Origin of the sequence: Pseudomonas imrae (assembly GCF_046352735.2) — a bacterium.
Taxonomy (GTDB): domain Bacteria; phylum Pseudomonadota; class Gammaproteobacteria; order Pseudomonadales; family Pseudomonadaceae; genus Aquipseudomonas; species Aquipseudomonas imrae.
Genome location: NZ_CP110853.2, coordinates 3,671,447 through 3,727,848, shown reverse-complemented (window position 1 = coordinate 3,727,848; position 56,402 = coordinate 3,671,447). Strand labels below are relative to the sequence as shown.

54 protein-coding genes (2 of these 54 running past the window's edge) are annotated in these 56,402 nt (G+C 57.8%); 33 read left to right on the top strand and 21 right to left on the bottom strand.

The window, feature by feature from the left end:
- On the bottom strand, positions 1 to 1,748 hold the 5' portion of the coding sequence (gene gcl / locus OQ460_RS16805) for a glyoxylate carboligase (RefSeq protein WP_410018528.1). It extends 28 nt beyond the left edge of the window; 1,748 of the gene's 1,776 nt are visible here — the first part of the coding sequence; its start codon is at positions 1,746 to 1,748; its stop codon lies beyond the left edge, outside the window.
- Positions 1,749 to 2,016: 268 nt separating this feature from the next.
- Between gcl and OQ460_RS16800 the strand changes: the two genes are divergently transcribed.
- Positions 2,017 to 2,457 carry a GlcG/HbpS family heme-binding protein gene (locus OQ460_RS16800; protein ID WP_410018527.1) on the top strand — a complete coding sequence of 147 codons (441 nt, stop codon included), beginning with the start codon at positions 2,017 to 2,019 and terminating at the stop codon, positions 2,455 to 2,457.
- Positions 2,458 to 2,522: 65 nt separating this feature from the next.
- Here the strand turns inward: OQ460_RS16800 and OQ460_RS16795 are convergent, their stop codons facing one another.
- Complete coding sequence (locus OQ460_RS16795; protein WP_410018526.1) at positions 2,523 to 3,128, bottom strand: TetR/AcrR family transcriptional regulator; 606 nt, start codon at positions 3,126 to 3,128, stop codon at positions 2,523 to 2,525.
- A gap of 134 nt (positions 3,129 to 3,262) precedes the next feature.
- Between OQ460_RS16795 and OQ460_RS16790 the strand changes: the two genes are divergently transcribed.
- Positions 3,263 to 4,177, top strand: a complete 915-nt coding sequence (locus OQ460_RS16790; RefSeq protein WP_410018525.1) for a DUF808 domain-containing protein — start codon at positions 3,263 to 3,265, stop codon at positions 4,175 to 4,177.
- A 58-nt stretch (positions 4,178 to 4,235) separates the two neighbouring features.
- Here the strand turns inward: OQ460_RS16790 and OQ460_RS16785 are convergent, their stop codons facing one another.
- Together OQ460_RS16785 and OQ460_RS16780 are read right to left on the bottom strand one after the other, a co-directional pair.
- Entirely contained in the window at positions 4,236 to 5,024 is a 789-nt protein-coding gene (locus tag OQ460_RS16785; RefSeq protein ID WP_410018524.1) for an MlaA family lipoprotein, read from the bottom strand.
- Positions 5,017 to 6,315, bottom strand: a complete 1,299-nt coding sequence (locus OQ460_RS16780; RefSeq protein ID WP_410018523.1) for a serine/threonine protein kinase — start codon at positions 6,313 to 6,315, stop codon at positions 5,017 to 5,019. The genes OQ460_RS16785 and OQ460_RS16780 overlap by 8 nt, the downstream gene beginning before the upstream one ends.
- 236 nt (positions 6,316 to 6,551) lie before the next feature.
- Between OQ460_RS16780 and OQ460_RS16775 the strand changes: the two genes are divergently transcribed.
- A complete protein-coding gene (locus tag OQ460_RS16775) occupies positions 6,552 to 6,920 on the top strand; it encodes a hypothetical protein (protein ID WP_410018522.1) in 369 nt (122 codons plus the stop codon).
- A gap of 38 nt (positions 6,921 to 6,958) precedes the next feature.
- On the opposite strand, the gene OQ460_RS16770 is transcribed toward OQ460_RS16775, so the two are convergent.
- A complete protein-coding gene (locus OQ460_RS16770; RefSeq protein ID WP_410022033.1) occupies positions 6,959 to 8,512 on the bottom strand; it encodes a beta (1-6) glucans synthase in 1,554 nt (517 codons plus the stop codon).
- Positions 8,513 to 8,784: 272 nt separating this feature from the next.
- Here OQ460_RS16770 and OQ460_RS16765 point away from each other — a divergent pair, with 272 nt between their 5' ends.
- The 3 genes from OQ460_RS16765 (at position 8,785) to OQ460_RS16755 (ending at position 11,868) form a co-directional block, all read left to right on the top strand.
- Positions 8,785 to 9,636: a glycine betaine ABC transporter substrate-binding protein gene (locus OQ460_RS16765; RefSeq protein ID WP_410018521.1), complete on the top strand. Its 852-nt coding sequence runs from the start codon at positions 8,785 to 8,787 to the stop codon at positions 9,634 to 9,636.
- Between the two features lie 265 nt (positions 9,637 to 9,901).
- Positions 9,902 to 10,213 carry a DUF485 domain-containing protein gene (locus OQ460_RS16760; RefSeq protein ID WP_410018520.1) on the top strand — a complete coding sequence of 104 codons (312 nt, stop codon included), beginning with the start codon at positions 9,902 to 9,904 and terminating at the stop codon, positions 10,211 to 10,213.
- On the top strand, positions 10,210 to 11,868 hold the full coding sequence (locus tag OQ460_RS16755) for a cation acetate symporter (protein ID WP_410018519.1): 1,659 nt from the start codon (positions 10,210 to 10,212) through the stop codon (positions 11,866 to 11,868). Before OQ460_RS16760 ends, OQ460_RS16755 begins: the two co-directional genes overlap by 4 nt.
- A gap of 181 nt (positions 11,869 to 12,049) precedes the next feature.
- Here the strand turns inward: OQ460_RS16755 and gltA are convergent, their stop codons facing one another.
- The gene (gltA, locus tag OQ460_RS16750) at positions 12,050 to 13,339 is read right to left on the bottom strand and encodes a citrate synthase (RefSeq protein WP_410018518.1); all 1,290 of its coding nucleotides are present in this window, start codon (positions 13,337 to 13,339) and stop codon (positions 12,050 to 12,052) included.
- A 365-nt stretch (positions 13,340 to 13,704) separates the two neighbouring features.
- Between gltA and sdhC the strand changes: the two genes are divergently transcribed.
- From sdhC to OQ460_RS16695, 11 genes are all read left to right on the top strand, one after another.
- Positions 13,705 to 14,079 carry a succinate dehydrogenase, cytochrome b556 subunit gene (gene sdhC, locus OQ460_RS16745; protein ID WP_003172804.1) on the top strand — a complete coding sequence of 125 codons (375 nt, stop codon included), beginning with the start codon at positions 13,705 to 13,707 and terminating at the stop codon, positions 14,077 to 14,079.
- Positions 14,073 to 14,441 (top strand): succinate dehydrogenase, hydrophobic membrane anchor protein, encoded by a 369-nt coding sequence (gene sdhD, locus OQ460_RS16740; RefSeq protein ID WP_084381144.1) that lies wholly within the window; start codon positions 14,073 to 14,075, stop codon positions 14,439 to 14,441. The genes sdhC and sdhD overlap by 7 nt, the downstream gene beginning before the upstream one ends.
- Positions 14,442 to 14,444: 3 nt before the next feature.
- A complete protein-coding gene (gene sdhA, locus OQ460_RS16735; protein ID WP_076963916.1) occupies positions 14,445 to 16,217 on the top strand; it encodes a succinate dehydrogenase flavoprotein subunit in 1,773 nt (590 codons plus the stop codon).
- A gap of 11 nt (positions 16,218 to 16,228) precedes the next feature.
- Positions 16,229 to 16,933, top strand: coding sequence for a succinate dehydrogenase iron-sulfur subunit (locus tag OQ460_RS16730; protein WP_410018517.1), 705 nt, complete (start codon positions 16,229 to 16,231; stop codon positions 16,931 to 16,933).
- Positions 16,934 to 17,193: 260 nt separating this feature from the next.
- Entirely contained in the window at positions 17,194 to 20,025 is a 2,832-nt protein-coding gene (locus tag OQ460_RS16725; RefSeq protein WP_410018516.1) for a 2-oxoglutarate dehydrogenase E1 component, read from the top strand.
- Positions 20,026 to 20,068: 43 nt separating this feature from the next.
- Positions 20,069 to 21,292, top strand: a complete 1,224-nt coding sequence (gene odhB / locus OQ460_RS16720; protein ID WP_057438862.1) for a 2-oxoglutarate dehydrogenase complex dihydrolipoyllysine-residue succinyltransferase — start codon at positions 20,069 to 20,071, stop codon at positions 21,290 to 21,292.
- 100 nt (positions 21,293 to 21,392) lie between these two features.
- Positions 21,393 to 22,829 carry a dihydrolipoyl dehydrogenase gene (lpdA, locus tag OQ460_RS16715; protein WP_410018515.1) on the top strand — a complete coding sequence of 479 codons (1,437 nt, stop codon included), beginning with the start codon at positions 21,393 to 21,395 and terminating at the stop codon, positions 22,827 to 22,829.
- 202 nt (positions 22,830 to 23,031) lie between these two features.
- A complete protein-coding gene (gene sucC, locus OQ460_RS16710; protein WP_003233235.1) occupies positions 23,032 to 24,198 on the top strand; it encodes an ADP-forming succinate--CoA ligase subunit beta in 1,167 nt (388 codons plus the stop codon).
- The gene (gene sucD, locus OQ460_RS16705; protein WP_101208037.1) at positions 24,198 to 25,079 is read left to right on the top strand and encodes a succinate--CoA ligase subunit alpha; all 882 of its coding nucleotides are present in this window, start codon (positions 24,198 to 24,200) and stop codon (positions 25,077 to 25,079) included. Before sucC ends, sucD begins: the two co-directional genes overlap by 1 nt.
- A gap of 417 nt (positions 25,080 to 25,496) precedes the next feature.
- Positions 25,497 to 26,810, top strand: coding sequence for a branched-chain amino acid transport system II carrier protein (brnQ, locus tag OQ460_RS16700; RefSeq protein ID WP_410018514.1), 1,314 nt, complete (start codon positions 25,497 to 25,499; stop codon positions 26,808 to 26,810).
- 203 nt (positions 26,811 to 27,013) lie between these two features.
- On the top strand, positions 27,014 to 27,754 hold the full coding sequence (locus OQ460_RS16695) for a DUF599 domain-containing protein (RefSeq protein WP_410018513.1): 741 nt from the start codon (positions 27,014 to 27,016) through the stop codon (positions 27,752 to 27,754).
- Between the two features lie 128 nt (positions 27,755 to 27,882).
- Here the strand turns inward: OQ460_RS16695 and OQ460_RS16690 are convergent, their stop codons facing one another.
- Positions 27,883 to 28,146 (bottom strand): hypothetical protein, encoded by a 264-nt coding sequence (locus OQ460_RS16690; RefSeq protein ID WP_410018512.1) that lies wholly within the window; start codon positions 28,144 to 28,146, stop codon positions 27,883 to 27,885.
- A gap of 157 nt (positions 28,147 to 28,303) precedes the next feature.
- Here OQ460_RS16690 and OQ460_RS16685 point away from each other — a divergent pair, with 157 nt between their 5' ends.
- From OQ460_RS16685 to OQ460_RS16670, 4 genes are all read left to right on the top strand, one after another.
- Complete coding sequence (locus OQ460_RS16685) at positions 28,304 to 28,780, top strand: PaaI family thioesterase (RefSeq protein ID WP_410018511.1); 477 nt, start codon at positions 28,304 to 28,306, stop codon at positions 28,778 to 28,780.
- A complete protein-coding gene (locus OQ460_RS16680) occupies positions 28,777 to 29,241 on the top strand; it encodes a PaaI family thioesterase (protein ID WP_410018510.1) in 465 nt (154 codons plus the stop codon). The genes OQ460_RS16685 and OQ460_RS16680 overlap by 4 nt, the downstream gene beginning before the upstream one ends.
- A gap of 90 nt (positions 29,242 to 29,331) precedes the next feature.
- A complete protein-coding gene (gene htpG, locus OQ460_RS16675) occupies positions 29,332 to 31,236 on the top strand; it encodes a molecular chaperone HtpG (protein ID WP_410018509.1) in 1,905 nt (634 codons plus the stop codon).
- Positions 31,237 to 31,301: 65 nt separating this feature from the next.
- Positions 31,302 to 32,030 carry a dienelactone hydrolase family protein gene (locus OQ460_RS16670; protein ID WP_410018508.1) on the top strand — a complete coding sequence of 243 codons (729 nt, stop codon included), beginning with the start codon at positions 31,302 to 31,304 and terminating at the stop codon, positions 32,028 to 32,030.
- A gap of 89 nt (positions 32,031 to 32,119) precedes the next feature.
- Here the strand turns inward: OQ460_RS16670 and OQ460_RS16665 are convergent, their stop codons facing one another.
- Both OQ460_RS16665 and OQ460_RS16660 read right to left on the bottom strand, forming a co-directional pair.
- Positions 32,120 to 32,986, bottom strand: a complete 867-nt coding sequence (locus OQ460_RS16665; protein ID WP_410018507.1) for a pirin family protein — start codon at positions 32,984 to 32,986, stop codon at positions 32,120 to 32,122.
- A 63-nt stretch (positions 32,987 to 33,049) separates the two neighbouring features.
- A complete protein-coding gene (locus tag OQ460_RS16660) occupies positions 33,050 to 33,466 on the bottom strand; it encodes an OsmC family protein (RefSeq protein ID WP_410018506.1) in 417 nt (138 codons plus the stop codon).
- A 122-nt stretch (positions 33,467 to 33,588) separates the two neighbouring features.
- Between OQ460_RS16660 and OQ460_RS16655 the strand changes: the two genes are divergently transcribed.
- On the top strand, positions 33,589 to 34,611 hold the full coding sequence (locus tag OQ460_RS16655; RefSeq protein WP_410022032.1) for an amidohydrolase family protein: 1,023 nt from the start codon (positions 33,589 to 33,591) through the stop codon (positions 34,609 to 34,611).
- 84 nt (positions 34,612 to 34,695) lie between these two features.
- Complete coding sequence (locus OQ460_RS16650) at positions 34,696 to 35,160, top strand: DUF3859 domain-containing protein (protein ID WP_410018505.1); 465 nt, start codon at positions 34,696 to 34,698, stop codon at positions 35,158 to 35,160.
- Between the two features lie 81 nt (positions 35,161 to 35,241).
- Here the strand turns inward: OQ460_RS16650 and fabB are convergent, their stop codons facing one another.
- The 5 genes from fabB to OQ460_RS16625 all read right to left on the bottom strand — a co-directional run bounded on the left by fabB (position 35,242) and on the right by OQ460_RS16625 (position 42,190).
- Positions 35,242 to 36,462: a beta-ketoacyl-ACP synthase I gene (gene fabB, locus OQ460_RS16645; RefSeq protein WP_410018504.1), complete on the bottom strand. Its 1,221-nt coding sequence runs from the start codon at positions 36,460 to 36,462 to the stop codon at positions 35,242 to 35,244.
- An 11-nt stretch (positions 36,463 to 36,473) separates the two neighbouring features.
- Positions 36,474 to 36,989, bottom strand: a complete 516-nt coding sequence (gene fabA, locus OQ460_RS16640) for a 3-hydroxyacyl-[acyl-carrier-protein] dehydratase FabA (RefSeq protein WP_410018503.1) — start codon at positions 36,987 to 36,989, stop codon at positions 36,474 to 36,476.
- Positions 36,990 to 37,237: 248 nt separating this feature from the next.
- On the bottom strand, positions 37,238 to 39,139 hold the full coding sequence (locus OQ460_RS16635) for an ATP-binding protein (RefSeq protein WP_410018502.1): 1,902 nt from the start codon (positions 39,137 to 39,139) through the stop codon (positions 37,238 to 37,240).
- Complete coding sequence (locus tag OQ460_RS16630) at positions 39,136 to 40,068, bottom strand: ABC transporter substrate binding protein (protein WP_410018501.1); 933 nt, start codon at positions 40,066 to 40,068, stop codon at positions 39,136 to 39,138. Before OQ460_RS16630 ends, OQ460_RS16635 begins: the two co-directional genes overlap by 4 nt.
- 1 nt (position 40,069) lies before the next feature.
- Complete coding sequence (locus OQ460_RS16625) at positions 40,070 to 42,190, bottom strand: TonB-dependent receptor plug domain-containing protein (protein ID WP_410018500.1); 2,121 nt, start codon at positions 42,188 to 42,190, stop codon at positions 40,070 to 40,072.
- Positions 42,191 to 42,386: 196 nt separating this feature from the next.
- On the opposite strand from OQ460_RS16625, the gene OQ460_RS16620 reads away from it, so the two are divergent.
- The 3 genes from OQ460_RS16620 to sixA are packed head-to-tail and all read left to right on the top strand — an operon-like array spanning position 42,387 to position 44,216.
- The gene (locus OQ460_RS16620) at positions 42,387 to 43,412 is read left to right on the top strand and encodes an NAD(P)H-dependent glycerol-3-phosphate dehydrogenase (RefSeq protein WP_410018499.1); all 1,026 of its coding nucleotides are present in this window, start codon (positions 42,387 to 42,389) and stop codon (positions 43,410 to 43,412) included.
- A 10-nt stretch (positions 43,413 to 43,422) separates the two neighbouring features.
- Positions 43,423 to 43,770 (top strand): DUF4389 domain-containing protein, encoded by a 348-nt coding sequence (locus tag OQ460_RS16615; RefSeq protein WP_410018498.1) that lies wholly within the window; start codon positions 43,423 to 43,425, stop codon positions 43,768 to 43,770.
- On the top strand, positions 43,767 to 44,216 hold the full coding sequence (sixA, locus tag OQ460_RS16610) for a phosphohistidine phosphatase SixA (protein WP_410018497.1): 450 nt from the start codon (positions 43,767 to 43,769) through the stop codon (positions 44,214 to 44,216). Before OQ460_RS16615 ends, sixA begins: the two co-directional genes overlap by 4 nt.
- A gap of 155 nt (positions 44,217 to 44,371) precedes the next feature.
- Here the strand turns inward: sixA and OQ460_RS16605 are convergent, their stop codons facing one another.
- Both OQ460_RS16605 and OQ460_RS16600 read right to left on the bottom strand, forming a co-directional pair.
- Positions 44,372 to 45,730: a heavy metal sensor histidine kinase gene (locus tag OQ460_RS16605; protein WP_410018496.1), complete on the bottom strand. Its 1,359-nt coding sequence runs from the start codon at positions 45,728 to 45,730 to the stop codon at positions 44,372 to 44,374.
- Positions 45,727 to 46,407, bottom strand: a complete 681-nt coding sequence (locus OQ460_RS16600; protein ID WP_410018495.1) for a heavy metal response regulator transcription factor — start codon at positions 46,405 to 46,407, stop codon at positions 45,727 to 45,729. Before OQ460_RS16600 ends, OQ460_RS16605 begins: the two co-directional genes overlap by 4 nt.
- Before the next feature lie 156 nt (positions 46,408 to 46,563).
- Here OQ460_RS16600 and OQ460_RS16595 point away from each other — a divergent pair, with 156 nt between their 5' ends.
- Positions 46,564 to 47,088, top strand: a complete 525-nt coding sequence (locus OQ460_RS16595) for a cupredoxin domain-containing protein (protein WP_410018494.1) — start codon at positions 46,564 to 46,566, stop codon at positions 47,086 to 47,088.
- 69 nt (positions 47,089 to 47,157) lie between these two features.
- The gene (gene queF, locus OQ460_RS16590; RefSeq protein ID WP_410018493.1) at positions 47,158 to 47,988 is read left to right on the top strand and encodes an NADPH-dependent 7-cyano-7-deazaguanine reductase QueF; all 831 of its coding nucleotides are present in this window, start codon (positions 47,158 to 47,160) and stop codon (positions 47,986 to 47,988) included.
- A gap of 78 nt (positions 47,989 to 48,066) precedes the next feature.
- Here queF and OQ460_RS16585 read toward each other — a convergent pair whose 3' ends face one another.
- From OQ460_RS16585 to OQ460_RS16575, 3 genes are all read right to left on the bottom strand, one after another.
- Positions 48,067 to 48,333, bottom strand: a complete 267-nt coding sequence (locus OQ460_RS16585) for a DUF4404 family protein (RefSeq protein WP_410018492.1) — start codon at positions 48,331 to 48,333, stop codon at positions 48,067 to 48,069.
- Positions 48,334 to 48,443: 110 nt separating this feature from the next.
- A complete protein-coding gene (locus OQ460_RS16580; protein ID WP_410018491.1) occupies positions 48,444 to 49,055 on the bottom strand; it encodes an HAD family phosphatase in 612 nt (203 codons plus the stop codon).
- Positions 49,056 to 49,153: 98 nt separating this feature from the next.
- A complete protein-coding gene (locus OQ460_RS16575) occupies positions 49,154 to 50,329 on the bottom strand; it encodes an integrase core domain-containing protein (RefSeq protein WP_410017906.1) in 1,176 nt (391 codons plus the stop codon).
- 229 nt (positions 50,330 to 50,558) lie between these two features.
- Here OQ460_RS16575 and OQ460_RS16570 point away from each other — a divergent pair, with 229 nt between their 5' ends.
- The 3 genes from OQ460_RS16570 (at position 50,559) to rssC (ending at position 53,367) form a co-directional block, all read left to right on the top strand.
- A complete protein-coding gene (locus tag OQ460_RS16570) occupies positions 50,559 to 51,245 on the top strand; it encodes an MlaA family lipoprotein (protein ID WP_410018490.1) in 687 nt (228 codons plus the stop codon).
- A gap of 458 nt (positions 51,246 to 51,703) precedes the next feature.
- Entirely contained in the window at positions 51,704 to 52,885 is a 1,182-nt protein-coding gene (gene rssB, locus OQ460_RS16565; RefSeq protein ID WP_410018489.1) for a two-component system response regulator RssB, read from the top strand.
- On the top strand, positions 52,885 to 53,367 hold the full coding sequence (gene rssC, locus OQ460_RS16560; RefSeq protein ID WP_010566476.1) for an anti-sigma factor antagonist RssC: 483 nt from the start codon (positions 52,885 to 52,887) through the stop codon (positions 53,365 to 53,367). The genes rssB and rssC overlap by 1 nt, the downstream gene beginning before the upstream one ends.
- A 109-nt stretch (positions 53,368 to 53,476) precedes the next feature.
- Here the strand turns inward: rssC and tal are convergent, their stop codons facing one another.
- On the bottom strand, positions 53,477 to 54,403 hold the full coding sequence (gene tal, locus OQ460_RS16555) for a transaldolase (protein WP_410018488.1): 927 nt from the start codon (positions 54,401 to 54,403) through the stop codon (positions 53,477 to 53,479).
- Positions 54,404 to 54,619: 216 nt separating this feature from the next.
- A complete protein-coding gene (locus OQ460_RS16550; RefSeq protein WP_410018487.1) occupies positions 54,620 to 55,582 on the bottom strand; it encodes a glycosyl hydrolase family 5 in 963 nt (320 codons plus the stop codon).
- A gap of 301 nt (positions 55,583 to 55,883) precedes the next feature.
- Between OQ460_RS16550 and OQ460_RS16545 the strand changes: the two genes are divergently transcribed.
- Complete coding sequence (locus OQ460_RS16545; protein ID WP_410018486.1) at positions 55,884 to 56,324, top strand: low molecular weight protein-tyrosine-phosphatase; 441 nt, start codon at positions 55,884 to 55,886, stop codon at positions 56,322 to 56,324.
- 39 nt (positions 56,325 to 56,363) lie between these two features.
- On the top strand, positions 56,364 to 56,402 hold the beginning of the coding sequence (locus tag OQ460_RS16540) for a polysaccharide biosynthesis tyrosine autokinase (RefSeq protein ID WP_410018485.1). It continues 2,172 nt past the right edge of the window; the window shows 39 of its 2,211 coding nt (coding positions 1–39); its start codon is at positions 56,364 to 56,366; its stop codon lies beyond the right edge, outside the window.

Below are 56,402 nucleotides of genomic sequence, written 5' to 3'. Positions count from 1 at the left end.
GCATCGTTGCCAACCAATGCCAGATCTTCGAATTCGTTGACGGCGTTGATCTCTGTGCCCATGGAAATATTGGTCACGCGCTCCAGAATAATCTCAACGATCACCGGAACCTTGAACTCTTCGATCATTTCCTGGGCTTTGCGCAATGCCGGCTGGATCTGACTTGGCTCGAACACACGCAACGCCTTGCAACCCAGACCTTCGGCGACGGCTACGTGGTCGACACCATAACCGTTGAGCTCCGGCGCATTGAGGTTGTCGAAAGACAGCTGCACGCAGTAGTCCATTTCAAACCCGCGCTGAGCCTGACGGATCAACCCCAGGTACGAGTTGTTCACCACGACATGGATGTACGGCAGCTTGAACTGCGCACCCACGGCCAATTCTTCGATCATGAACTGGAAGTCGTAGTCACCGGACAATGCCACCACTTTGCGAGTCGGGTCAGCCTTGACCACGCCCAGCGCTGCCGGGATGGTCCAGCCCAACGGACCGGCCTGGCCGCAGTTGATCCAATGCCGTGGCTTGTAGACATGCAGGAACTGCGCGCCGGCAATCTGCGACAAGCCGATGGTGCTGACGTAGCAGGTATCTTTGCCGAACACCTGGTTCATCTCTTCGTACACCCGCTGCGGCTTGACCGGCACGTTGTCGAAGTGGGTCTTGCGATGCAGGGTGGCTTTGCGCTGCTGGCAATCATGGAGCCAGGCGCTGCGGTCCTTGAGCTTGCCGGCGGCTTTCCATTCACGGGCCACTTCAATGAACATGGTCAGTGCTGCGCCGGCATCGGACACGATGCCCAGGTCCGGGGTAAACACACGGCCGATCTGCGTGGGCTCGATATCTACGTGAATAAACTTGCGCCCTTCGGTGTAGACCTCCACCGAACCGGTGTGACGGTTGGCCCAGCGGTTGCCGATGCCCAGCACCACGTCCGACTTGAGCATCGTCGCGTTGCCGTAGCGGTGGGAGGTTTGCAGGCCGACCATACCGACCATCTGTGGATGGTCGTCGGCAATAGTGCCCCAGCCCATCAGGGTCGGGATCACCGGGATGCCAGTCAGTTCGGCGAACTCCACCAACAGTTCGCTGGCGTCGGCATTGATCACGCCGCCACCGGCGACCAGCAGCGGGCGCTCAGCTTGATCCAGCAGGGCGAGGGCCTTTTCGACCTGGACGCGAGTTGCCAGGGGCTTGGCCAATGGCAGTGGCTGGTAGGCATCGATATCGAACTCGATCTCGGCCATTTGTACGTCGAATGGCAAGTCGATCAGTACCGGGCCTGGACGCCCGGAGCGCATTTCGTAGAACGCCTTCTGGAACGCATATGGTACCTGGCCAGGCTCCAGCACGGTGGTTGCCCACTTGGTGACGGGCTTGACGATGCTGGTGATGTCTACTGCCTGGAAATCTTCCTTGTGCATCCGGGCGCGGGGCGCCTGGCCTGTGATGCACAAAATCGGGATCGAGTCCGCCGAGGCGCTGTACAGGCCGGTGACCATGTCGGTGCCCGCCGGGCCAGAAGTGCCGATGCACACGCCAATATTGCCGGCCTTGGTGCGGGTGTAACCCTCGGCCATGTGCGAAGCGCCTTCCACGTGGCGAGCGAGGACGTGATCGATGCCGCCGACCTTCTGCAAGGCCGAATACAACGGATTGATCGCAGCGCCCGGGATGCCAAAGGCGGTATCGACCCCTTCACGACGCATCACCAGGACGGCGGCTTCGATTGCTCTCATTTTGCTCATGGTTTTGGTGCCTCTTGCGTTTTGTAATTGTATACAAGTGGTGTTGCGTCAAAGTGTATTCACGGCGAGAGGCGCAGGTCAATCCCTTTCGCTCTAGGGTTGCGGCGTTCGTCGGAAGCCTTTTCGGCAGGTTTTTTTCGACATGTGGTGCAAGTGTTAGAAAATATTGTATACAAAATATAAATCTATTGTGTTCTATTTGTCGTATCCAGCTTCTGAACATGCAGAAGCCCACGGCTTTCCCAATAACAAGATAAGGACGGCACCCATGAGCGCTTTAACCTTGAAAGTCGCAGTCAACCTGGCTAACCAGGCCATCAGCGCAGGTCGAGCTATTTCGGCCGCGCCCCTGACCATTGCGGTACTCGACGGTGGCGGGCACCTGATAACGCTGCAGCGCGAAGACGGCGCGAGTCTGCTGCGTCCGCAAATCGCCATTGGCAAGGCCTGGGGTGCAATTGCCTTAGGCAAGGGCTCTCGTTTACTGGCGTTGGACGCGCAGCAGCGGCCAGCATTTATCGCGGCACTCAATAGCTTGGGGCAGGGCAGCGTAGTACCCGCGCCGGGGGGGGTGTTGATTCGCGATCAGGGCGGGCGAGTCGTGGGGGCAATCGGGATCAGTGGGGATACATCGGATATTGACGAGCAGTGTGCGATTGCTGCAATCGAGGGGATGGGGTTGATGGCGGATGCAGGGGTGTCGGCCTGATTTTTCAGTGACTGGTCGGGCCCTATCGCGGGCTTGCTCGCGATTGGCCCAGGCACCACAGTCTCTCAGTCGGGCTCACAGCCTTTTAGTACCAACCGAATAATCGTCTGCGCCGCCGCCTCATAATCCGCTTCATCCAGCTTGGCCTTGCCGGTCACTGCCGAGATCTGCCAGTCAAAATCGGCATAGGTCTGGGTTGCGGCCCAGATGCTGAACATCAGGTGGTTGGGATCAATCGCGGTAATCAGCCCACGATCTACCCACTGCTGGATGCAATCGATGTTGTGCTTGGCCTGGGCATTGAGCTGTTCGACCTGCTCGGTGCTCAGGTGCGGCGCGCCGTGCATGATTTCGCTGGCGAAGACTTTCGAGGCAAAGGGCAAATCTCGGGAAATACAGATTTTCGAGCGAATGTACCCGCTCAGCACTTCCTTGGGATCACCGTCCGGATTGAAGGGGGTGGAGGCGGCCAGGATCGGCTCGATAATGCTTTCGAGCACCTCGCGGTAGAGGTTGTCCTTGGACTTGAAGTAGTAGTAGACGTTGGGCTTGGGCAGCCCGGCCTTGGCGGCGATATCGCTGGTTTTGGTCGCGGCGAAGCCCTTGTCGGCAAACTCCTCGCTTGCAGCCCGCAGGATCAGTTCTTTGTTGCGCTCGCGAATGGTGCTCATGGACCAGAGGATTCCTTGCCGAGACAGGCGGTTGCGCATGGTAGCACCGGCTATCTGCGGGCCTCAAGAATGTGCCCGCGACACGTTGCGTCGCGCTAAGCTCACCCATATCCCCTCTCAAGGAAACCTGATTCATGGCAGGAAGCAGCTTGTTGCTATTGATCGATGACATCGCCGCCGTGCTCGACGACGTTGCATTGATGACCAAAATGGCCGCCAAGAAAACCGCAGGTGTGCTGGGGGACGATTTGGCGCTCAATGCCCAGCAAGTCTCGGGCGTTCGTGCCGAACGGGAAATCCCAGTGGTATGGGCGGTGGCCAAGGGTTCGTTCGTCAATAAACTGATCCTGGTGCCGGCCGCCCTGCTGATCAGCGCCTTTGCTCCGTGGGCGGTGACGCCACTGCTGATGCTCGGTGGCGCTTACCTGTGTTTTGAGGGGTTTGAAAAGCTTGCCCATAAATTCCTTCACAGCAAGGCGCAGGATCAGGCAGAACATGCGCAGTTGGTCAAGGCGGTGGCCGACCCTGCAACTGACTTGGTGGCGTTCGAGAAAGACAAGATCAAGGGCGCCATCCGCACGGACTTTATTCTGTCGGCTGAAATCATCGCCATCACCCTGGGCACGGTGGCAGATGCACCTCTGATGCAACAGGTGATCGTGCTCTCGGGCATCGCCATCGTCATGACGGTTGGCGTGTATGGCTTGGTAGCGGGCATCGTCAAGCTTGACGACCTGGGCCTGTGGCTCACCCAGAAACCGGGCCAGATGGCGCGCAGTATTGGTAGCGGGATTCTGCGGGCGGCGCCTTATATGATGAAAAGCCTGTCGATCATCGGTACCGCAGCGATGTTCATGGTTGGCGGCGGGATACTTACCCATGGTGTGCCAGCGGTGCATCACTGGATCGAGACGGTCAGCCAAAGCATCGGTGGTATCAGTTGGTTGATGCCGACGTTGCTCAACGCGGTGGCGGGGATCATTGCCGGGGCGCTGGTGTTGGCGCTGGTCAGTTTGGTCGGTAAAGCCTGGGTAGCCCTCAAGGCTTGAAGCTTCGCCGCAATGAAAAAAGGCCATTCAATCGAATGGCCTTTTTTGTGCGCCGGGGTTACTCGGCTATCTGCAGCTTGCGCGATTCGGTGTACACGTAGCGCACTTTTTCATACTCGAACGGTGAGTTCAGCTGGCCGTAGCGGAAGCTTGTCTGGTAGCGCTTGTCCACTGCGCGCAGGGCCCATATTTCCGGATGGTTGGAGCTGACCTCGGACACATTGAGGAAATTGATCTGCGATTCGGCACTGTAGTCCACGAGCAGGCCGCCCGTATCCCGCAGGTTCGACGGACCGAGGATCGGCAGTATCAGATAGGCACCACCGGGTACGCCGTAGAAACCCAGGGTCTGACCGAAGTCCTCGCTCTGGCGTGGTAGGCCCATCGCGGTTGCCGGGTCCCACAAGCCTGCGACGCCAAGGGTGGTATTGAGCAGCAGGCGGCCGGTAGTTTCGAGAGAACGATGGCCCTTGAGTTGCAGCAGGCTGTTCAACAGGTTGGGCACATCCCCCAGGTTGTTGAAGAAATTGCTGACGCCGGTGCGCAGGAAGCTGGGAGTGACGTAGCGATAACCGTCGACCACCGGCAGGAACACCCACTGGTCGAAACGATAGTTGAAGTGGTACACCCGACGGTTCCACGACTCCAGCGGGTCGTAGACGTTGAGGGCGTTAAGGGTCGAACGCTCGAATTCGCGCTGGTCCAAGCCAGGGTTGAACTTGAGCTTTGTCAGGGGTTCCTTGAAGCCATCTTCGTCGACCACAGTAGGCGTATGGGCTTTGCTGTTGTCGGCATTGGCCACGCCTGCGCACATCAAGGCAGCGAGAAGCAGCAGATATTTAGCCACGGAAGAACTCCAGCATGGCGTCGGCGTTGACGCGGTAATTGAGGTTGCCGCAGTGGCCGCCCAGAGGGTAGACGGTCAAGCGATCGCCGAAGGTTTTACGCAGGAAACCCAGGTCGCCCGGGCCGAGGATCACGTCGTCGGCGTTATGCATGACGGCAATTTTCGGACTGTCGCGCAGATAATCCTCAAGGGCGTACAGGCTGACCTGGTCGATCAGTTGCAACAGGCTGCCGCCATCGGTGCGGGCACGCCACATCGGGATCACTTGTTCGGTCAGGTAGCAGTCGAAATCGCATTGCAGCGCGCGTTTGAGAAATGGCGTGAGGCTGGTGCCTTCGGTGATCGGGTATTTGGGCGGGATGATCAGGCCGCGCCGGTTGATCAGGTCCGAGGTGAAGGCGATGTCTGCCGCTGAAAAACGGAACGAGGTGCCGATCAACATCGCCATCTGTTCATTGCTCAGGTGTTGCTTGGAGTTCTGGAAGTCGTAGAGCAGGGCGTCGTTGATATCGATGTAGCCCTTTTGCTGGAAGTAGCGAGTCAGCTTGTTCAGCACCAATTCATAAAAGGTGGTGCTGTTGTTGATGCCCTTGACCTCGGTTTGCACCAGCTTGTCGAGGTTGGTAATCGAGGTGTAGAGATTGACCGGCGGGTTGAGCAGCAACACCTTTTTGAAGTTGAAGCTGCGTCGGGTTTCGTCCAGCTTGCTGACGAAGGCCGCATCCAGCGCGCCCAGGCTATAACCCGTGAGGTAGAACTCGGTCACCGGCAGCGAGGCGTTTTGCGCGCGCACAGCCTGCATTACGCGGTACATGTCCTCGGCGTCTTCCTGCGTGATACCTGGCGTGGCAAATCGCGACGCCGCGCTGATGAAGTCAAAACTGGTAGGAGAGGACAACTGCACGACGTGGTAGCCGGCCTTGTAATACAGTTTTTTCAGGTATTCGTTAATGGTGCTGTCAAATCGCGCGCCAGTGCCGGCGATCAGGAAGATCAGCGGCGCTGCGCGGTCCTGCTTGGCGATGCGGTAGGTGAGCTTCTTCACTGACCAGAAGTTGTCGGGCAGGCTGAACTCGCGCTCGGGGCGCATGGTCAGGCTGTAGTCGGATTGGTTGATGTCGTCGATGGACGGCAAATCCGGGCGCAGGTCCGGTGGCGTGGTGGCGATAGTCGCCTCGAACGGGTTGGTCAAAGGGTAGCCATAGCTGGCCGGATCGACGTCGACCGCCAGTGCTGACGCACTCAGAAAAAGGCCGCCCAACAAGGCGGCACAGCGTAAGGAACGGAGCATGACTAAATCCCTAAGAGGAAACGTGCTTAATGAAGTTCGCAGGCTATGACCACCGCGCGGTCGCCGAAGTGCCAGCCCTCGGCACTAAAATTCGGAAAAAACACACAGGAATCGGGGTAATAGTAGCTAGACGATACACTTTGGCACGCTTCGCTGAACAGATATCTGCGTACAAACCTTGCCAACGGCAGCCGCGAGATTAAGCTGGGCGCCGTTTTTGCCTATCGGAGCACCCCATGTCTCGCCATTTACCATTGATTTTGCTGCTTATTGCCTTGCCGTTATGGCTGGCTGCCAGTTACGGCGCCCGATATGGGTTTATGGAAGCAGGGCAGTGGGTCGGCATCTGCGTGGATCAAGCCAGCCGCTGGGAGTGTCAGGTGCGGGCGAACCTGGGGCTGATGATTCATTTCAAGGTGATGGGCTGGGCGGCGCTGACCACCTCGGTGCTGGCGTTTGTCGTACCGGGCCGTGCAGGATGGGGCTTGGCGGTGTTGGCGCTGTTGTTTGGCTTTCCAGCACTTGCGTTGTACAACGCCAGCTTTGCGGTATTTGCGCTGGTGATCGCCGGGTTGCGGCTGGTCAGGGCATCTCGGGCTGTCTGATAGGGACAGCCGCAGGATATGTGAGAGCGGGCTTGCCCTCAGGGCTTGCGTATCCGAAGGCACCGCCACAAGGCAGCCACCATCAGCAAACTCACCAATGCCCAGCCCAGTGCTTGTTGGTTCATTAGCCCTTCTTGGTACAGCTGTGGTGCAATCCCGGCTCCGATAATGAAGGTCAGCAGGGCAATCTCCCGTCGTGGGCCGTTGGCCGGGCGCAGCAGATACACCAGCGCCGGCAGTAGCAGGGCGGCGCTGGGGAAGCTGCGGTAGCGCGGGTCGAATACCAGTGCCAGCATCATGACCGCAGCGGCGAACCCGGCAAATGCCACTAGCCAGCCTGCGTGCTGCTCCAGCCAGGCGAAGGCCCGTTCGCGCCATCCCTGCCGAGCGCTCAAGGCCAGGGCAGCATGTGTCAGCACCAGCAGGTTCAGGGCCAGCAGCAGTCCGGCCCAGATCCATTCATCGGTGAAGCGTGCGGTCACTCGGGTCAATTCGGCCCAACTGCCAATCGAGCCGCCCGCTACTGCACCCAGCAATGGCAGCAACAAGGCGGCGCGGGTGCTGCGAACGCGCCCGCCGAGCAACAGGGTACCCAGCAGGATCACTGCGCCGACTCCCAGCCAGGTCGGCCAGTACGGCACATTGGTCACCGGCCCGGCGAGGATGCCCTTGTCCTGGCGATCGGCATCAAACAGCCCCCAGTAGCCGCCGACCGCTCCTTCGCTGGCGCGCTTCCATGGCTGGTCAAACGCTTCGATCAGGTTGTAATGCCAGCCATTGGCTTCGGCCATGGCGACGAAACCACGAATGAATCGGGCTTCGTTGACCCGGCTTGGTACTGCGGTCTCGCGCTGGCGGCCTTCGCTGGGCCAGCCGGTTTCGCCGATCATCACGTCCTTGGGGGCAAAACGATTGCCGAAGGTCTGGCGAATATCGCCGACGTGTCGCAGGGCCTGGTCGATGCCCGCCGGGTCGTCTTCCCAGTACGGCAGCAGATGGATGGTCAGGAAGTCTACCGCCGGCGCGATTTGCGGATGTTGCAGCCAGAACTCCCATACATCGGCATAGGTGACGGGCTGCTTGACCTGGCTTTTGACCTTCTCGATCAACTTCACCAGGTGTGTCTCGGTGATTTCCTTGCGCAGCAGGGCTTCGTTACCGACGATCACTGAGGTGACCACATCGGCGTTGGCGTTGGCCGAGGCAATCAGCAAGTCGACTTCCTTGGCAGTGTCCACCGGGTTGCGGCTGACCCAGGCGCCAATCATCAGCTTCAGGCCGTATTTGCGCGCCAGGTCCGGCAATGCTTCAAGGCCGGTCATGGAGTAGGTGCGGATGCACTCAAAGCGAGTGGCCAGCAGCGCCAGATCGGCGTCCATGCGTTCGGGGCGCAGTTTGAACGGCTGGTCAAAGGGGGATTGATCTTTGTCGAAGGGCGTGTAGGACGCGCATTGCAACTTGTGACTGGCGCTGGCGACATCCGGCAGCATGACCGACTGGCCACGGCCATACCAATAACCACTGAGCGCGAGCAGGCCCAGGAGCAGGGCGAAAATATAAGGCAGGGCAGGGAGGCGAGCATTCGCTGGCATGGTCAGGCCGTCTGGGAGCAAAGCCACGCATCTTACTGTATTTGCGCGTTACCAGTGGGGGCGCATGATTTTGACATGCAAAGTTCGGGCGGAATTTTGACGTTTTTTTGCCGCAGTGGCGTTGCTGGCTATCTAGTGTCGTTTCTTGCTTACCTGAGGTCGTAGTCAGAGCAGGTTCCCGGGAGCCGCAGGTTGATCATCGAAGCGCACCACATAACAACAGGTTGACGTCGCTCGGCATTCGTCGGGCGCAGCACTTTCGGGGACGTATTATGAAGATGCGACGACTCTTGGGCGCAACTGCCACTTTGGTAGTTGCGATGAGCTCCACACTGGCCAGCGCCGACAGCAAGACCCTGAGCATCGGCTATGTGGACGGCTGGTCAGACAGCGTTGCCACTACCCACGTGGCGGCGGAGGTGATCAAGGTCAAGCTCGGTTATGACGTGAAACTGCAGGCACTCGCCACCGGGATCATGTGGCAGGGCGTGGCTACCGGCAAGCTCGATGCAATGCTTTCGGCGTGGCTGCCGGTGACCCATGGTGATTACTGGACCAAGAACAAGGACAAGGTGGTCGACTACGGCCCCAACTTCAAGGACGCCAGGATCGGCCTGATCGTGCCGGAGTACGTCAAGGCCAAGTCTATAGCGGACTTGAAGACTGACACGACCTTCAAAAACAAAATCGTCGGTATCGATGCCGGCTCTGGCGTGATGCTCAAGACTGACGAAGCCATCAAGCAATATGACCTGGACTACAAGCTGCAAGCCAGTTCCGGGGCGGCAATGATTGCCGAGTTGACGCGTGCCGAAGACAAACAGGATTCCATTGCGGTCACCGGCTGGGTACCACACTGGATGTTCGCCAAGTGGAAACTGCGTTTCCTTGACGATCCAAAAGGAATTTATGGGGCTGCCGAGACCGTCAACAGCATCGGCAGCAAAGGCCTGGAAAAGAAAGCACCGGAAGTTGCCGCCTTCCTGAAGAAGTTCCAGTGGGCCTCGAAAGATGAAATCGGTGAAGTAATGTTGGCTATCCAGGAGGGCGCCAAGCCTGACGCGGCCGCCAAGGATTGGGTTGCCAAGCACCCTGAGCGGGTCGCCGAGTGGACCGCCCAGTAACCCGAGAAGATGGCAGGAGCGAGCTTGTGTAGGAGCGGGCTTGCTCGCGATGGCGGTGTAGCAGTCAGCATTAATAGTGACTGACCCACCGCTATCGCGAGCAAGCCTGCTCCTACATAAAACTCGCATCCGTTAATTGTTTGTATTGTCTCTCGAACCCTCGCTACACGCCCTCTAATACTAAGGTCGTCTGGAACCTGTCCCGCAGCCGCATACAGTGGCTACTGTACCAATAATAAAAAGCTGTGCTGCGAGGATAAAAACAATGAACGACAGCATTTACCTCTCGATTCAAAACAGCCCGCGCTTCAAGGAGCTGGTCAGAAAAAGGGAAAAGTTCGCCTGGATTCTCTCGGCGATCATGCTTGGGCTGTACTCCGGATTCATCCTGTTGATTGCCTACGGGCCACATTTGCTGGGGGCCAAGATCAGTCCCGAGTCCTCCATCACCTGGGGAATTCCAATCGGGGTTGGGCTGATTGTCTCGGCCTTTATCCTGACAGGCATTTATGTGCGACGCGCCAATGGCGAATTCGACGACCTGAACAATGCGATTCTCAAGGAGGCTGCGCAATGATCCGGCGTCTATTGGCTGTATTCGGCGCTTCGCTCTTTGCTCCTGCCGTTTGGGCGGCGGATGCATTGACCGGTGCAGTGCAAAAACAACCGCTTAATATCTCGGCCATTGTGATGTTTGTCGCCTTTGTCGGCGCCACACTGTGCATCACCTACTGGGCGTCCAAGCGCAACAACTCAGCGGCCGACTACTATGCGGCCGGTGGCAAGATCACCGGCTTCCAGAACGGCCTGGCGATTGCTGGCGACTACATGTCGGCAGCATCTTTCCTTGGCATTTCCGCGCTGGTGTTCACTTCTGGCTACGACGGCCTGATCTACTCGATCGGCTTCCTGGTGGGCTGGCCGATCATTCTGTTCCTGATCGCCGAGCGCCTGCGTAACCTGGGCAAGTACACCTTTGCCGACGTGGCGTCTTATCGCTTGGGGCAAACCCAGATTCGCAGCCTGTCGGCCTGTGGCTCGCTGGTGGTGGTGGCGTTCTACCTGATCGCGCAGATGGTGGGTGCGGGCAAGTTGATCCAACTGCTGTTCGGCCTCGATTACCATGTAGCGGTGATCCTGGTGGGGATCCTGATGTGCCTCTACGTGCTGTTTGGCGGCATGCTGGCGACCACTTGGGTGCAAATCATCAAGGCAGTGCTGCTGCTGTCCGGTGCTTCGTTCATGGCATTGATGGTGATGAAACACGTCAACTTCGACTTCAACACGCTGTTCTCCGAGGCGATCAAGGTTCACGCTAAAGGTGAAGCGATCATGAGCCCGGGCGGTCTGGTGAAAGACCCGATTTCGGCACTCTCCCTTGGCCTGGCGTTGATGTTCGGTACTGCCGGCTTGCCACATATCCTGATGCGCTTCTTCACCGTAAGCGATGCCAAAGAAGCACGTAAGAGCGTGTTGTACGCTACTGGCTTCATCGGCTACTTCTACATCCTGACCTTTATCATCGGCTTCGGTGCGATTCTGTTGGTCAGCACCAACCCGGCATTCAAGGATGCGGCGGGTGCCTTGTTGGGCGGCAATAACATGGCAGCGGTGCATTTGGCCGATGCGGTGGGTGGCAGTATCTTCCTGGGCTTCATCTCGGCCGTGGCATTCGCCACCATCCTCGCGGTGGTTGCCGGTTTGACCCTGGCTGGTGCTTCGGCGGTGTCCCATGACCTGTATGCCAGTGTGATCAAGAAAGGCAAGGCCAACGAGAAGGACGAGATTCGCGTCTCGAAGATCACCACGATCGCCCTGGCAGTACTGGCGATTGGCTTGGGTATCCTGTTCGAAAGCCAGAACATTGCGTTCATGGTCGGCCTGGCGTTCTCCATTGCTGCCAGCTGTAACTTCCCGGTGCTGCTGCTTTCGATGTACTGGAAAAACCTCACCACCCGTGGCGCGATGATTGGCGGCTGGCTGGGCCTGGTCAGTGCCGTGGGCCTGATGATTCTTGGCCCGACCATCTGGGTCTCGATCCTGAACCATGAAACCGCTATTTTCCCGTACGAATACCCGGCGCTGTTCTCGATGATCATCGCGTTCGTCGGTATCTGGTTCTTCTCCATCACTGACAAGTCGGTGGCGGCAGAGAAAGAGCGTGCGCTGTACTTCCCGCAGTTTGTGCGTTCGCAGACTGGCCTTGGGGCGAGTGGGGCGGTTAACCACTAAGGTTGTAGGTTAATAGAAAGCGCCCCGGTCGAAAGGCCGGGGCATTTTTTTGCCTGGAGTTCTGTGGTGTTTGTGCTATTGCTTTCGCGGGCTTGCTCGCGAAGACGGTATATCGATCAGCACAAATGAAAACGGCCTCCACTAGGGGAGGCCGTTCTCGGTACAACCAGCAGCTAATTGCTTACTTGCGGTCTTCCAGCTTGGTAATGTTACGCGACTCGTAGCCGGTGTACAGCTGGCGCGGGCGGCCAATCTTGTACGGGCTGGAGAGCATTTCTTTCCAGTGGGAGATCCAGCCCACGGTCCGCGCCAGGGCGAAGATCACGGTGAACATGCTGGTTGGAATGCCGATCGCCTTGAGGATGATCCCCGAGTAGAAGTCGACGTTCGGGTACAGCGAGCGCTCGATGAAGTAGGGGTCGGTCAGGGCGATCTCTTCCAGGCGCATGGCCAGTTCGAGTTGCGGATCGTTCTTGATCCCCAGTTCCTTCAACACTTCGTCGCAGGTCTGCTTCATTACGGTGGCGCGTGGGTCGCGGTTTTTGTAGACGCGGTGACCGAAGCCCATCAACTTGAACGGATCGTTCTTGTCCTTGGCCTTGGCGATAAAGGTGTCGATGTTGGAGACATCGCCGATTTCATCGAGCATGGTCAGCACGGCTTCGTTCGCACCGCCGTGAGCAGGGCCCCACAGCGCAGCGATACCGGCGGCGATACAGGCAAACGGGTTGGCCCCCGAAGAACCTGCCAGGCGCACGGTAGAGGTGGATGCGTTCTGTTCGTGGTCGGCATGGAGGATGAAGATCCGATCCATTGCCTTGGCGAGTACCGGGCTGATCGGTTTGATCTCGCACGGGGTGTTGAACATCATGTGCAGGAAGTTTTCCGCGTACGTCAGGTCGTTGCGCGGGTACATCATGGGTTGACCCATGGAGTACTTGTAAACCATTGCGGCCAGGGTCGGCATCTTGGCAACCAGGCGGATCGCGGAAATTTCGCGATGCTGCGGGTTATTGATGTCCAGGGAGTCGTGATAGAAAGCCGAGAGGGCGCCGACTACGCCGCACATTACGGCCATCGGGTGGGCATCGCGACGAAAGCCGTTGAAGAAGGTCTTCAATTGCTCGTGAACCATGGTGTGGTTCTTCACGGTGCTGACGAACTGGGCCTTTTGTTCGGCTGTTGGCAATTCGCCATTTAGCAGCAGGTAACAGGTTTCCAGGTAGTCCGACTTTTCGGCGAGCTGTTCGATCGGGTAGCCGCGATGCAGCAAAATGCCATTATCACCATCAATATAGGTGATCTTCGACTCGCAAGAAGCAGTCGACATGAAGCCTGGGTCAAATGTAAAACGGCCCGTGGCCGTAAGGCCCCGTACGTCGATAACATCGGGACCAACGGTGCCGGTTAAAATGGGCAGCTCGACGGGGGCTGCGCCCTCGATGATCAACTGCGCTTTTTTGTCAGCCATGTGGCCTCCTATTTATGCTTCAAATCATCAGACAGACCCCCCACGCAGGGCCCGCACCACTATAGTGAGATAAATTCAGATGTCAATTTGCCTAAAGTCTTGCTCCAGAAGGCTTTAACCATACTTTTTCCTCGAAATTGACTGCCGTTTACGCCTTTTATCCCGTCAGCGCAATCCGCTATTAGGGTGAGGAGCGCGCGTTGTCATTAGTGCCCTAACTGTCTATACTCGGCCACCGACCGCCAAGGGCTTTTGGGCTTGCTTTCATTGGGGGTCGCACTCCCTGGGTGGTGCTTACCTGACCAGTCGCACTCCCCAACAACTTTGCCCTGATTGTTAGGGGCTCTTCAGTGTGAAAAAAAGCCGTGAATAGCCAACGACCTGTAAACCTAGACCTAAGGACCATCAAACTCCCCATCACCGGCGTTACGTCGTTCCTGCACCGTGTTTCCGGCATCATCCTGTTTCTTGGCCTGGGCATCATGCTTTATGCATTGAGCAAATCCCTGGGTTCCGAGGAAGGTTATGCCGAGGTGAAGGCATGCTTGACCAGTCCGCTGGCCAAGTTCGTAGCATGGGGCCTCCTGTCCGCTCTGCTGTATCACTTGGTAGCCGGTGTGCGCCACTTGATCATGGACATGGGCATCGGTGAGACGCTGGAAGGCGGCCGCCTGGGCTCGAAAATCATCATTGCCATTTCCGTGGTGCTGATCGTTCTGGCAGGAGTTTGGATATGGTAACCAGCGTTACGAACCTATCGCGTTCGGGCCTCTATGACTGGATGGCACAACGAGTGTCTGCGGTCGTTCTCGCGGCTTATTTCATTTTCCTGATCGGGTACCTCGTTGCAAACCCTGGCATTGATTACGCTCAATGGCACGGTCTGTTCTCCCACAACGGGATGCGTATCTTCAGTTTGCTGGCCCTTGTAGCCCTGGGTGCTCACGCCTGGGTTGGCATGTGGACCATCGCGACTGACTACCTGACGCCAATGGCGCTGGGCAAGTCCGCGACTGCAGTACGTTTCCTTTTCCAGGCAGTATGCGGCGTTGCAATGTTCGCTTACTTCGTCTGGGGTGTGCAGATTCTCTGGGGTATCTGATTCATGGCTAACATTCCAACCATTTCTTTTGACGCCATCATTATTGGTGGCGGCGGCGCCGGCATGCGCGCTGCGCTGCAACTGGCCCAGGGCGGTCACAAGACCGCCGTGATCACCAAGGTGTTCCCGACCCGTTCCCACACCGTGTCGGCCCAGGGTGGCATCACCTGCGCCATCGCTTCCGCCGATCCGAACGATGACTGGCGCTGGCACATGTACGATACCGTCAAGGGTTCCGACTATATCGGTGACCAGGACGCTATCGAATACATGTGTCAGGAAGGCCCGGCAGCGGTATTCGAGCTGGACCACATGGGTCTGCCGTTCTCCCGTACCGAGCAAGGTCGCATCTACCAGCGTCCATTCGGCGGCCAGTCGAAGGATTACGGCAAGGGCGGCCAGGCTGCACGTACTTGCGCAGCATCCGACCGTACCGGTCACGCGCTGCTGCACACTCTTTATCAGGGCAACCTGAAAGCTGGCACCACGTTCCTGAACGAGTACTACGCAGTTGACCTGGTGAAGAACCAGGACGGTGCATTCGTCGGCGTGATCGCTATCTGCATCGAAACCGGTGAAACCACCTACATCCGCGCCAAGGCTACCGTTCTGGCGACTGGCGGTGCAGGCCGTATCTACGCTTCGACCACCAATGCCCTGATCAACACCGGTGACGGCGTTGGCATGGCACTGCGTGCCGGCGTTCCGGTACAGGACATCGAGATGTGGCAGTTCCACCCGACCGGCATCGCCGGCGCCGGTGTACTGGTAACGGAGGGTTGCCGTGGTGAAGGTGGCTACCTGATCAACAAGCACGGCGAGCGTTTCATGGAGCGTTATGCTCCGAACGCCAAGGACCTTGCCGGTCGTGACGTGGTTGCCCGTTCGATGGTCAAGGAAATCATCGCCGGCAACGGTTGCGGCCCGAACGGCGACCACGTGATGTTGAAGCTCGATCACCTGGGTGAGGAAGTGCTGCACAGCCGCCTGCCAGGTATCTGCGAGCTGTCCAAGACCTTCGCACACGTTGACCCGGTAGTTGCTCCGGTTCCGGTTGTTCCGACTTGCCACTACATGATGGGCGGCGTGCCGACCAACATCCATGGCCAGGCGATCACTCAGAACGCCGAAGGCGTGGATGAGATCATTCATGGTTTGTTCGCCGTGGGCGAAGTGGCTTGCGTATCGGTGCACGGTGCCAACCGTCTGGGCGGCAACTCGCTGCTCGACCTGGTGGTATTCGGTCGCGCTGCCGGCCTGCACCTGGAAAAGGCGCTGACCGACGGCATCGAATACGATGACGCTACCGACGCCAACATTGAAGCCGCCCTGGCACGCCTGAACGCTCTGAACGAGCGTACCGATGGCGAAGACGTAGCTACCCTGCGTCGCGAGCTGCAAAGCTGCATGCAAAACTACTTCGGTGTATTCCGTACTGGCGAATACATGCAAAAGGGTATTGCCCAACTGGCGGACCTGCGCAAGCGCATCGCCAACGTCAAGATCAACGATAAGAGCCAGGCGTTCAACACTGCTCGTATCGAAGCCCTTGAGCTGCAAAACCTGCTGGAAGTGGCTGAAGCGACTGCGATTGCCGCCGAGGTTCGTAAAGAATCCCGTGGTGCCCACGCTCGTGAAGACTTTGAAGATCGCGACGACGAAAACTGGTTGTGCCACACCTTGTACTTCCCGGGTGACAAGCGCGTAACCAAGCGTGCCGTGAACTTCTCGCCGAAGACGGTTCCGACGTTTGAACCGAAGATTCGGACTTACTAAGGGTGGCTGCCATGTTGAAAGTCAGTGTTTATCGCTACAACCCTGATCAGGACGCCGCGCCGTTCATGCAGGAGTTCCAGGTCGATACCGGTGGTAAGGACCTTATGGTGCTGGATGTATTGGCACTGATCAAAGAGCAGGACGAAGGTTTCTCCTATCGTCGCTCTTGCCGTGAAGGTGTCTGCGGTTCCGATGGCATGAACATCAACGGCAAGAACGGCCTGGCTTGCGTAACTCCGTTGTCTGCCGTGGTCAAGGGCAACAAGCTTGTTGTACGTCCATTGCCTGGTTTGCCGGTTATCCGTGACCTGGTCGTCGATATGAGCATCTTCTACAAGCAATACGAGAAGGTTAAGCCATTCCTGCAGAACGACACGCCGGCTCCGGCCATCGAGCGTCTGCAGTCCCCTGAAGAGCGTGAAAAGCTCGATGGCCTGTACGAGTGCATCCTGTGCGCTTGTTGCTCGACTTCGTGCCCGTCCTTCTGGTGGAACCCGGACAAGTTCCTGGGTCCAGCTGCCCTGCTGCAAGCGTACCGCTTCCTGGCAGACAGCCGTGACACCAAGACGTCCGAGCGTCTGGCTTCACTGGATGACCCGTTCAGCGTATTCCGCTGCCGCGGGATCATGAACTGCGTCAACGTATGTCCCAAAGGCCTGAACCCGACTAAGGCCATTGGTCACATCCGTAACATGCTGCTGCAAAGCGGCGTGTAAGGCGTTGTAGCAAAAGCAGGACCGTTGTGCCCGTAGATGCTGCGGCGCAGGCTTCAACCGGCGCCGTAGTTTTAACTTGAGCAGCGACTTACAAAGCCGTGGCTCTTATTTTGAAGAAATGAGACAAGCAGGGGCATTCGGGTTGGTACCCGAACTATCAGCGTGATCCTAAGTGGCTTGTTTTGGTCGCTGCACTCGGACTTCTGCAAGCAAACTCGGTGTTTTCGCCGGTGGTGTCCCCAAATCGAGGGTGACCAAGCATGCAAGAAAGCGTGATGCAGCGCATGTGGAACAGCGGCTATCTTTCAGGTGGTAACGCTGCCTATGTGGAAGAGCTTTATGAGCTCTACCTGCACGACCCTAACGCTGTGCCAGAAGAATGGCGCACCAAATTTCAGACGTTGCCTACTGACGGCAACGCTGCCACCGATGTATCGCACGCTACAATTCGCGAACAGTTCGTGCTGCTGGCAAAGAACCAGCGCCGCGCCCAACCGGTTTCCGCCGGCAGCGTGAGCAGTGAGCACGAGAAGAAGCAAGTTGAAGTTCTGCGACTGATCCAGGCCTACCGTATGCGTGGCCACCAGGCAGCCCAGCTTGACCCGCTGGGGCTGTGGCAGCGTCCTGCACCTGCAGACCTGTCGATCAATCACTACGGCTTGACCAATGCCGATCTTGATACGACCTTCCGTGCCGGCGACCTGTTCATCGGCAAAGAGGAAGCGAGCCTACGCGAAATTCACGAAGCGTTGCAGCAGACATATTGCCGCACCATCGGCGCTGAATTCACGCATATCACCGATTCCGAGCAGCGCCACTGGTTCCAGCAGCGCCTGGAAGGCGTGCGCGGTCGCCCGGTTTACTCGGCTGACATCAAGAGCCATCTGCTTGAGCGCGTAACTGCCGGTGAAGGCCTGGAAAAATACCTGGGCACCAAATACCCGGGCACCAAGCGTTTCGGCCTGGAAGGCGGCGAAAGCCTGATTCCGATGCTCGACGAACTGATCCAGCGTTCCGGTTCCTATGGCACCAAGGAAGTCGTTATCGGCATGGCCCACCGTGGCCGTCTGAACGTGCTGGTTAACACGTTTGGCAAGAACCCGCGCGAGCTGTTCGACGAGTTCGAAGGCAAGAAGAAGGTCGAGCTGGGTTCCGGTGACGTCAAATATCACCAGGGCTTCTCGTCCAACGTAATGACCACCGGCGGCGAAGTCCACCTGGCCATGGCATTCAACCCATCCCACCTGGAAATCGTTTCCCCGGTGGTCGAGGGTTCGGTGCGTGCTCGTCAGGATCGTCGCAACGATTCGACCGGTGAAAAGGTCCTGCCGATTTCCATCCATGGTGACGCGGCATTCGCCGGTCAGGGCGTGGTCATGGAAACCTTCCAGATGTCGCAGACCCGCGGCTTCAAGACGGGCGGCACGGTACACATCGTCATCAACAACCAGGTTGGCTTCACTATCAGCAACCCGCTGGATTCGCGTTCCACCGAGTACGCAACCGACGTCGCCAAGATGATCCAGGCGCCGATCCTCCATGTGAATGGTGATGATCCGGAAGCCGTACTGTTCGTGACGCAACTGGCCATCGACTACCGCATGCAGTTCAAGCGTGACGTGGTGATCGACCTGGTCTGCTACCGTCGTCGCGGTCACAACGAAGCGGACGAGCCTAGCGGCACCCAGCCGTTGATGTACCAGCAGATCACCAAGCAGCGCACCACTCGCGAGCAGTATGCCGATAGCCTGATCAAGGCTGACGTAGTGGACGAGGCGCGTGTTCAGGCGAAAGTCGATGAATACCGCAACGCGCTGGACAACGGCCTGCATGTGGTAAAAAGCCTGGTCAAGGAGCCGAACAAAGAGCTGTTCGTTGACTGGCGTCCGTACCTGGGTCACGCCTGGACTGCGCGTCACGACACTACGTTCGATCTCAAGACCTTGCAGGAACTGTCCGCCAAGCTTCTGGAAATTCCGGAAGGTTTCGTGGTTCAGCGCCAGGTCGCGAAGATCTACGAGGACCGTCAGAAGATGCAAGCCGGCGGCCTGCCGATCAACTGGGGTTATGCCGAAACCATGGCATACGCGACCCTGGCGTTCGAAGGTCACCCGATCCGCATGACTGGCCAGGACATCGGCCGTGGTACGTTCTCGCACCGTCACGCGGTATTGCACAACCAGAAAGACGCGGGTACCTACATCCCGTTGCAGAACCTGTACAAGGGCCAGCCACGTTTCGACCTGTACGATTCGTTCCTGTCCGAGGAAGCCGTGCTGGCGTTCGAATACGGTTACTCGACCACCACGCCTCAGGCGCTGGTGATCTGGGAGGCCCAGTTCGGAGACTTCGCCAACGGCGCGCAGGTGGTTATCGATCAATTCATCACCAGCGGCGAGCACAAGTGGGGCCGTTTGTGCGGCCTGACCATGCTGTTGCCACACGGTTATGAAGGCCAGGGTCCGGAGCACTCCTCGGCCCGCCTGGAGCGTTACCTGCAACTGTGCGCCGAGCACAACATCCAGGTGTGCATGCCGACCACGCCGGCCCAGATCTACCACTTGCTGCGTCGCCAGGTGATTCGTCCCCTGCGCAAACCATTGGTAGTCCTGACTCCGAAGTCGTTGCTGCGTCATAAATTGGCCATCTCGACCCTGGAAGATCTGGCCGACGGTTCGTTCCAGACCGTTATTCCGGAAATCGATGCCATTGACCCGAAAAAGGTCACTCGTCTCGTGCTGTGCAGCGGCAAGGTCTACTACGACCTGCTGGAAAAACGCCGTGCCGAAGGTCGTGATGACATCGCTATCGTGCGTCTTGAGCAGCTGTATCCATTCCCTGAGGACGACTTGATTGAAGTCCTGGCGCCTTATTCCAACCTCAAACATATCGTTTGGTGTCAGGAAGAGCCGATGAACCAGGGGGCCTGGTACTGCAGCCAGCACCATATGCGCCGCATCGTTGGCGGTCACAACAAGTCGCTCGTACTTGAGTACGCGGGCCGTGACGCTTCTGCTGCACCTGCTTGTGGTTATGCATCGATGCACGCCGAGCAGCAGGAAAAACTGCTGCAAGATGCTTTCACTGTTTAACGCCTTCGCGCTGACTGAAACCGAATTTTAAGGACCACAGATAATGGCTATCGAAATCAAAGCCCCCTCATTCCCGGAATCGGTTGCCGATGGCACCGTTGCCACCTGGCACAAGAAACCAGGCGAAGCCGTCAAGCGTGACGACCTGATCGTCGACATCGAGACCGACAAAGTCGTTCTGGAAGTGTTGGCTGAAGCCGACGGCGTGCTGGGTGCCATCGTTGCCGAGGAAGGCGCTACCGTCCTGTCCAACCAGGTACTGGGTTCGATCGAAGAGGGTAGCGCTGCTGCCGCTGCTCCAGCCGCCGCTGCTGCTCCGGCTGCCGCACCTGCTGCTGCCGCTCCGGCTGCTGGTGGTGAAGATCCAATCGCTGCACCGGCTGCGCGTCAGTTGGCTGAAGAAAACGGTATCAACCTGGCTTCCATCAAAGGCACCGGCAAAGACGGCCGTGTGACCAAGGAAGACGTGGTAGCTGCTGTTGAAGCCAAGAAAAACGCTCCGGCTGCCGCGCCTGCCAAGGCTGCTGCCCCGGCTGCCGCTGCTCCTGTGTTCGCCGCTGGCGACCGCACCGAGAAGCGCGTACCGATGACCCGCGTACGTGCCACCGTGGCCAAGCGCCTGGTTGAAGCACAATCGAACATGGCGATGCTGACCACGTTCAACGAAGTCGACATGACTGAAGTCATGGCCCTGCGTTCGAAGTACAAGGATCTGTTCGAGAAGTCCCACAATGGCGTGCGCCTTGGCTTCATGTCGTTCTTTGTAAAGGCGGCTACCGAGGCGCTGAAACGCTTCCCGGCAGTCAACGCTTCGATCGACGGCGGCGACATCGTTTACCATGGCTACGCAGATATCGGCGTTGCCGTATCCAGCGACCGTGGCCTGGTAGTGCCGGTTCTGCGTAACGCCGAACTGATGAGCCTGGCTGAAATCGAAGGCGGCATCGCCGGCTTCGGCAAGAAAGCCCGTGACGGCAAGCTGACCATCGACGAGATGACTGGCGGTACGTTCACCATTACTAACGGTGGTACTTTCGGTTCGATGATGTCGACCCCGATCGTCAACCCGCCACAAGCGGCGATCCTGGGGATGCACAACATCATCCAGCGCCCTATGGCGATCAACGGCCAAGTCGTGATTCGTCCGATGATGTACCTGGCACTGTCCTACGATCACCGCCTGATCGACGGTAAAGAAGCCGTGACATTCCTGGTGACTATCAAGAACCTGCTGGAAGACCCGGCTCGTCTGCTGCTGGATATTTGATTGAAGCAGCTTCAAGTTGCAAGCTACAAGCTGCAAGTAAAAGCAGCTTGGCTTGCAGCTTGATGCTTGAAGCTTGCCGCTAAATAGAGGATCTATTTTCATGTCTCAGAAATTTGACGTTGTAGTGATTGGTGCGGGCCCTGGCGGCTACGTCGCCGCTATCAAGGCCGCACAACTGGGCCTCTCGACTGCTTGCATCGAAAAATACACTGACAAGGAAGGCAAACTGGCGCTGGGCGGTACTTGCCTGAATGTTGGTTGCATTCCTTCCAAGGCGCTGCTGGACAGCTCCTGGAAGTTTCATGAAGCCCAAGACGGTTTCGCGATCCACGGTATCAACCACGCTGGCGTGACCATGGATGTACCGGCAATGGTCGGCCGCAAGGCCAACATCGTCAAAGGCCTGACTTCCGGCGTTGCCACCTTGTTCAAGGCCAATGGCGTCACGTCCCTGCAAGGCCACGGCAAACTGCTGGCCGGCAAGAAAGTTGAAATCACCAAGCCAGACGGTTCGACCGAGATCATCGAGGCCGAGAACGTGATCCTGGCTCCGGGTTCGCGTCCAATCGACATTCCACCGGCTCCAGTTGACCAGAACGTGATCGTCGATTCGACCGGTGCCCTGGAGTTCCAATCGGTTCCAAAACGCCTTGGCGTGATCGGCGCTGGCGTGATCGGCCTGGAACTGGGTTCGGTCTGGTCCCGCCTGGGTTCGCAAGTAACCGTGCTGGAAGCCCTGGACACGTTCCTGCTGGCTGCCGACACTGCAGTGTCCAAAGAAGCGCTGAAAACCCTGACCAAGCAAGGTCTGGACATCAAGCTGGGCGCTCGTGTAACCGGTTCGAAAGTCAACGGCGAAGAAGTTGTCGTGACCTACACCGACAAGGATGGCGAGCAGACCATCACTTTCGACAAGCTGATCGTTGCCGTTGGTCGCCGTCCAGTGACCGCTGATCTGCTGGCAGCTGACAGCGGTGTGACTATCGACGAGCGTGGCTTCATCCACGTTGACGATCACTGCGCGACCACTGTTCCTGGCGTCTACGCCATCGGTGACGTGGTTCGCGGCATGATGCTCGCGCACAAGGCGTCCGAAGAAGGCATCATGGTCGTCGAGCGCATCAAGGGTCACAAGACCCAGATGAACTACGACCTGATCCCGTCCGTGATCTACACCCATCCGGAAATTGCATGGGTCGGTAAAAACGAACAGCAGTTGAAAGCTGAAGGCGTTGAAGTTAACGTCGGCACCTTCCCGTTTGCCGCTTCTGGCCGTGCCATGGCAGCGAACGACACTGGCGGCTTTGTCAAAGTCATCGCTGATGCCAAGACTGACCGCGTACTGGGTGTCCACGTGATTGGCCCAGGCGCAGCAGAGCTGGTTCAGCAGGGCGCTATTGGTATGGAATTCGGCACCAGCGCCGAAGACATCGGCATGATGGTTTTCTCCCATCCGACCCTGTCTGAAGCGCTGCACGAAGCCGCGTTGGCAGTGAATGGCCATGCCATCCACATTGCCAACAAGAAGAAGCGCTAAGCGAGATAATAAGAAACCACGGCGGTTGCCCGTCGTGAGCCTTGCGCGCAAGACTCACCGCGGAATATCCGCTGGACGCAGTCTTGCGCAGCTTTGCCGGCCTTAGGGCGGTGGAGCTGGGCAAGCAGCAGTCACAGGTGGCGCGGCACTCATAATGAGCGCAGCGCCGAATGCGCAGTACCTAACGAAGACGGTAAAAAGCATGAATCTTCACGAGTATCAGGGTAAGCAGCTGTTCGCTGAATACGGCCTGCCAGTATCCAAGGGCTACGCAGTAGACACCCCGGAAGCAGCAGCAGAAGCTTGCGACAAAATCGGCGGTACTGAATGGGTTGTCAAAGCCCAGGTCCACGCTGGTGGTCGCGGTAAAGCGGGCGGCGTTAAGCTGGTTCGCAGCAAAGAAGACGCCAAGGCCTTCGCACAGCAGTGGCTGGGCAAGCGTCTGGTGACTTACCAGACTGACGCCAATGGCCAGCCAGTCACCAAGATCCTGGTTGAATCGTGCACTGATATCGCTAAAGAGCTGTACCTGGGCGCTGTCGTTGACCGTTCGAGCCGTCGCATCGTGTTCATGGCCTCCACCGAAGGTGGCGTGGACATTGAGAAGATCGCTCACGAAACCCCAGAAAAAATTCTGAAAGCCACTATCGACCCACTGGTTGGCGCTCAGCCATTCCAGGGTCGCGAGCTGGCTTTCCAGCTGGGTCTGGAAGGCAAGCAAGTTGCCCAGTTCGCCAAGATCTTCGTAGGTCTGGCCAAACTGTTCCAGGATCACGATCTGGCCCTGCTGGAAGTGAACCCGCTGGTGATCAAGGCTGACGGCGATCTGCATTGCCTCGACGCCAAGATCAACATCGACGCCAACGCCATGTACCGTCAGCCTAAGCTGAAGACTTTCCACGATCCGTCGCAAGACGATCCGCGCGAAGCGCACGCTGCCAAGTTCGAACTGAACTACGTAGCCCTGGAAGGTAACATCGGTTGCATGGTCAACGGTGCTGGCCTGGCCATGGGTACCATGGACATTGTCAACCTGCATGGCGGCAAGCCAGCCAACTTCCTCGACGTAGGTGGTGGTGCTACCAAGGAACGCGTTACCGAAGCGTTCAAGATCATCCTGTCCGACTCCAACGTCGCGGCAGTATTGGTCAACATCTTCGGCGGCATCGTTCGCTGCGACATGATTGCCGAAGGCATCATCGGTGCAGTGAAAGAAGTCGGCGTGAAAATCCCGGTTGTTGTTCGCCTTGAAGGCAACAACGCTGAACTGGGCGCTAAAGTACTGGCAGAAAGCGGTTTGAACATCATCGCGGCTACCAGCCTGACCGACGCTGCTCAACAAGTTGTCAAAGCTGCGGAGGGCAAATAATGAGCGTCCTGATCAATAAAGACACCAAAGTTATCTGCCAGGGTATTACCGGTTCGCAAGGTAGCTTCCACACCCAGCAAGCCATCGAATACGGCACCAAGATGGTTGGTGGCGTAACTCCGGGCAAAGGCGGCACCGAGCACTTGGGGCTGCCAGTGTTTAACACCGTGAAAGATGCTGTTGCTCAAACTGGCGCTACCGCCAGCGTGATCTACGTTCCAGCTCCTTTCTGCAAGGATTCGATCCTGGAAGCAGCATTCGGCGGCATCAAGCTGATCGTCTGCATCACCGAAGGCATTCCTACCCTGGACATGCTGGACGCCAAAGTTAAGTGCGACGAGCTGGGTGTAGTCCTGATCGGCCCTAACTGCCCAGGCGTGATCACCCCAGGCGAATGCAAGATCGGCATCATGCCAGGTCACATTCACTTGCCAGGCAAGGTCGGTATCGTTTCCCGTTCCGGCACCCTGACCTATGAAGCTGTTAAGCAGACCACTGATGCCGGTTTCGGTCAGTCGACTTGCGTCGGCATCGGCGGTGACCCAATCCCAGGTTCGAACTTCATCGATATCCTGAAGCTGTTCCAGGAAGACCCGAAGACCGAAGCGATCGTAATGATCGGTGAGATCGGCGGTTCGGCTGAAGAAGAAGCGGCTGCCTACATCAAGGCACACGTGACCAAGCCGGTTGTTTCCTACATCGCTGGTGTGACTGCCCCTGCTGGCAAGCGCATGGGCCATGCTGGCGCAATCATCTCTGGCGGCAAGGGCACTGCAGACGAGAAGTTTGCTGCCCTGGAAGACGCAGGCGTGAAAACCGTGCGTTCGCTGGCAGACATCGGCAAAGCTTTGTCCGAGCTGACCGGCTGGGCGATCAAGTAAGCCTCGCGCTTAGCTGACGCTTGACCACACAAAGGCCACCTTCGGGTGGCCTTTGTGCGTTCTGGGGCTTGCTGAAGATCAAATGTGGGAGGGGGCTTGCTCCCGATAGCCATGTACCAGTCACTGTCTATGCTGACTGACACACCGCCATCGGGAGCAAGCGCCCTCCCACTTTTTGTCCGTGTTGCCAAATTAAGTATGAAAACGCGACATTCGAATGTCGCTTATCGGACAGTGCGCCCCGCAACAGTGCGTTTGTCGGCTTAATTCGGTACCCTTGCCGCCTCTTTATGCGTCCGCCTCCCAAAAGGAAGCTGCGCGCTAGAACGGTCGTCCCCCATCCGGGTCGGCAGCAGTTCCCTCATCCACAGGGAATCCCTCTCTAAATTCCGATTCAGTAGTGTGGTATTTCCTCAAATGAAAGTGTTGAAAAGCCAGGATATCCTGGCGTTGGGCTTTATGACGTTTGCCCTGTTCGTGGGCGCCGGCAACATCATCTTCCCGCCTATCGTCGGCTTGCAGTCCGGACCTCATGTCTGGATGGCGGCGCTGGGCTTTTTGATCACCGCAGTCGGCTTGCCTGTGGTGACCGTAGTCGCGCTGGCCAAGGTCGGTGGCGCAATGGACGCGCTGAGCAGCCCTATCGGCAAGATCGCCGGTGGCTTGCTGGCCGCGGCGGCCTACCTGGCCGTCGGGCCGTTGTTCGCCACCCCGCGTACCGCGACCGTCTCCTTTGAAGTAGGCCTTGCACCGTTGACCGGTGAGAGCCCGCTGGCACTGTTCCTCTACAGCTCGGTGTACTTCCTGCTGGTGTTCTTCATTTCCCTGTATCCAGGGCGTTTGCTCGATACCGTGGGTCGCTTCCTGGCGCCGTTGAAGATCATCGCCCTGGCGGTACTCGGCATCGCGGCCTTTGCGCTGCCGGCCGGTGATGTGGGCGTTGCTACGCCCGAGTATGTGGCGGCGCCGTTTTCCCAGGGCTTCATCAATGGCTACCTGACCATGGATACCTTGGGCGCGTTGGTTTTTGGCATCGTCATCGTCAATGCCATTCGTTCCCGTGGCGTCGAGTCGCCCCAATTGATCACTCGCTACGCGATCATCGCCGGCCTGATTGCCGGTGTGGGCCTGGCATTGGTGTACATCAGCCTGTTCCGCCTGGGGTCAAGCAGCCACGAAGTGGCGACCGGTGCCACCAACGGCGCGGCGGTGTTGCATGCTTACGTACAGCACACTTTCGGCTCTTTGGGCAGCGGTTTCCTGGCGGTACTGATTTCCCTGGCATGCCTGGTGACGGCCGTAGGCCTGACCTGTGCTTGTGCCGAGTATTTCAGCCGGGTGCTGCCGCTGTCCTATAAAACCCTGGTGGTGATCCTGGCGGTATTCTCACTGGTGGTATCTAACCTGGGCCTGACCAAGCTGATTGCGTTCTCGATCCCGGTGCTTACCGCAATCTACCCGCCATGCATCGTGTTGGTGGCCCTGAGCTTCTGCAAAGACTTCTGGCAGGAGCAAGGGCGAATTGTCGGTCCGGTCATGCTGGTGTCGTTCATCTTCGGCTGTATCGATGCGCTTAAGGGCGCAGGCCTGGCGGATTGGATGCCCACTCAACTGGCCGATCTGCCGCTCAGTGATCAAGGTCTGGCCTGGCTGGTGCCGTCAGTGATGACGCTGGTGGTTGCGGTCTTCGTTGACCGGTTGCTCGGCAAGCGCAGCGAAGCCATCGCTTAAGCGTCCGGTCATACGCTGACACCGAAATGCCCCGTATCAATCGATCCGGGGCATTTTTTGTGGGCGACGAGCAGTGTCTTTTTCTGTGAGCTAACGTCGAAGGGTTACGAAATCCAAAAGTTGGAACTCATTCAAAGTGAGAGCAAGCAAGCTGGCTCCCACATTGTTCTGCGTTCGCCAAACTCATCGTGTAAAGGAACCGAATGTCGTTCGTCGAAGCCAATTTGATCCATCTGCTTGCCGCGCTCTGGTTTGTGATTTGTTGGGGTGGCTACACCCGCTATGCAAGTTGGAAGGCTCGGGATACTGCGTGCCTGGCCAGCGTCCTGCATTTGTATCGCGAAGACTGGATGCGTCGGATGCTGTTGCGCGACAACCGGATCGCGGATGCCAGTGTAGTTGGTAACCTGGAGCGCAATGCCTCGTTCTTCGCCTCCAGTACCTTGATTATCCTTGCCGGTATCTTGACCGTGCTGGGCGCATCGGAGCGGGCGGTGTCGTTGCTGGCGGATATTCCTATGGTGCAGCAAGCCTCCCAGGGCATGTCGGAAATCAAGTTGTTATGTCTGGCGCTGGTATTCGTATATGCCTTCTTCACTTTCAGTTGGTGCATGCGCCAATACAACTTTGCCGCGGTATTGGTGGGCTCGGCGCCGATGGTTGGTGAGCGGCATGTTTCTGAACAGGAGCGCAAGGCATTTGCCTCTCGGGCGGCGCGGGTGATTTCGATGGCAGCCAACCAGTTCAACCTTGGCCTGCGCGCTTATTATTTCGGTATGACCATGCTCGCCTGGTTTATCAGTCCATGGTTGTTCATGTTGATGAGTTCAGGAGTAGTGCTGGTGTTATATCGTCGGGAGTTTCATTCCGACGTCCTGGAAGTGATGGTCTACACCCCGACGGAGGCCCCCGTGCCTGAGTCGACGAAGGAAGCGACATCCTGAGTTGACCGGCTATGGTGCGCGAGCAGTGGTTGCACTGGGCAGAGTAAACCTTAGACAAAAAAAGCCCGCTATTAAGCGGGCTTTTTTTGCAAATGGCTATTCAAGCCAGGGTATTCAAGTCGTCAGACTCAAGAACCGGTTGCAGGTGTGGCAGGTGCAGCGGCAGCAGCAGCTTCTTTGGCTGCAGCAGCGTCAGATTCAGCTTTAGCTTTGGCTGCTTCAGCGTTTTCTTTTGCAGCGTCGTTCACTTTATCCTGAGCTTCGCTCATTTTTTCTTGAGCTTGTTCAGCGTGTTGAGTTGCATCCTGAGCTTTGTCCTCGGATTTTTTATCGCAGGCAGCGAGGCCAAGGGCAGCGGCCAACATCAAGGAAACGGCTAAAGTCTTGCGCATGGGGTGTTTCTCCTTATTGAAGATATCTACTGGCCTTTCGAGCATGAGGTGTGGCCATTAGTTCCTTAGTCTTACAGATATATAAGGCATTTCGCCATGGAACTTTCTTGCGGGTTATCTTTTTTGTCGAATCAATACTAATAAGAGTCTTTATCGAATGACCGATAACCTCATTTTAGAGCGTTCCGTGCGCTTCGTCTCCGCCTTGCGCCACTGTCAGGTGCTGGGTATTCAGGTTCATGACGCCGGTAGCGATGGCATGACGCTGCTGCTGCCCTACAGCCTGGACATTGTCGCCGACCTGCAGACAGGAGTGATCCATGGGGGGGCCCTTACCTCGTTGATGGACACCGCCTGTGGCATGGCCACCCTGTGTGTGTTGCCAGAGTTCGAAGTGTGTCCCACCTTGGACTTGCGCATTGACTACATGCATCAGGCCGAGCCCCATAAAACCGTGTTCGGTTTCGCTCAATGCTATCGAGTGACCAAGGATGTGATTTTTACCCGTGGTTATGCCTATCAGGATGATCCACAGCAGCCCATTGCCCATGTGGTGGGTACTTTCATGCGCATGGGCAAGCGGCTCAAGGGCACGCAGGGTTTGGGCAGCGTGATCAAGGGAGAGCAGGCATGACTCATCGATTCAGGACGCGCATGGAACAGGCCCACAGGCGCGGTGACTATAAGGCAGTGCTCGACCAGATACCCTACGCCAGGCTGATCGGCATCCAATGCACGCGCCAGGGCGACGAGTTGTTATTTTGCATGCCGGCCAACAAGGACAACATTGGTAACCCGATATTGCCGGCGATCCATGGCGGGGTCATTGCGGGCTTTATGGAGCTGTCGGCAGCGCTGCATCTGCTGATATTCACCGGTGCGCCCGGCGTTGAAAGAAGCATGCCCAAGATTGTCGATTTTTCCCTCGACTACCTGCGGGCCGGGCAGTTTCGCGACACCTACGCCCAATGTCAGGTGTGGCGCCAGGGCCGGCGAGTGGCCAATGTCGCGATCAACGCCTGGCAAAGCACTCAGGCTGAACCTATCGCCACGGCCCGCGCCCATTTCAAGATCCCGGAATACAGTTGCCCTTGAAATTCTGGTCTTAGCCCCCAACTTTGATGACAACCCGCCGCCAACCCTCAAGGGGGCGGCCATTGCCATCCAAATTGGAGTTTGATGACCATGAGTGTGGAAACTCAAAAGGAAACCCTGGGCTTCCAGACCGAGGTGAAGCAGCTGCTGCACCTCATGATCCATTCGCTGTATTCCAACAAGGAAATTTTCCTTCGCGAATTGATCTCGAACGCCTCTGACGCTGTCGACAAATTACGTTTCGAAGCCCTGTCCAAGCCAGAGTTGCTGGAAGGTGGCGCAGAGCTGAAAATCCGCGTGAGCTTCGACAAAGACGCGAAAACCGTCACCCTCGAAGACAACGGCATCGGCATGAGCCGTGACGATGTGATCACCCACCTGGGGACCATCGCCAAATCCGGCACCGCCGATTTCATGAAGAATCTGTCAGGTGACCAGAAAAAAGACTCGCACTTGATCGGCCAGTTCGGCGTGGGGTTCTATTCCGCGTTTATCGTTGCCGACCAGGTTGAAGTGTTCAGCCGTCGCGCCGGCCTTGCCGCCAGCGACGGTGTGCATTGGTCGTCCAAAGGTGAGGGCGAGTTTGAAGTCGCCACCGTCGAGAAAGAGGATCGCGGCACCCGTATTGTCCTGCACCTGAAGTCCGGTGAAGACGAGTTTGCCGATGGTTGGCGCCTGCGCAACATCATCAAGAAGTACTCCGACCACATCGCCCTGCCGATCGAGTTGCCCAAGGAACAAGCTGCTGCAGAAGGCGAAGAAGCGCCTGCTGCGGAGTGGGAAGTGGTCAACCGCGCCAGCGCCCTGTGGACCCGTCCTCGTACCGAGATCAAGGACGAGGAATACCAGGAGTTCTATAAACACATCGGTCATGACTACGAGAACCCGCTGAGCTGGAGTCATAACAAGGTCGAAGGCAAGCTGGAATACAGTTCCCTGCTGTATGTGCCGGCGCGCGCCCCGTTCGACCTGTACCAGCGTGAAGCCCCTAAAGGCCTCAAGCTGTACGTACAGCGTGTGTTCGTCATGGACCAGGCAGAGTCCTTCCTGCCGCTGTACCTGCGCTTCATCAAGGGTGTGGTGGATTCCAACGACCTGTCGCTGAACGTATCGCGGGAAATCCTGCAGAAAGACCCGATCATTGATTCGATGAAGTCGGCGCTGACCAAGCGTGTCCTCGACATGCTGGAAAAACTGGCGAAGAACGAGCCGGAGCAATACAAAGGCTTCTGGAAAAACTTCGGCCAAGTCATGAAAGAAGGTCCGGCAGAAGATTTCGCCAACAAGGAAAAAATCGCCGGGCTGCTGCGCTTCGCCTCCACCCAGGGGGAAGACGGCGAGCAGATCGTGTCCTTGGCTGAATACCTGGCTCGCGCCAAGGAAGGTCAGGACAAGATTTACTATCTGACCGGTGAAACCTATGCTCAGGTCAAGAACAGCCCGCACCTGGAAGTCTTCCGTAAGAAAGGCATCGAAGTACTGCTGCTCACCGACCGTATCGATGAGTGGCTGATGAGCTACCTCAGCGAGTTCGACGGCAAGACCTTTGTCGATGTCGCTCGTGGCGACCTGGACTTGGGTAACCTGGATTCGGAAGAAGACAAAAAAGCTGCTGAAGAAGTGGCCAAGTCCAAAGAGGGTCTGGTCGAACGAATCAAGACTGCGTTGGGCGATGCCGTCAGCGAAGTGCGGGTTTCCCACCGCCTGACCGACTCCCCGGCGATCCTGGCCATCGGCGAGCAGGACCTGGGCATGCAGATGCGCCAGATCCTCGAAGCCAGCGGCCAGAAGGTTCCGGACTCCAAGCCGATCTTCGAATTCAACCCGGCTCACCCATTGATCGAGAAACTCGACGGCGAGCAGAGCGAAGAGCGTTTTGGCGACCTGTCGCACATTCTCTTCGATCAGGCAGCTCTGGCTGCCGGCGACAGCTTGAAAGACCCGGCCGCGTATGTGCGCCGACTGAACAAGTTATTGGTTGAGTTGTCGGTTTAGCACTGATGGAGAAAAGCCCGCTTCGGCGGGCTTTTTCGTTCTAGTGATCCTAGCTGGAGAAGATGATGAGTCAAGTCACCGTACGTTCTGTGGTCTATCAGATTGATGGTCAGTCTTATGAAAGCCGCCTGGCGTTTGATGCCAGTCAGAAGGAGCCGCGACCGGGTTTGTTGATGGCGCCGAACTGGATGGGCGTCAGCGCAGGTGCCGAAGAGATCGCCAAGGCCGTGGCCGGCAAGGGCTATGTAGTGTTGATCGCCGATCTCTACGGGCAAAAAGTGCGCCCGTCGAATGGCGATGAAGCCGGGGCGGCAATGATGCCGTTGAAAAATGACCGTGCGTTGCTCAACAAACGCATGCAGGCGGCATTCGAGCAACTGCAAGGGCAGACTGAGGCTGCGGTCGATACGTCGAAACTGGCGACCTTCGGCTTTTGCTTCGGCGGCTGCTGTTCCCTGGAACTGGCCCGTACCGGTGCGCCGGTCAAGGCTGCGGTCTCGTTCCACGGCACTCTCGATACGCCGAACCCGGCAGATGCGAAGAACATCAAAGGTTCAGTGTTGGTGTTGCATGGCGCTAGCGACCCATTGGTACCCAAAGAGCAATTGCCGGCGTTCGAAGATGAAATGAACGCGGCGGATGTAGATTGGCAGTTGCTTAGTTATGGCGGTGCGGTGCATTCCTTCACCGACCCGCAAGCCAATGTGCCGGGCAAGATGATGTATGACGCGAAGACCGCTGAGCGGGCCTTCCGGTCGATGCATAACCTGTTGGATGAAGTGTTCAAGGGCTGAATCTTAGCGCCTGTTCTGGCCTTTTTGCGAGCAAGCCCGCTTCCACAGTTGACCGAATTCGAATGTGGGAGCGGGCTTGCCCGCGATAGTTATCTGACAGGCAATTCAATTCTTTCAGTTTCTCCGGGCACCGTCGGCCAATCCCCAGCTGCCCACCGTTGCCGCGCCTGTTCGATCAGTGCCGGATCGCTCGCCACAAAATTCCAGTTGATCCGCCGTGGCCCATCCAGCGCCGCGCCACCGAATATCACCAGATGGCAATCGCTTTCGGCAAACAACGTCATCTCCTGCCGTCCAGGTAACACAACCAGGGTGTGCGCCTCTAGCGCTTCGCCATCCAACTGAGCTTCGCCTTCCAGTACATATACTGCGCGTTCCTCATGTTCATCGGGAATCAGCAGTGTCGTGGCCGTTTGCATCTGCACTTCGGCATACAGCGTGGGCGATAGCACCGGTACCGGTGATTCGAGGCAGAACCCATTACCCGCGATCAGGCGGATCTGTACCCCCAGGTTGTCGCTCGCCGGTAGGCTCGCTGCCGGGTGATGGCTGTAATGTCCAGGTCCCGTCTCGTGGTCCTTGGGCGATGCCAGCCAGACTTGCAACCCATGCAGGCTGAAGCCGTTGGCCTTGAGTACCTCGGGTGTACGTTCGACGTGGGCAATCGCGCTGCCTGCGGTCATCCAGCTGACGTCACCGGCCTTGACCACCTGATCGGAGCCAAGACTGTCCTTGTGCAGCAGTTCACCTTCAAACAGATAGGTCAGTGTCGACAAGCCGATGTGCGGGTGCTGGCGAATATTCATTCCGGTGCCAGGGGCGTAGCGGGTAGTAAGCATGTGGTCGAAGAACACGAAAGGCCCGACGCTGCGGCATTGCCGTGAAGGCAGCGGGCGCAGGATCGGCTGGCCCTCGACGTCTTCTGGGCGAGGGCGGATCACGGTCATTGTGGTCATGGTGCATCCCAGTCTGAGCGGGTTTGGATGGCTTGAGCATAACCCGCTCGACAGGGTTTGGGGTTATTGGCTGAAAGCGCCTTCCGAGAGCCTGGTCTCGATGGTTACTTCGGCCGTGGTCATCAACTTGTGTACCGGACACTTGTCTGCAACCCTGTGCAACTCATCGCGCTGTGCGTCGGTGAGCACACCCTTGAGGGTCAGCTTGACGTTGAGTTTGTATTTGCCCTTTTGCTCCTCGGTGGCGTCGTGGGTGACTTCCACAGTCACACCGGTCAGCGGGATGTCTTTTTTCTGGGCGTAGAGCTTGACGGTCAAGGCTTTGCACGACGCCAGGGCCGCGTCGAAGTAGTCATGGGGGGAGGGCGCCGAGTCGTCGCCACCGAGGCTCTTGGGCAGGTCGGTAAACAGCTCATGGTTATTGATATTGACGCTATGGCGAAAGTTGTCGGCGTTCAGTGTGTTTACGGTAACAGGCATGGCGAACCTCATAAGATGGCGGGATGAAGATCATGCAGTTATAGAGCATGCTGGCACGCGGGTGTTCCGTGTTTTTTATCGCTGAACCCTAGCGGTTGCCGTGCGGTCTACTTTTTATCGTCATATATCGAGAGTTTCCCGTGCCCTGGACCCGTTTGAGCGTTGCCCTATTGTTCGCTGCCATCAGTTGCGCTGCACAGGCTCGCGACTATGCCTACAGCGACGTACACCTGCATTACGTTGATTTCTTCCAGGAAACGGCGGGCATGGACAAGCTGCTCAAGGCCATGGCCGACAATCACATCGAGCATGTGATGATCTCTGGCGTCCCGGTCGCAAAAAAATGGCACGAGGACGAGCCCAAGCGCCCGCGTTACTACGCCGGCGATGATGCTGATGCCTATTGGTATAGCGCCACCGATGTGATCGTTGCGGCAGCGGTCAACAAGCTCTCACCCGAGCAGCGCCAGCGCTTCCACCCGTTCCTGGCGGGGTTCAACCCCAACGACAAGAATTCCGCCGCGCATATCCAGCGTATGCTCGACCTTAATCCCGGTCTTTGGCAGGGCATCGGCGAGGTTTTCACTCGACACGACGACCTGACCGCGCTGACATCGGGAGACACGCCACGGGCAAATAATGAAGCCATGACCCGGATCTATCATCTGGCTGCAGAAAACGACTTGCCGGTGATGCTGCACTCCAACATCACTTCCAAGCGTGAGCGCAACCCGCTGTACCTGGCGGAAATCGAGGAGCCGCTGCGTAATCATCCTCATACGCGGTTTATCTGGGCACATGCCGGCACGAGCATGGAGATTCATCGGCACCAGACGCAGCTGGAGTTTCTGTTGCCAACCCTGAGTCGGATGCTGGAAGCCTATCCCAATTTGTACATCGACCTGTCCTGGAGCGTGCTCACGCCGTATTTGCTGGACGAGGCGGGCAAACCCAGGCCCGAGTGGGTCAAGCTGGTAGAGCGCTTCCCGGAGCGCTTCATGATTGGCTCCGATGTGGTAGGGCGTTTCAACAAGTTGGGCGAGAAAATGCACAGCTTTGATCCGTTCCTTGATGCTTTGCCTGAAGACGTTGCGCGAAAGGTCGCACGGGATAATTTCCTCTCCATTCTGCCGAAATCTCTGTAGGCGCTCCGATCACGCCGCACAGATTGTCATTCTCCCGTCACACCGGTGTCATAAGCTCCCGCCATCTCAACCAAGGAGCGCACTATGCACCTAACCCGTTTAAGCGCCCTGGCGGCGCTGATGATGATCAGCGGCTTGGCCAGCGCCGAAGTCCGTATCGAAGGGCCGGTGGAGTACGGCGTGTTTGAAGGCCCGAAAGCCGAACTGCAGTCGGGGGAACGCGTGCTACGCCGCAGCAATGAGCAGATCCAGCCCACCACCGAGGTGCCGGCGAAACTGGGGACTAAATTTGGCCTGCGCTACCAGTTGCTCGGAAAAGTCGCTGAAGACACGCCGCTGACGTTGCTTTACTTCACTCCCGGCATCCGCACCGCGGATGGGGTGCGGCATGACAAGTTTGAAGTGACCCAGAAGCTGGTGCCTGGCGCGCCACAGGACGTAATGGCTTATGAATTCACGGAGCAGTATGAAGTGGTGCCGGGTGAGTGGCGCTTCATGGTGTTCCAGGGTGACCGCCTGCTGACGCAGAAGAGCTTTACCGTTCGCTGAGTCGATATGCCGGACGCTTTTCCCAAGGCCAAAAAAAACGCCCCGGAATCGGGGCGTTTTCACGGGATCGAGCTGCGAGGCTTACTTGCCCTGCCAGCGTTTCAGCACGAGGGTGGCATTGGTGCCGCCGAAGCCGAAGCTGTTGCTCATCACGGTGTTGATGCTGGCATCTTCACGGGTCTTGGTCAGGATCGGCATGTCGGCAATTGCCGGATCCAGTTCGTCGATGTTGGCAGAACCTGCCATGAAGTTCCCTTCCATCATCAACAGGCAGTAGATCGCTTCGTGAACGCCTGCGGCGCCCAGAGAGTGGCCAGACAGGCTCTTGGTAGAGCTGATGGCCGGTGCCTTGTCGCCGAATACCGCGCGAACACCTTCCATTTCCTTGGCATCGCCGACCGGAGTCGAAGTGCCGTGGGTGTTCAGGTAGTCGATCGGAGTGTCAACGGTGGACATGGCCATCTGCATGCAGCGGATGGCGCCTTCGCCGCTTGGTGCGACCATGTCGTAGCCGTCGGAGGTGGCGCCGTAGCCGACGATTTCCGCGTAGATCTTCGCGCCACGGGCCAGGGCGTGTTCCAGCTCCTCGACCACCACCATGCCGCCACCGCCGGCGATGACGAAACCGTCACGCTTGGCATCGTAGGCACGCGAGGCCTTTTCCGGGGTTTCGTTGTATTGGGTCGACAGCGCGCCCATGGCGTCGAACAGGAACGATTGGCTCCAATGCTCTTCTTCACCGCCGCCGGCGAACACGATGTCCTGCTTGCCCAGCTGGATCTGCTCGACCGCGGTACCGATGCAGTGAGCACTGGTGGCGCAAGCGGAGGAGATCGAGTAGTTCACGCCCTTGATCTGGAAAGGGGTGGCCAGGCACGCGGAAACGGTGCTGCCCATGGTCCGCGTGACGCGGTACGGACCGACGCGCTTGACGCCTTTTTCACGCAGGATGTCCAGCGCTTCCATCTGGTTGAGGGTGGACGCGCCGCCCGAACCGGCGATCAGGCCGGTTCGCACGTTGGACACCTGGTCGTCGCTCAAGCCGGAATCGGCGATTGCATCTTTCATGGCCAGGTAGGCATAAGCTGCGGCGTGGCCGACGAAGCGATAGATCTTGCGATCGATCAGTTCTTCGAGGGGCAGGTCGATGGAGCCGGAAACCTGGCTACGCAGACCCATTTCGGCATATTCCGGGTTGAAGCGGATGCCAGGGCGACTTGCACGCAGGTTAGCGGAGACGGTCTCTTTGTCATTGCCCAGGCACGAAACGATGCCCAGACCAGTGATAACGACGCGGCGCATGCGGATAACCCTTAAAAGTTGTCAGTGGAAGTAAACACGCCGACGCGAAGGCCGTCGGCGGTGTAGATCTCGCGACCGTCGACGCTCACCGAACCATCGGCGATGGCCAGGTTCAGCTTGCCCTTGAGGACGCGCTTGATTTGAATGTTATAGGTGACTTTCTTGGCGGTCGGCAGGACCTGGCCAAAGAACTTCACTTCGCCCGAACCCAGGGCGCGGCCGCGGCCCGGCAGACCTTGCCAGCCGAGGAAGAAACCGACCAGTTGCCACATGGCGTCAAGGCCCAGGCAGCCTGGCATTACCGGATCGCCTTCGAAGTGGCAGGCGAAGAACCACAGGTCCGGATTGATATCCAGCTCGGCGACCAATTCACCTTTGCCGTACTTGCCACCCTCTTCGCTGATATGGGTGATGCGATCTACCATCAGCATGTTCGGGGCGGGCAATTGCGCGTTACCTGGGCCGAACAGCTCACCGCGACTGCAGCGCAGCAGGTCTTCCCGGGTAAAGGCGTTTTGTTTGGTCATGCGAGCTCCTCAATAATCCCATGCGGCAGGGTAGGGTAAATCTTCCCGACCGACTGAAGCGTGCTTGCCTCTTATCGGCAGCCTACACGTAGACTATTGCGTTGTAGTGAAAGTCACAGCATCAAGGACATGAATGTACACTTGTGCACTGAAATTTTAAACCTGACCTTTTTACAGGTCCGTTCGGGTGCCTAAGACTGCCGCACTTTCGTCTTTCACGCCAGTCGCAGTTGGCTGCCGGTAATCATCTAATGAACCCAGCGTTGTAGGATTTGTTGCAAATCCGTGCGTTTGAACGGCTTGGCCAGGTAGTCGTTCATTCCAGCCGCCAGGCAGGCTTCCCGGTCGCCCTGCAGTGCGTTGGCCGTCAACGCAATGATCGGCAGGTCGGCACAGCCGGGCAGCCGGCGAATCTGTCGGGTGGCTTCGTAGCCATCGATCAACGGCAGGCGGCAATCCATCAGGATCGCGGTAAAGATCAGGCTTTCGGCGCTGCGAATGGCCTGGGCGCCATCGGTCGCAATGCTGACCTCGAATCCCAGGCTGCGCAACATGGCCTCGACGACAGTGCGGTTGACCGGGTTGTCTTCCACCAGCAGTACATTGCGCCCGTCGCCCGCGCTGGCTTTGCCTTGGATATCCGGCGCAATGACCGGCAGGCTTTGTTGGTAGATCGCCAGCGGAATTTCCAGGGTAAATACCGAGCCTTGGCCTTCGTCGCTTTGGGCGCGCAATGTGCCGCCCATGCGTTCGGCCAGCGTGCGGGCAATGGGCAGGCCCAGGCCGGTGCCCCCGTAACGCCGTGAAATGGAGCTGTCGGCTTGCTGGAAAGCGTCGAACATCAATTCCAGGCGTTCGGTCGAGATGCCAATTCCGCTGTCGCGCACAGTACAGGTGAACCACAGCAACTCATGGTCCAGGGTTTGCCAGTGTGGTTCGACACTAATAGCGCCTTGCTCGGTGAATTTCAGCGCGTTGCCTATCAGGTTGACCAGAATCTGGCGGATGCGGGTCGGATCGCCCTGGACCTGTAACGGCTCCATGCCTGGCGGAATCGATGACTCCAGCGCCAGGCCACGCTGTATGGCGCTGTGCTGGAAGGATTGGATGCAGCTCTGGATCAGCTCCAGCAGATTGAACGGGATGTGCTCCAACTCCAGGGCCGAACGCTCGATACGCGAGAAATCGAGGATGTCGTTAATGACTTTGAGCAGATGCTCGGTGGACTCCGATGCCAGCGCGGCATATTCGGTTTGTTCGTCGGTCATGGTGGTGGTTTCGAGCAACTGCAACATACCCAGTACGCCATTCATCGGCGTGCGCAGTTCGTGGCTCATCATGGCCAGGAAGTCGGATTTTGCGCTGTTGGCCCGCTCGGCCTCTTCACGGGTCTGGATCAGCTGGGCCATGGCCTGATGCTGTTCGCGGCTGGCCTGGTGCAAGCCTTCGGCAAGATTGTTGATGTGGCGCGACAAGTCCCCCAGTTCTGAGTCATCGACGATAGGCAGTGGGGTCTTGTAGTCCCCTCGCTGGATCGCCTTGACCGCATTGCCCATGGCGCTGATGGGTTGCGACAGACTGGCGGCCAGGCGCCGGGCCAGGAGAAAAGTGAAAAGCAGGGCAAACAACGCAAGGATCCCGGCCTTGAAAAGGATTTCCTGCTGGCGTTGGCTGAAGGCGTCGTTGGACATACCGACAATCACCCGACCCAGGTAATCGGCCCTTGGTGCTTTGGGCTGCTCGATGCTGTCCTGGAAAAAGTCGTTGCCCAGTTGGATATGTTGCAGGCGAATCGGTGCCTGGAAGACCTTTACCGACAATGAGCGATCGTGCTTTTCCGTAGGCTGCTCAACATATACCAAGATGTTTTCCGAGCTGTCCTGAATCTCCAGGAAGCGCACATGCGGCGTAGCCAGGGTCGCCCGCAGAAGACTTTCCAGTACATCGTTATTGCCGGAAATTACCCCGTATTCGGTGGCGGGCGCCAATTGGTTGGCGATCAACTGGCCGGTATGGTCCAGTTCCTGACGCAGGTCCTGGAGGCGCACGAAAGTAAAGAAACTGATCAATAGCAGCGTCAACAGCAGGGCCGGGCCCAGGGTGATGATCTGGGTACGCGTGTTGATGTCCCAGCGGCGACGCAAGGTCATGGGCGTTTCTCTCCTTCGGCCAATCGGGTCGCGACGGCGTTCTCATCCACTTGTTCGATCCCCAGCGAGCGTGCTACCTGCGGGTTGCCCACGACTTTGAAGTGCTGTGGGTACAGGGCGCGCGGCCAGTGGGTGGGTGGTTGATCCAGTAAGCGTTCGAGAACTTTCAGCCAGTCGCCCTGATCGCTGTAGGTACTGGCCAGGCTACCGGCCCTGACGAAGCCAGCGTTGGGACCGATCAACGGAAGCTGCCGGGCGTAGCTGCTCAAGAGCAGGTTTTTTACGGTTTTCGGGTTGTACAAATACGTGTCGTCCAGACCCAGCAACACATCGCTGTGTTTGAACAAGGTCTGTAGCGGGCGGCTGTCATTGGTGTCTTCCCAGCGCTGAGACACGATTTCCAGGCCCAGGGGCTCGGCGTACTGGCGTAGCTCTCGCAACAGGAATTCGCTGTCCTTGCCGTAAAGCACTCCAATGCGTCGGTATTGCGGCAGGATGCTGGCGATCAGGCGCAGTTGCCTGTCCAGCGGTGGGTCGCTCCAGAGCAGGCTGATCTTGTCTGGCAAGCGACCTCCCAGGCGTTGCTGGGCTTGCAGCCGACTGATGCGCAGCACCAGGGTCGCAGGGCCCCGGCTGTCTTGCAGGCGCCAGTCCAGGCTGGGCAGATCCAGCAGGATCAGGCGGGTGGCGGCAGGCAATTGGCCGGGCGCAGGCAGATCCTTGATCGGCTTGAAGATGACGTTATCTTTGGGGCGCTGCTGGGCCAGTGCCTGGGTGAAGGCTTGTACACCCGAGCTGTCCTCGGCAGCGGCCAGCAGGATTTCTGCGCTCAAGGCTTGTGCGCTCGACAGCAGGCTGACGAGCAGCAGGCAGCTGCGCCAGAGCCTGGCGTAGAAGAAAGAGGTCATCCGTGACTGAGCTGGGTTCATATCAGAACTCTAACTCCGCGCTGAAGTAGAGTACGTGGCGCTGGTCGTAATTGTTTTGCGGCCAGGTAGTGGGCTGATGATCGAGTCGCTGTTGCAACATGCCCGCCAGCTCCAGATTGGCCTTGCCCAGGGCAAGGCGCTTGGCCACGCGCATGTCGACCCGTTCAAAGCGGTATTGGTTAAGCGCATCGTTGCCATAATAGAACAGCGCACTGGACCAGCCGTGGCCCCATTCACGCATCCAGCCAGCCGAGCCACTGTTGCGCGACGTTTGTTGTCGGTCCAGCGGGTTGCTGGCACGGGCATCGACATAGGCATAGGTCACGCGCAGTCGGTCAGCCGTGCTCACATGCCAGTCCAGTTGGGTCTCTGCGCCGGTAAAACGCGATGTGTTGCTGTTGCTGGCAATGTACTGGTTATTGCGCAACGGCTCGCTGATCATGCCGCTGATCTCGTCGTAGAACAGCTTGACGTCGATGTTCAGTCCCTGATCGGCGAAATAACCGTTATAGCCCAGTTCCCGGGAACGCATCAGTTCCTTGTCGAGATTGCCCGGGCCGCGGGTCTTGACGAAGTACTGGCCGGAAGTCTGCCCATAGGTAGGGGAGCTGAGGTTGGTTACCTGGTAACTCCAGTTGACGTTGTTTTCGAACATGTCCGGCGAGCGGATGGCTTCGGAATACACCGCCCGCAGGCCATGGCGCGGGTTGATCAGGTAATTGACCGCGACCCTTGGCGTGAGCGAATTGCCGCTCAGGTCGGTGTTTTCGTACATCGCGCCGCCCTGTACCAGCCAATGTTCGCTGGCCCGCCACTCCAGGTGACCGAACAGGCGCCAGGTGGTGTCGTCCAGGGTGCCGTTGAAATAGGTCTCGGAGTCGGCGCGGTCGTAACGGTAATTCATGCCGCTGACCAGGCGCAGGCTGTCGGACAGACTGAAGGTGTCCTGTACTTCCAGGTCGAAGCGGCTTTCCTTGGTGCTTTGGTCGATATTCCCGCAGACGCTGTCTTTGCCTCCGTCATTCCACTGTTGCAAGACTTGTTGCGCCAGCGCCTGCTCGGCGGCTGTGCCGGGTGGCGGGCCGCCGTTTTCGTAGTTCTCCATATGCCGCGCCAGGCGCTCGGCATAATTGGAGTTGAGCTGCCACAGTTGGGTCAATTGGGGACTGAACGAAACTTTGGCATCACAGGCTTTCCAGATCTGCCGGCGATCCCACTGTTGTGCAGAGCCCTGGATGTACAGGCTATGGTCGGGATTGAAATCGAAATTCCAGCGCAGGGAGGCGGCGTAATCCTTGGCGCTGACATCGGAGTCCGTACCGCCGTCGGTAATTCCGGAGAACACTGGCTCGTAGGTATAAGGCCGCTGGTTGGTTCCTTCCTTGGCGCTCAGTTGCCAATCGATGCTTTGTTGCTGGTTCAGCGTCTGACTGACCGCGAGGCTGAAACGATTGAGACGCCGGCTGTCAGGGGAAGCCGCGCCGACGTCGTCGCTATCGAAACCGTCATCCTGTTGCCCAGACAACGACAGGCGCAGGCTGCCGGTGTCCCAGCCCAGGCCCTGGCTGGCGTACCAGTCGTTGATCCCGCGTGCTCCGCGGGTGATTTTCATCCGCGTGCCCTGGCTGTTGGCCGCAGAGCGGGTGAGGATATTGACCACCGCCATCAATGCGTTGGCGCCATAGCTGACAGTATTCGGCCCGCGGAACACTTCAATGCGCTCGATGTCCTCCATGGCCACTGGAATATCGCTCCAGTCCACGGTAGCCAGGCCTGCGCGATACACCGAGCGGCCATCGATCAGCACTTGCAGGCGCCGGGCTTCGCTGGCGCTGGTGCCGTGGTAATTCACCGAGGCCTGGTTCCCGGTGGTATAGCCGACCATCATCCCCGGCACCAGCCGCAGCAATTCGGAGATGTCCCGCGCACCGCTGGCCTTGATCAGTTCACTGTCGAGCACCGTCATGCTGCCGGGCACGGCTGCGGCCGACTGCTTGAGTCGGGTCGCGGTCAGTACTTGCGGCAACGGCTGGCTGTCGAGGAACAGGTCATCGGCCAGCAACGGGGTGCTGACCAGCAGTGCCAGAAGAACGGATGAGCGAGGAGGAGGGCCCAAATACACGGCTCGGCCTTGATAATTACGGATAGCCGCCCATGTTAACTGAGGTGTGCGCTTTTGCCAGTCGCCAGGCGTGCAATTGCTGTGGGCTATTCGGCCATTTTCCGACAGAACGCGGGAAATCAAGGGGGGGCTGGCCGCCGTCTGGTCGGCCCGTATAATGCCGCCATCGCCACTGGTATGGATTAACGGATTGCATATGACTGAGCAACGCCCAATTGCGGTCCTGGGAGGCGGAAGTTTTGGTACCGCCGTGGCTAATCTGCTGGCTGAAAATGGCCATCAGGTACGTCAGTGGATGCGTGATCCCGAACAGGCCGAGGCCATTCGGGTCCATCGGGAAAACCCCCGTTACCTAAAAGGCATCAAGATTCATCCGGCTGTTTCGCCGGTCACGGATTTGCAGGCAACCCTGGAGGCCTGCGACTTGAGTTTTGTTGCGTTGCCGTCCAGCGCCTTGCGTTCGGTGCTCGCGCCCCATGCCGAGCGTCTGGCAGGCAAGTTGCTGGTCAGCCTGACCAAAGGCATCGAGGCCCAGACGTTCAAGCTGATGAGCGAGATTTTGCAGGAGATCGCTCCTTTGGCGCGCATCGGTGTGCTCTCGGGGCCGAACCTGGCCCGGGAAGTGGCCGAGCACGCCTTGACTGCCACCGTAGTGGCTAGTGAAGACGAAGCGTTGTGCGAGCAGGTCCAGGAGGTGCTGCATGGCCGCACCTTTCGCGTCTACGCCAGTGCCGACCGTTTTGGCGTGGAGCTGGGCGGTGCGCTCAAGAACGTCTATGCGATCATCGCCGGTATGGCGGTTGCGTTGGGCATGGGGGAAAACACCAAGAGCATGTTGATCACTCGTGCCTTGGCGGAAATGACCCGTTTTGCGGTCAACCAGGGCGCCAACCCGATGACTTTCCTCGGCCTGGCGGGCGTGGGCGACCTGATCGTCACCTGCTCGTCACCGAAAAGCCGCAACTATCAGGTCGGCTTCGCTCTGGGCCAGGGCTTGAGTCTGGAGGACGCCGTGACCCGCCTGGGCGAAGTGGCCGAAGGGGTCAACACGCTTAAGGTGCTCAAGGCCAAGGCTCAGGAAGTGGGTGTGTATATGCCACTGGTTGCCGGCTTGCATGCGATTCTGTTTGAAGGGCGCACCTTGAATCAGGTCATTGAGGCCTTGATGCGGGCCGAGCCGAAAACCGATGTCGACTTTATCTCCACCAGTGGTTTCAATTGAGGAACGTGCGATGACCGATCCGAAAGCAGCACCCAAATATGAATCCATTGTCTTGCGTATCCTGTGGATGCTGGTGTTTGCCCTGGTGTGGCAAGTGGCGCAGTTTCTCCTCGGTGCCTTGGTGGTGGTGCAACTGGTTCACCGCCTGATCTACGGCGCACCGAACCTTAGCCTGATGAATTTTGGCGACAGCCTCAGTCAGTTCCTCGCGCAGATTGGCCGTTTCGGCAGCTTTCACACCGAGCAAAAACCCTGGCCGTTCGCTGACTGGCCAACGCCACGTGCGCCAGAAGGTGAAGGCGCTCACAGCGTGCTGCCAACACCGCAGCCGGCACGTGATGAAGAGCCGAAGCCATGAAGATCTGGGTATTGCGTCACGGTGAGGCCGAGGTGCATGCCCGCACGGACGCCGAGCGTAACCTCACTGAGCATGGCCGTCGTGAGGTCTTGCGCAGTGCCGCCCACCTGGTGGGGCAGCCCATCAGCGCCATCATCGCCAGTCCCTATGTACGAGCCCAGCAAACCGCACAACTGGTGCGCGAGGTGTTGGGGTTTGAGCCAGAAGTGCGCACGGCGCCTTGGCTGACGCCTGAGGGCAATCCACTGCAGGTACTGGAGAAGCTCGGCAGCGATGACTATGTGCTGCTGGTCAGCCATCAGCCATTGGTCGGTAGCTTGATCAGCTTCCTGCAGCATGGCCATCAGCGTCAGCCACAGCCGATGCACACCGCCAGCTTGGCGGAGCTGGAAGGGGACTTTCCGTTGGCGGGATTGATGAGCCTCAATAGCGTCAAAAACCCCTGATCCTCAAGATAGTACTCGGCCAAATGGGAGCGGGCTTGCTCGCGATGACGGTATAACAGTCGACATTAATAGTGACTGCTCCACCGTCATCGCGAGCAAACCCACATTTTGACCGGGTTCACAGATCAAAATGAGGGAGCCTCGCACAGCCAGCATCACTCACCCTGCGGCAACTCGATCACGAACCTCGTCCATCCCATCCCCGACTCACACCAGATCCGCCCACCGTGCGCCCGCACAATTGACTGAGTGATTGCCAACCCCAGCCCGGCATGTTCACTGCTGCCTTCACGGCGCGCTGGGTCCGCACGGTAAAAGCGATCGAACAACCTCGGTAACAACGCTTCTGGAATACCATCCCCGGTGTTTTCCACACTCAGTTTCACGCCCCGGGCACTTCGGGCAATTCGCATACTGACCTTGCCGCCCTGCGGTGTAAACCGCAGTGCATTATCCAGCAGGTTGGAGAGGGCGCGGCGCAACATGCCGCGGTCGCCGACCACGTGGCCCGTGCCTTCGCGCAGCAGCCTGACCTGAGAGTCTTCGGCCAATGGCGCAAAGAACTCAAGCAATGCGTCGGCTTCGTCCGCCAGCGCCAATGAGTCACGTTTGGGGGTCAACAATCCGTGATCGGCCTTGGCCAGGTACAGCATGTCGTTAACCAGTTGGGCCATCCATTGCAGCTCATCCAGGTTGCTGTGCAACGCCTCGCGGTAATCTTCCAGCGGTCGAGGCTGTGTGAGGATGACCTGGGTGTGGGTCAGCAAGTTTGACAGCGGCGTGCGCAGCTCGTGGGCGATATCGGCGGAAAACGCCGAGAGACGCTGGAATGCATCATCCAGGCGGCCGAACATGGCGTTGAAGGCGTGGGCCAATTCTGCGAGTTCTGCAGGCATTTGCTCTTGGGGCAGGCGTTGGGTCAGGGAGTGTGCGGACACGCCGGCTGCCATTTCGCTCATCCGGCGCAAGGGGCGCAGGCCACTGCGCGCGGCCCAGGCGCCCAACAGCGCGGTGGCCAGGGCCGAGAGGCCGACGGTCAGCCAGATCAGGTGCTGCATACGTTGCAGGAAGTGTTGGTGATGAGTGATGTCGAGTATCAGCGCCAGTTGTGGCGAATTGACGTCACCGGCTGTAAGAGGTGCGTTATACAGTCGGTAATCAATCCCCGAGTTTTGCAGGCTGTGCAGGCCGGGCGCCTGGGGCAAGGTAATGCCCGGCGCGCCGTCGAGCCAGCGCTGATCATCCTTGGCGGTGATCCGTAGGGTAAGGTCCGGTTGGCGGCGCAGTTCTTCGCGCAGTTGCGGTTCGCGTTGGGTAAATAACGCCAGGGTGTCTGCACCCTGCAAAGTGCTGCGCAGCGCTACCAGCTTGCCGTCGAGCAACTGCTGGTCCAGCTCGATAAAATGCGCCTCGCTGGCACGGTTGAACAATACCCCGGCCAGCAGCGAAACCACTGCAGTACAGGCCGCAAACAACAGAGCCAGGCGGCTGGTGAGGGAAATCCGGTTGATCAACTGAAGCGCTCCTCAAGTACATAGCCCATGCCGCGTACCGTGTGAATCAGCTTGTTGGGGAACGTGTCGTCGACTTTCAGGCGCAGGCGGCGGATCGCCACTTCGATGATGTTGGTGTCGCTGTCGAAGTTCATGTCCCAGACCTGGGAGGCGATCAGTGACTTGGGTAGCACTTCGCCCTGGCGGCGCAGAAGCATTTCCAGCAGCGCAAACTCCTTGGCCGTGAGGTCGATGCGCTGGCCACTGCGCTCTACCCGTCGACGGATCAAGTCCAGACGCAAGTCAGCCAGTTGCAGGCTTGTTTCCTGCGACCCGCTGCTACCACGCCGCAACAGGCTGCGCACGCGCGCCAACAGTTCGGAAAAGGCGAAAGGCTTGACCAGATAGTCGTCTGCTCCCAACTCCAGGCCGTGGACACGATCTTCCACGGCATCTCTTGCGGTCAGGAACAGTACAGGGATCTCCAGGCCGGCACTGCGCACTGCCTGGAGGATCTGCCAGCCATCGCGGCCCGGCAGCATCACATCAAGAATCAACAGATCATAGTTGCCGGTCAGCGCCAGATGCTGGCCGCTGGTGCCGTCGGCCACCAGTTCGGTATTGAACCCGGCTTCGGCCAGGCCCTGGCGCAGATATTGGCCGGTTTTCGGTTGGTCTTCGACGATCAATAGCTTCATGGGTGGCTCGTGGCAACGGGGTAACAGCGGGTTTATACCTTGCGCGCCGGGGTACGGGCGCAACCTGACAAAGTTGTAATCTAGCAGTCAGCTGACTGGCAGCGGCGCATGATTAGAGTTTCCCACAGGTGGCGCCCTTATCTTTGGAGGATGAACATGTTTTTGCGCAAGTCTTGGTGGTTGGCAGGTTGCCTGTTGGTTTCAAGCGCTCCGGCGCTGGCTGCGGGGGAGCATACTTTCGCTTTTGGGCAAGCAGCGCCGGCGGCCAAGGCCAGCCGTACGGTAGAAGTGCTGCTGGAGGATATTGCCTTCTCACCCAAGTCCCTCGACGTAAAAGCCGGTGAAACTGTACGTTTTGTGCTGGTCAATAAAGGGCAGTTGCTTCACGAGTTCAACCTGGGTGACGCGGCGATGCATGCTGATCACCAGAAGGAAATGCTCAAGATGCAGGCCAGCGGTATGTTGACCACTACCGGCATGAGCCAGATGGACCATAGTGCAATGGGGCACGGTGACATGGGCGGTATGAAACATGACGACCCCAACAGCGTATTGGTTGCGCCGGGTCAAACCGCAGAGTTGACCTGGACGTTCAGCAAGGCGGGTGAGTTGGAGTTTGCCTGTAACATCCCCGGGCATTACCAAGCAGGCATGGTTGGCAAGCTGAACGTCAACCAGTAGGCAGGTGGTACGCAAAGACGGGAACAAAGGCTGGTAGACTGCTGGGGTATATTTAGCCAGGTTTCCGTCATGCATCCCGCAGCCGAACATTCGCCACTGGGCAAGTCCAGCGAATACATCTCTACTTACACCCCATCGTTGCTGTTCCCAATTCCGCGCGCGGCCAAGTGGGCCGAGCTTGGCCTGAGCGCCGAGACGCTGCCCTACAAAGGCGTGGATTTCTGGAACTGCTTTGAATTGTCCTGGCTGCTGCCGTCGGGCAAGCCGGTGGTGGCCATCGGTGAATTCAGTATCCCCGCCGATTCCCCGAACATCATCGAGTCGAAGTCTTTCAAGCTCTACCTTAACTCGTTGAACCAGACGCCATTTACCGATGTGCAAAGCCTTGAGGCAACCCTGTGTGCCGACCTGGGCGCGGCGGCCGGCAAGCCGGTGGGCGTGCGAGTTCGCAGCCTTGCTGAAGTGGAAAACGAAGGCGTGGTTGCCCTGCCCGGTGTGTGCATCGATGACCTGGATATCAACGTCAGCAACTATGAGCACCCGCGTCCGGAACTGCTGCGTTGCGATGATTCGCGTGTGGTGGAAGAGAGCGTGCACAGTCATTTGCTCAAATCCAACTGCCCGGTCACCAGCCAGCCGGATTGGGGCAGCGTAGCGGTGCAATACCGGGGCGCGGCTTTGGATCACGCCAGTTTGCTGGAGTATCTGGTGAGCTTTCGCCAGCACTCGGACTTTCATGAGCAGTGTGTGGAGCGAATCTTCCTCGATCTGCAGCGCTTGCTGAAGCCTTCGAAGCTGACGGTATATGCGCGGTATGTGCGTCGGGGTGGGCTGGATATCAATCCGTATCGCAGCACTGAGGATGTGACCTTCCAGAATTTGCGCCTGGCCCGTCAGTAGTTTTCATCCAAAATCAAAAATGTGGGAGCGGGCTTGCCCGCTCCCACATTTTGACTTTGTGTCGGGCTTGGGTCTGCGTTAGATCCCGATGTTGCCCAGGGTCACGACAATATTGCGCAAGGTTGCGGCAATGCCAGGATGATCCAGTTCGAAGCGTTCTACTGCCAGGTTCACGTCGTCGGAGATGCTGGGCGGTTGAGTGGCTGGTTCCAGTTCAAGCTGCACTTCAAATTTGGCAAGCAGTGCTTCCAGTGCTTCACGTTTTTCCGGCGACAGCGGTGGTTCCTGTTCCAATTGCTCGCGTAGGGTGTTGACCTGTTCTTGCAGTTTTTCGCGGGCAGGCATGGCGTTCTTCCTTTTATCGATAGGCATTGGCATAGACCGCAACGTGACGATAAAGGTCTATGGACTGACCTGTAGATTAATCCAGTCGCCGGCACTGTGCATGATCTTGATCAGGGTTTTTCGCCCTTGAGCCGACGCAGGTTGATATCTGCCAGGCAAGTGTCCAGCTCGCCCAGGTGGTCGATCACAGAATGCACACCCAGCCCGTACAATGCGACGGTTGCCTTGCCTCGCTTGTACTCGCGCTGCTGTTCGCTGAGCGCCTGCCACTGTGCAGGCGAGAGCCCGCACAAGGAACCGCATGACGCCAGGCCGATAGTCCAGAGCCCGGCGTTGAGCCCTGATTGCAATAGTCGTGGTTCACCGCTGACCAGCACGCAGCCCTCCAGGCACTCGATGTTGAGGTCCATCAAGGCTTGCCAGCAGGCGTGAGGGGCAGGCCAGTGAGTGCTGACGGGGGTGGTGGCCTTGATCCAGCGCGGTAGCCCGGCGGCCAGGGCATTAGTAATCCTGGCGGGCAGTTCATCGAGCCAGGCACAGGGAATGCCTTGTTCTTCCAGGCCATGCAGTATGTTCAATGCGCCAGGGGTGGCGAGGATTTCGGTGCCTGGGAGAGTGTCGGCGCGGGCCAGGGAACCGAAGTCTACCAGGCAACCACTGAGCCCAAACAAAACGGCGGTCAACGACGGGTCGCTGTCAGTAAGGATTTGCGCGTGGGGCATTTCGACGTCCCTGAAAATAGCTATGACGCTATCGCATCCCGATGACAGGCAGATGACACGCTGTACGGAACAACCACATGGGTTACAAAAAAGTGCATTCACATAGGTGACACTTTGATTGAAACATAGCCGTTTTTTGCGTCCCGGGCATTGACGTGACCGAGGATCACCGGACCGAAGATAACATTCCATACCCCGTCTTTGATCATCTCCATTCCAATGGTTTGATGCCTGAGCAGGTTCCCCACATATATCCGCAGACCATCTCGATTAATGATTCCGCTACCATCGGCCAGGTAACACTCAACATGGCTCGCATACCCCATTTCCGGTAGTTTCTCCGGGTAAGCTCGGGTTGATGGGGTATAGCAGGACGCCGGGGTTTTCTGGCCGAGTGCCTCGTGTCCCCGTTCGTGATTGTAGTGCTGCATAAATCGATCAAAGTGTTTTTGCTGAGCCTCCCAGGCAATGGCCGGCGGTTTGGGAAACGTACTCTTCAATGTCCGGTGCATACGCTCATGACGTCCATTTTGATCTGGTCGACCGGGCTCAATTCGCTCAGGAATAATCCCAAGGCGTAGCCACCAGATCGATAACTGCGACAACCCCGCACGCCCCGTGCTCGCAAACGGCACGCCATTATCGGTTCGGATGCGCTCAGGCATCCCATACTCCCGAAAGACGCGCTCGAAGGTTTGCTGGGTCTCCTTGAGATTGGTGTTAGCCATGCTCTCGCAGGCAAGCAAGAAGCGACTGGCATGGTCCATGATCGTCAGCGGATAACACCAGACACCCGCTCCGGTGAGAAATTGGCCTTTGTAATCTGCGCTGAAGAGTTGATTAGGCGATTCTGCCCTACGCAAAGGCTTGGGATAGACAGCGACACGCTGGCGCAACGGTCGAGACGTGATCAGGTCCGCTGCCTTAAGGATGTTGTAGATGGTCGTTTTAGAAGGCGGATCCTGTCCGGGAAAGCGTTTCATCAGATCGTTCTGAATCTTTTTAGGACCCGGAACCGTTTCGCCAGTAGAGCGAAACTCAATGATTGCCTGCCTCACAACCAGCGGCACCACATAGGTCTGGTTGTGCCGGCGCCGACTACGCTCATCGAGCCCACTGGGCCCCTCTAGCTGATAGCGTTCGACCCACTTATAGCCAGTCTTTCGGCTGATCTGATAGTCCTGACACAGCTGGCTAAAGCTGTGCTCTTCAGACAGATACGCCGCGATGAACATCACTTTGAGGTCCATAGGTTTCAGCTCTTTCCAGGGCATGGTCAGATCCTCGCGAAATCGACCATGCCAGTTAATAACTGTTACCTATGTGCTTGAACTGATTTGTAACCCATGTGGGTGAGTCATACCCACGCTATTGTTTGTAGGGATTTTGTGCATTTTATGAGTGAAATTTCCTTCGGGCTGCCTAATTCGACACTTCCGTCATATACTGACGACCTAATTCAGGGCATAGCGCCCGTGACAAACCATTCAAGGAGTTCAAGCTATGCGCTGGAGCCAGTGTCTCGCTCAACTGTCGGTGTGTGCCAGCTTCATGCTGGTGCCTTTCGCGGCCCAGGCAGCGGAAGACGATCCATGGGAAAGTGTCAACCGTCCAATCTTTACCTTCAACGACACGATTGATACCTATGCGCTCAAGCCATTGGCGCAGGGCTATCAGTTCATTACGCCGCAGTTTGTCGAAGACGGTATCCACAACTTCTTCCGCAATATCGGTGACGTCGGCAACCTGGCGAACAACGTACTGCAACTCAAGCCCCATGCGGCAGGTGTCGATACCGCTCGTTTGCTGGTCAACACCACGTTCGGCGTGTTGGGTTTCATTGATGTCGGCACCAGAATGGGCCTGCAGCGCAGTGACGAAGACTTCGGCCAGACACTTGGTTATTGGGGGGTGGGCAGCGGTCCTTACGTAATGCTGCCGCTGCTGGGCCCAAGCACCGTGCGTGACGCGCCGTCCAGATACGTCGACAGTTTCACCGAACCGTACCGCTACATGAATGACATTCCATGGCGCAACAGCACCATGGGCCTGGACATCGTCGATACCCGCGCCAGCCTGCTGTCGGCCGAGAAGATGATCAGCGGCGACAAATACACCTTTATCCGCAATGCCTACCTGCAGAACCGCGAGTTCAAGGTCAAGGACGGCAAGGTTGTAGACGATTTTTAAGGTTTATACCTTGAATGAAAAAGGCGGCCTCCGGGGTCGCCTTTTTTGTGTGCATTGATTTCAGTACATCTTGAGGATTTTCAGGTCCGCCTGAGTGTCGGCTTGCATACCTCTGCCCGATGCGCACGTTTATTGTCGCTTGCCTGGAACGGATAGTGCGCCTGGACCTGCTTTCCCGAGCAGGTTTCATCCTTCCATTGAGTTGTGGTTTCGTCCGTTCTTATAACTAGCGGTGATTTGCGAGGTAAAGACGCCTGGCGACCATCGGCATGAGCTTGAAACCCCTGCCGGATGGGAGTACCGTCTGCGCCTTAGAAGGGCACCTCTGTTTTACCTTTTCGCGTGAGTAACAGGCTCATGTTTTGTAGGACAGAGAGGCTAGAAAGCGAATCCAGTAGTGTGAGCCAGGCCATTGCCGAGCTGCCTACGCCAACCTAATTCTGGCGCCGTTTGCCCACATGCAAAAAACCAGTGCCACGCTGCTGTTAATCGATGACGACGAAGTAGTGCGCGCGAGCCTCGCGGCCTATTTGGAAGACAGTGGCTTCAGCGTCCTGCAGGCCAACAATGGTCTCCAGGGTCTTCAGGTGTTCGAGCGCGACAAGCCAGACCTGGTGATCTGCGACCTGCGCATGCCTCAGATGGGCGGCCTCGAACTGATCCGCCATGTGACTGACCTTGCCCCGCAAACCCCGGTGATTGTCGTGTCCGGTGCGGGCGTGATGAACGACGCCGTGGAAGCCCTGCGCCTGGGCGCTGCCGATTACCTGATCAAGCCCCTTGAAGACTTGGCTGTGCTGGAGCACTCGGTGCGCCGGGCGTTGGATCGTGCGCGGCTGCTGGTGGAAAACCAGCGCTACCGCGAGAAGCTGGAAACCGCCAACCGTGAATTGGAAGCCAGCCTGAACCTGCTCCAGGAAGACCAGAACGCCGGTCGCCAGGTGCAGATGAACATGCTGCCGGTCAGTCCCTGGGCCATCGACGATTTTCATTTTGCCCACCAGATCATCCCGTCGCTGTATCTGTCGGGTGATTTTGTCGACTATTTTAGGGTGGACGAGCGGCGGGTTGCGTTTTATCTCGCCGATGTCTCCGGGCACGGTGCGTCTTCGGCATTTGTCACCGTGCTGTTGAAATTCATGACCACGCGACTGTTGTTTGAGTCCAAGCGCAACGGCACCTTGCCCGAGTTCACACCTTCGCAAGTGCTGGGCCACATCAACCGTGGCCTGATCAGTTGCAAACTGGGTAAGCACGTGACCATGGTAGGCGGCGTGATCGATGAAGAAACCGGTCTTTTGACCTACAGCATTGGCGGTCACCTGCCATTGCCGGTCTTGTACACGCCAGACAGTGTGCGTTACCTGGAGGGGCGTGGTTTGCCGGTCGGCTTGTTCAATGAAGCCACCTACGAAGATCACATTCTGGAGCTGCCGCCGACTTTCAGCCTGACACTGATGTCCGACGGCATTCTGGACCTTTTGCCAGAGCCTACACTCAAAGAGAAAGAAGCCGCCTTACCCCAACGGGTCAGGTCGGCGGGCGGCAGCCTGGATGGCCTGCGGCAGGTTTTTGGATTGGCCACGCTAGGGGAGATGCCGGATGATATCGCCCTATTGGTGTTGAGCAGGAATCTTTGATGAGTACCGGAAGAATCCAGTTCGCCGAGCAAGACGGGACTTTCGTCCTGAAATTTGTTGGTGAAGTGCGCCTGACCCTGTGTTCGGCGCTGGATGCAACGATTGAGCGGATTTTCACTGCCTTGAACTTCTCGGCGATCGTGATCGATCTGACCGAAACCCGCAGCATCGACAGCACTACCCTTGGTTTGTTGGCCAAGTTGTCCATTCTGTCGCGGCAGAAGGTCGGACTGCTGCCGACCGTCGTGACCACCCATGAAGACATCACGCGACTGCTGCAGTCGATGGGATTTGACCAGGTGTTCAACATCGTTGACCGTCCGATCCCATGCCCGGAATGCCTGACCGACCTGCCATCCCAGGACCAGTCCGAGGAAGTGGTGCGGATCAAGGTGCTCGAAGCGCACAAGATCCTCATGGGCCTTAACGAGTCCAATCGCGAAGCCTTCCACGACCTGGTCAATGCCCTCGAACGCCACTGACCTGTGGGAGCGAGCTTGCTCGCGATAGGGCCAGCCCCTTCATCACGACGTTCCAGCACAAAAAAGGGCGGTACCCTCACAGGTACCGCCCTTTTTGTCGTCGCCTGCCTTACAGCTTGGCAGCCAGCAGAGCCTCGAGCTTCTCCTGGTCACGAGCAAACTGACGAATACCTTCGGCCAGCTTCTCGGTCGCCATCGCATCCTCGTTGGATTCCCAGCGGAACTGCGCTTCGCTCATATGCACACGCGCTTCGCCCGCGTGGCCCGGCGACAGCTTACGTTCCAGCTTGCCGTTGTCGGCTGCCAGTTTCTCCAGCAAATCCGGACTGATGGTCAGGCGGTCGCAGCCGGCCAATTCTTCGATCTGACTCAGGTTACGGAAGCTCGCACCCATCACCACGGTCTTGTAGCCATTAGCCTTGTAGTAGTTGTAGATGCGCGTTACCGACTGCACGCCCGGATCATCGGTGCCGGTGTAGTCGTTGCCGCTGGATTTTTTGTACCAGTCGTAGATGCGGCCTACGAACGGCGAAATCAGGAACACGCCCGCTTCAGCGCAAGCCACGGCCTGAGCGAAGGAGAACAGCAGGGTCAGGTTGGTCTGGATACCTTCTTTTTCCAGCTGCTCGGCGGCACGGATGCCTTCCCAGGTGGAGGCAATCTTGATCAGTACGCGGTCGCGGCCAATGCCGGCTTTTTCGTACAGGTCGATCAGGCGGTGCGCACGCTTGAGCACGGCGTCAGTATCGAACGAAAGGCGTGCATCCACTTCGGTGGAGATGCGTCCGGGAACCACTTTAAGGATCTCTTGACCGACAGCCACCGCAAAACGGTCGCTGGCCAGGCCCACATCACCGTTGCAGTCTGTGACGCACGCGTCCAGCAGCTTGGCGTAACCGGCAATCGATGCCGCCTTGAGCAGCAGGGAAGGGTTGGTGGTTGCATCTTGCGGTTTAACGCGAGCGATAGCTTCAAAATCGCCGGTGTCGGCAACGACAGTGGTGAATTGCTTGAGTTGTTCCAGCTTGGAAGTCATGGGCGTGCTCTGTCCTGTGGGTCTGATGACATTACCCGAGGGCCGAGAGCCACTCAAGGGCGCATGTGCGTGTCGAGGGCCTGTGCAGCAACATCTGCAATACGGATGTTTGAATGGTCGGGCCCGGTATCGGTAAATACGATGCCAAATCGGGGCACAGGTTCAAAGCAACTGACTGTTGATGTTTCGGCGCAGGGCCCCGCTATCGCATGCATTCTACTGATCGATCAGAGCCCTGGCGGCGGTTCCCGCCGGCTTGGACTGACCTTCGGATGTCAGCAGGCCGAAATTGCGTTCCCGGTCATTCCCGCCCGAATCACTGTTCTTCCACTCATAAAGGGACGTCAGCGGGATATTCAGTTTTTTTACATCGGTAATGAACGCACCGATTTTGCTGGCTTGTGCCTGGATCCCACCGTTGGAACTGAGCGATGGCACGCCCCATTCGCTGATGACCCCCGGCAGATGAAAGTTACGCTGAATGAATGCCTGGGCGTTCTCGATCTGAGCAGCCGACATACCATAGGGGTGATAGGCGATCGCGCTCAGGCATTTGGGGTAATCACTGACCAACTTGTGCAGCGCCGTTGTGGCAGCACTCCCTGCGCTCGGCGCCTTGGCGAAGCCAAAGCCGATCAGCGGTGTCGTGAGTGCTTTTTGTTCCAACGACTGGCACACAGCGCTCATGAACGGAACAAAGGTCTTATCGAAGTCGCGGGTTGGCCAGTATTTTTCCAGGTCCGGCTCGTTCCAGATTTCAATGGCCACCAGTTGCGGGCTATAGGACTGTTCCAGGGCAAACACAGAATCGGCGAACTGTTCTCCCGCGGCGGTAAGCTCGCCCGTGTTGCCGGATATGGTCGTCAGCGCCTTGGTTGAGCGAACGGTCATCAGCACCGGCAACTGGGCAGACTTGGCAGCGGCGAACGCATCGCTGATCTGTTTTTGATACCCCGAGCCGCCCAGGTTGTTCGTCCATACGCCAAAACGCACGAATCCAAACCCGGTCTCCTTGATCTGCCTGGCATCGGTGGCGGTGAAGTTCTGGATCTTGACCTGTACACCGATGGTCTTGCTGGCCGCCAGGGCAGGGAACAGTTCGCTGGCATGCGCCTGGCTGGCTGCAGTGAGCATCAGCAGTGTCGAAACGGCAAGTCGTTTAAAAGGGGATGAGTTCATATCGGGGTTCCTCAAGTCGAGCTGCGCATAACAACGATGGTTGATTGTCTGATGTTATTAATTCGAGGAGGTCAGAAGGTTGTGAAGTGCATGAATGTTATTTTTTGTCGGGCAGTGAATGTTAGAAAAGTGGCGTTATTTTTGGTCCGGTTATTCTAGTTGGGTGGTTTTTAGGTGACGTGGTACTAAATACGCTTGTATTTACAAGGCTGATTCGTTTCTGAGTGCGAAATGAACCTGCAGGTTCACTCAAACCCCCGCTACGTATTGGTTGATTCGACATGACACGGGAAGCGTTGCCTTGTTCAGAAATATCCTTGTTGTCTGCGTAGGCAACATTTGCCGAAGTCCTACCGCAGAACTATTGCTGCGTAATGCGCTGGCATCCACGGCCATCAAGGTCACTTCTGCGGGCCTTTGCGCTCGCGTTGGCGAAGCCATGGAGCCTGCGGCACGCCAGGTTCTGGAGGACCGTGGGCACAGTGCGCAAGCGTTTATAGCACGGCAAATTACCCCGGACATCGTTAATGCATCAGACCTGATTCTGGTCATGGAAAAAGAGCATGTAAAACAAGTGCTGAAGATTGCATCGCACGCCAGGGGCAAAGTGTTTCTTCTCGGCAAGTGGCAAAGTGATCGAGAAATACAGGATCCCTATCGTCAAGGAACAGCCGCTTTTATTCATGCCCATGCATTGATTGAAGATGCTGTTTGCTCATGGGCGCAGCGCCTCGGGCATTGACGAATAATTTTCAGATCAGTAAATGGTAAGAATCCACTTATGCAGTTACCGTCAGTAGTCGGCACCCGAGACAATGAG

Coding starts and splice junctions, on each gene's coding strand:
- gltA (WP_410018518.1), bottom strand. CDS start 13,339: ATGGCTGACAAAAAAGCGCAGTTGATCATCGAGGGCGCAGCCCCCGTC.
- OQ460_RS16770 (WP_410022033.1), bottom strand. CDS start 8,512: ATGCCAGCGAATGCTCGCCTCCCTGCCCTGCCTTATATTTTCGCCCTG.
- OQ460_RS16690 (WP_410018512.1), bottom strand. CDS start 28,146: ATGCGCAAGACTTTAGCCGTTTCCTTGATGTTGGCCGCTGCCCTTGGC.
- lpdA (WP_410018515.1), top strand. CDS start 21,393: ATGTCTCAGAAATTTGACGTTGTAGTGATTGGTGCGGGCCCTGGCGGC.
- sucC (WP_003233235.1), top strand. CDS start 23,032: ATGAATCTTCACGAGTATCAGGGTAAGCAGCTGTTCGCTGAATACGGC.
- OQ460_RS16795 (WP_410018526.1), bottom strand. CDS start 3,128: ATGAGCACCATTCGCGAGCGCAACAAAGAACTGATCCTGCGGGCTGCA.
- brnQ (WP_410018514.1), top strand. CDS start 25,497: ATGAAAGTGTTGAAAAGCCAGGATATCCTGGCGTTGGGCTTTATGACG.
- queF (WP_410018493.1), top strand. CDS start 47,158: ATGCATCCCGCAGCCGAACATTCGCCACTGGGCAAGTCCAGCGAATAC.
- OQ460_RS16570 (WP_410018490.1), top strand. CDS start 50,559: ATGCGCTGGAGCCAGTGTCTCGCTCAACTGTCGGTGTGTGCCAGCTTC.
- OQ460_RS16695 (WP_410018513.1), top strand. CDS start 27,014: ATGTCGTTCGTCGAAGCCAATTTGATCCATCTGCTTGCCGCGCTCTGG.
- OQ460_RS16765 (WP_410018521.1), top strand. CDS start 8,785: ATGAAGATGCGACGACTCTTGGGCGCAACTGCCACTTTGGTAGTTGCG.
- OQ460_RS16585 (WP_410018492.1), bottom strand. CDS start 48,333: ATGCCTGCCCGCGAAAAACTGCAAGAACAGGTCAACACCCTACGCGAG.
- OQ460_RS16595 (WP_410018494.1), top strand. CDS start 46,564: ATGTTTTTGCGCAAGTCTTGGTGGTTGGCAGGTTGCCTGTTGGTTTCA.
- rssB (WP_410018489.1), top strand. CDS start 51,704: ATGCAAAAAACCAGTGCCACGCTGCTGTTAATCGATGACGACGAAGTA.
- OQ460_RS16800 (WP_410018527.1), top strand. CDS start 2,017: ATGAGCGCTTTAACCTTGAAAGTCGCAGTCAACCTGGCTAACCAGGCC.
- OQ460_RS16620 (WP_410018499.1), top strand. CDS start 42,387: ATGACTGAGCAACGCCCAATTGCGGTCCTGGGAGGCGGAAGTTTTGGT.
- OQ460_RS16580 (WP_410018491.1), bottom strand. CDS start 49,055: ATGCCCCACGCGCAAATCCTTACTGACAGCGACCCGTCGTTGACCGCC.
- sdhD (WP_084381144.1), top strand. CDS start 14,073: ATGGTAACCAGCGTTACGAACCTATCGCGTTCGGGCCTCTATGACTGG.
- OQ460_RS16650 (WP_410018505.1), top strand. CDS start 34,696: ATGCACCTAACCCGTTTAAGCGCCCTGGCGGCGCTGATGATGATCAGC.
- OQ460_RS16685 (WP_410018511.1), top strand. CDS start 28,304: ATGACCGATAACCTCATTTTAGAGCGTTCCGTGCGCTTCGTCTCCGCC.
- fabB (WP_410018504.1), bottom strand. CDS start 36,462: ATGCGCCGCGTCGTTATCACTGGTCTGGGCATCGTTTCGTGCCTGGGC.
- OQ460_RS16630 (WP_410018501.1), bottom strand. CDS start 40,068: ATGAACCCAGCTCAGTCACGGATGACCTCTTTCTTCTACGCCAGGCTC.
- OQ460_RS16665 (WP_410018507.1), bottom strand. CDS start 32,986: ATGACCACAATGACCGTGATCCGCCCTCGCCCAGAAGACGTCGAGGGC.
- OQ460_RS16725 (WP_410018516.1), top strand. CDS start 17,194: ATGCAAGAAAGCGTGATGCAGCGCATGTGGAACAGCGGCTATCTTTCA.
- OQ460_RS16670 (WP_410018508.1), top strand. CDS start 31,302: ATGAGTCAAGTCACCGTACGTTCTGTGGTCTATCAGATTGATGGTCAG.
- OQ460_RS16730 (WP_410018517.1), top strand. CDS start 16,229: ATGTTGAAAGTCAGTGTTTATCGCTACAACCCTGATCAGGACGCCGCG.
- sixA (WP_410018497.1), top strand. CDS start 43,767: ATGAAGATCTGGGTATTGCGTCACGGTGAGGCCGAGGTGCATGCCCGC.
- OQ460_RS16550 (WP_410018487.1), bottom strand. CDS start 55,582: ATGAACTCATCCCCTTTTAAACGACTTGCCGTTTCGACACTGCTGATG.
- OQ460_RS16680 (WP_410018510.1), top strand. CDS start 28,777: ATGACTCATCGATTCAGGACGCGCATGGAACAGGCCCACAGGCGCGGT.
- htpG (WP_410018509.1), top strand. CDS start 29,332: ATGAGTGTGGAAACTCAAAAGGAAACCCTGGGCTTCCAGACCGAGGTG.
- odhB (WP_057438862.1), top strand. CDS start 20,069: ATGGCTATCGAAATCAAAGCCCCCTCATTCCCGGAATCGGTTGCCGAT.
- rssC (WP_010566476.1), top strand. CDS start 52,885: ATGAGTACCGGAAGAATCCAGTTCGCCGAGCAAGACGGGACTTTCGTC.
- sdhA (WP_076963916.1), top strand. CDS start 14,445: ATGGCTAACATTCCAACCATTTCTTTTGACGCCATCATTATTGGTGGC.
- OQ460_RS16775 (WP_410018522.1), top strand. CDS start 6,552: ATGTCTCGCCATTTACCATTGATTTTGCTGCTTATTGCCTTGCCGTTA.
- OQ460_RS16790 (WP_410018525.1), top strand. CDS start 3,263: ATGGCAGGAAGCAGCTTGTTGCTATTGATCGATGACATCGCCGCCGTG.
- OQ460_RS16615 (WP_410018498.1), top strand. CDS start 43,423: ATGACCGATCCGAAAGCAGCACCCAAATATGAATCCATTGTCTTGCGT.
- fabA (WP_410018503.1), bottom strand. CDS start 36,989: ATGACCAAACAAAACGCCTTTACCCGGGAAGACCTGCTGCGCTGCAGT.
- OQ460_RS16635 (WP_410018502.1), bottom strand. CDS start 39,139: ATGACCTTGCGTCGCCGCTGGGACATCAACACGCGTACCCAGATCATC.
- sucD (WP_101208037.1), top strand. CDS start 24,198: ATGAGCGTCCTGATCAATAAAGACACCAAAGTTATCTGCCAGGGTATT.
- OQ460_RS16600 (WP_410018495.1), bottom strand. CDS start 46,407: ATGAAGCTATTGATCGTCGAAGACCAACCGAAAACCGGCCAATATCTG.
- OQ460_RS16660 (WP_410018506.1), bottom strand. CDS start 33,466: ATGCCTGTTACCGTAAACACACTGAACGCCGACAACTTTCGCCATAGC.
- OQ460_RS16575 (WP_410017906.1), bottom strand. CDS start 50,329: ATGCCCTGGAAAGAGCTGAAACCTATGGACCTCAAAGTGATGTTCATC.
- OQ460_RS16760 (WP_410018520.1), top strand. CDS start 9,902: ATGAACGACAGCATTTACCTCTCGATTCAAAACAGCCCGCGCTTCAAG.
- OQ460_RS16755 (WP_410018519.1), top strand. CDS start 10,210: ATGATCCGGCGTCTATTGGCTGTATTCGGCGCTTCGCTCTTTGCTCCT.
- tal (WP_410018488.1), bottom strand. CDS start 54,403: ATGACTTCCAAGCTGGAACAACTCAAGCAATTCACCACTGTCGTTGCC.
- OQ460_RS16780 (WP_410018523.1), bottom strand. CDS start 6,315: ATGCTCCGTTCCTTACGCTGTGCCGCCTTGTTGGGCGGCCTTTTTCTG.